Consider the following 56,017-nt stretch of genomic DNA (forward strand, 5'->3'; position numbering starts at 1 on the left):
TCAGGGCGGGCACGGACACGTGCAGGTAGTCGAGGATCTGGTGCCCGAGCAGACCGAACACCGTGATCACACCACCGGCGACGCAGACGGCCTGGAGGGCCATCCGCTTCTGCACCTTGCCGGGGCGGCCGGAGGTGAGTGCGAGGAAGATCGGGGTGATCCCGGGGGGATCCATGATGACAAAAAGGGTCAGGAAGAGGGAGCCGAAGACGGCGACGTCGAACATGGGTGAGCTACTGGCCTTGCGGAGGAGGGGGAAGAGTGGAAGGAGGTCGCGCGGAGGGTGCGGTTCAGGCCCCGCCGGCCCCGGGCACGGGGAACGCCCCGAACGCCCGTCGCGTGATCTCCCCGTACACCTCGGGGTCGGTCGTGTACTCGCCGAGCACACAGGTCTTCCGGCTGCCGTGGTAGTCGCTCGAGCCGGTCACCAGGAGCCCCAGCTCCTTCGCCGCCCCGCGCAGCCTGGTCCGCGTGTCCGCGTCGTGGTCCATGTGGTCGACCTCGATGCCGTCGAGCCCGGCGGCCGCCAGGTCGGCGATCGCGGCCTCGGACACCGTCCGGCCCCGCTTGACGGCGGCCGGGTGCGCGAAGACGGCGACCCCGCCCGCGCCCTTGATCAGCCGAATCGCCTCGAAGGGGTCGGTCTCGTGCTTCTCCACGTGGGCCCGGCCGCCGTCGGCCAGCCAGTCCTGGGTGAAGGCGTCGTTCACGGTCGGGACGACGCCCAGTTCCACCAGGGCGGAGGCCACGTGCGGCCGGCCGACCGAGCCGCCACCGGCGATTCTGGCGACCTGCTCCCAGGTGACGGGCACGCCCAGCTCGTTGAGCCTGGCGACCATGGCCCGGGCCCGCGGCACCCGGTCGTCCCGGACCAGCTCGCGCTCGGCGAGCAGGGCGGGCTCCTCGGGGTCGAAGAGGTAGGCCAGCATGTGCATGCTGACGCCGTCGAGGCGGCAGGAGAGCTCGGCGCCGGTGACGAGGGTGAGCCCCTCGGGCAGGGCGGCGACGGCCTCGGCGTGGCCGCGGGTGGTGTCGTGGTCGGTCAGCGCGACGACGTCGAGCCCGGCCGCGGCGGCCTTGCGCACCAGCTGGGCCGGTGAGTCCGTGCCGTCGGACGCGGTGGAGTGGGTGTGCAGATCGATGCGCACGACGCTGACTCCAAGCGGTGACGGGACGGACGGGGACGCTCAAGGATAACCGGAACTCGACCCCCCGCCGTCACACCCGCAGCACCCCTGCGCCCCCTACGCACCCACCGCCCCCGGCGTCGCTACGGCGCCGTCGGCTCGATCAGCCGCGGCGACAGCGCCCCGCACGGCACCAGGTCCACCTCGGCACCGGCGTCCCGCAGGTCGGTCAGTACCAGCTCCTCGTACATCAGCAGCCCGGACCGCTCGGGCCACACCACGGCCCACAGCCACATGCCGAGGGCCTCCCCGGCGAAGACGGCACGGTCGACCGGACCGCCGGAGACGTGCCAGAGGGGGGTGGGGCGGCCCGCGGCCAGCACCTTGACCTGGGGCGGCTTCTCGACGTCCAGATACGGTCCGGGGTCCGGGCCGTCGAGGCCCGCGTAGCGCGCGCCGAGGCCGACGCCGAGTTCCTCGGCGACCAGGATCAGCTCACCGACGCCGCCGAGCGGACCGGGTCCGGAACAGGCGACGGCGGTGGCCCGGCCGCCGCTGCGGTCGTCGCCCGCACAGGCCACGCCGGTGAACAGCCAGCCGACCGGCAGCGGCCAGGGCATCCACAACGGCACCTGTGTGCGGTGCACCACGACGCCGAGCGCCTCGACGCTGGGCGGAAGTACGGGCTGGACCGGGTGCACGGTGCCGTGCAGGTCGCACTGCCAGGAATCGGCGAAGAGGCCGGGAGCCCTGACCCGGCCACCACACTTCGGGCAACTGGGTTCGCCCCTCATAGAGCCCCACGGTCCTACCCTCACTCCCCCACGTCAAGGACGATCACCCATCCGGAGGGAAGGGCACTGGCCGGGCCGGCTCCCGAGTGACTAGATGTACGTTGCATTAATTAGCAGAGCTAACTTACTATGTGTATACGCCAACCATTTGGCGTGCATCTCGTCCCCCTCGTCCCCATTGGAGAGCAAGCATGGATCCCTTCGACGCGGGTGCGGGCGGCATCCTGCGGCAGCCCAAGGCCGTGTGGGCGACCGCGGGCGCGTCCGTCGTGGCGTTCATGGGCATCGGGCTGGTCGACCCGATCCTCCCGTCCATCGCCAAGGGCCTGGACGCGAGCGCCGGGCAGGTCTCGCTCCTGTTCACCTCGTACTTCCTCATCACCGCCCTGGCCATGCTGGTCACCGGCTTCGTCTCCAGCCGTATCGGCGGCCGCAAGACCCTGCTGCTCGGCCTGGCCTTCGTCGTGGTCTTCGCGGGCCTCGCCGGCACCTCCGACACCGTCGGCCAGCTCGTCGGCTACCGGGCGGGCTGGGGCCTGGGCAACGCGCTGTTCGTCTCGACGGCCCTCGCGGTGATCGTCGGCGCGGCGGCCGGCGGCAGCGCCGCCGCGATCCTGCTCTACGAGTCCGCCCTCGGCCTCGGCATGGCCTGCGGCCCGCTGCTGGGCGCACTGCTCGGCGACGCCAGCTGGCGCTACCCGTTCTTCGGCACGGCCTTCCTGATGGCGATCGGCTTCCTGTGCATCACGGTGTTCCTCAAGGAGCAGCCGAGGCCGGCCCGGAAGACCTCGCTGCTCGACCCGATCAGGGCGCTGGGCCACGGCGGCCTCGCCTCCGCCGCGGTCTCGGCGTTCTTCTACAACTACACGTTCTTCACCGTGCTGGCCTTCACGCCCTTCGTGCTGAACATGACGCCGTACAAGTCCGGCGCCGTGTTCTTCGCCTGGGGCGTGCTGCTCGCCGTCTTCTCCGTGCTGGTGGCACCGCGCATGCAGCGGCGCTTCGGCTCGCTCAAGGTGCTCGGCGGTTCACTCGTCCTGCTCGCGGCCGACGTCCTGGTCCTCGGGTACGGGAACCACACCGCGGCGATCGTCTGCACCATCCTGTCCGGCGCGTTCATCGGGGTGAACAACACCGTCTACACCGAGCTGGCTCTCGGGGTCTCGGACGCGCCGCGTCCGGTGGCGAGCGCGGGCTACAACTTCGTGCGCTGGTTCGCCGCGGCGGCCGCCCCCTACTTCGCGCCGAAGATCGAGGAGTGGACCGACGTCCACATCCCGTTCGTGGTGGCCGCGGTGACCGCCCTGCTCGGCGCGGTCGTGGTCGTCGTACGACGCCGGGCGCTGACCCACGACGCCGAGGAGCTGGAGCCGAAGCACGCGAGCGAGGACTCGGTCACGGTCTTCGCCAACTGACGAGACGGAACCGGTGAGTTGCGTCACTCCGGTGCGTCGGCCGACCGTGTCAGTCCAGCGGGACGGACCTGCGCGAGGGATCGCGCAGGTCCGTCCCGTGGTTCAGCCAGCGCTCCTGGAGGGCGGGCGCGCCGTGCACGCGCTTCCAGGCGGCCTCGTTCGGCGTCATCGGCAGCAGCGGCAGGAACCGCACCGGGTCCAGCGGGGCGTCCAGCTCCAGGTCCTCGACCAGGCCCCCCGGCTCGGCGACCAGCACCGAGGTGAACGGGGCCCCGGGCCACAGCGGCTCACCGACGTCCAGCGAGGCGCCGGGCGCCACGATCACGCCCTCGACCTGCGGGGACGCGGCCAGTACGGCGAGTGGGCGCAGCACCTTGTCGGTGTCGGCCGCCCCGGAGCGCACGGAGAGCACCAGCTCGGCGCGGGGGCCCTTGACCGGGTCGGCGAGCGCGGCCGTGGGGTCCGCCATGGGCTGGGCCGACATGCCGAGGGTGGCGTAGCGGACGACGTCGCCCTCCTGGCCGGCGGCGGGGAAACGCAGCACCTCGATGCGGTCGGTGCCGAGGAAGGTGACCGCCGCGCGCGCGTCCGGCTCGCCCAGCGCGCTGTGCAACCGGGCCTCGACCAGAGGAAGAACATCAGCCATGCGGCGAGCATAGAACTCGTCGGGAAGAGGCAAAGCGGCGCCTTGACACGTCGGGTGACTGGTACTCTGGCCCAGCGGTTCGGGGCAGCACGCAGAGCGTCGCGATCAAGTCCCCGACACTGTGAACACTCCCCTACGGGGAACCCCTCCAAACAAGGGGAATGGATCGTCCCTCACGAGGGACCGGCCGGAGGAGGTGGGGCTGGCATGGACCGAAGTCGACCGTGCAGTACCACCCGCTCTTCCGGCCGCTGACGCAGCCGCACCGGCTTTCTTCCCGTCGCCGCTGTCCGTACGCGCGCCCTCGCAAGGAAGAGCACTTCGTCTCGTTTCGTCTGACCCTGCCGTCGGTCCGGGTCAGCAGCTGAATCAGCAGCGAAGTCGGCCACCGCGACGGTGCGGTGCCCCCCGCTTTGTGGACGCGCCGAGCACGCGTGGTCTGGACGTCCTCATTCCGGGTGGTTCCACCCGTCTCCGGCCTCGTTCGCCGCCCGCCGCGAAGGAGCCTGCCATGTCGATGATCCGTGACCTGCGCGCCGCGGTCCGCCCGTCCCGCGTCTCACTGCGCAAGGACGGCGGTGCCTACGACACCACCCGTGACCCGGCGACGGCCTCCGCCGTCGTCGACTGCGCCGTCTACCGCGACGGCACCCGCGTCGAGACGGACGTGCCGCTGACCCCGCACACGGCGATGCGCCAGGTGCGTCGCGACGGCGGGTTCGTGTGGATCGGCCTGCACGAGCCCACCGAGGACGAGTTCGCCGGTATCGCCCGCGAGTTCGGGCTGCACCCGCTGGCCGTGGAGGACGCGGTCCAGGCCCACCAGCGGCCCAAGCTGGAGCGCTACGACGACTCCCTGTTCACGGTCTTCAAGACCGTCCACTACGTCGACCACGACCAGCTCACCGCCAACAGCGAGGTCGTCGAGACCGGCGAGGTCATGTGCTTCACCGGCCGGGACTTCTTCATCACCGTCCGGCACGGCGGGCAGGGCTCGCTGCGCGCGCTGCGCCGCCGCCTCCAGGAGGACCCGGAGCTGCTGCTCAAGGGCCCCTCCGCGGTGCTGCACGCCATCGCCGACCACGTCGTCGACGGCTACATCGCGGTCGCCGACGCGGTGCAGGACGACATCGACGAGGTCGAGACGGAGGTGTTCTCGCCGGGGCGCAAGGGCTCCCCGCGCGGCACGGACGCCGGGCGGATCTACCAGCTCAAGCGCGAGGTGCTGGAGTTCAAGCGGGCGGTGGCGCCGCTGCTGCGTCCCATGCAGCTGCTCAGCGAGCGGCCGATGCGGCTGGTCGACCCGGAGATCCAGAAGTACTTCCGGGACGTGGCCGACCACGTGGCCCGGGTGCAGGAGCAGGTCATCGGGTTCGACGAGTTGCTCAACTCCATTCTCCAGGCCAACCTCGCCCAGGCGTCCGTGGCGCAGAACGAGGACATGCGCAAGATCACCTCGTGGGCCGCGATCATCGCCGTACCGACGATGGTGTGCGGGGTCTACGGCATGAACTTCGACTACATGCCGGAGACGCACTGGAAGTTCGGCTACCCGCTGGTCCTGTCGATCACGGTCGGCATCTGTCTGGGCATCCACCGCACCCTCAAGCGCAACGGCTGGCTCTGAACCCGCCGCCGGGCCCCTGGATAGGCTGACCGCATGACAAGCGAGCTGCTCGACCAGGCCCTCGTCGAGGAGGCCACCAAGAAGTCCGGCCTCGTCTGGGTCAAGGGCCCCGGGGTGCCCGCCCGGGCGCTGTGGCACGTCTGGCACGACGGCGCGGCCTGCGTCGTCGGCGACGGGCCGGGCGAGCAGCCGCTGCCGGGTCTTGCCGACGGGGCCGCGGCCGAGGTGACGGTGCGCAGCAAGGACAAGGGCGGCCGGCTGGTCTCCTGGGCCGCCCGGGTGGTGGAGCTGCCGTCCGGTTCCGAGGCGTGGCAGGCGGCGGTGGGCGACCTGAAGGGCAAGCGGCTGAACGCTCCGGACGGCGAGGCCATGACGGGCCGCTGGGCCCGCGAGTGCCGGGTGCTGCGCCTGGAGCCGACGGGGGCCACGGCGCCGCTGCCCGACGCCTCGCTGGCCGAACCACCGCTGCCGAGCCCGGCGACGACCCGGCAGCCGGTGCCGGCGGGACTGCCGCGCCTGCTGCTGAAGCGCCGCAAACGGCGCTGACGGCCCGGGACGCCTCAGGAGGACGGCAGCTGCTTGCCGTAGTCCAGGGTGTCGTCCTTCGCCGGCTGCTCCAGCGCGAAGTCCTTGTTCCAGTCCGAGAAGCCGATCGTGCCCGCCCTGCCCGCCCGCACCAGGCGCAGCGGGTACGGGGTGCCCTCCAGGGAGACGTCCAGCGAACCGCCCGCGCCGTCGTCGCCGGTGATCCGGATGGTGCGCACCCCGGCCTGCTCGTGCCGGCCGTCCGTCTTCACCGTGCCGTGCAGGGTCAGCAGACCGCCGAGGAGGACGTCCTTGTCCGTGAAGCCGCTGAACTTCTTGTACACGGGGTCGCTCTGCGGCACCTTCACGTACTTGCCGGCGAGCTTGTCGGCCGCCTTGGCGTCACCGCCGTCGTGGCTCCAGAACCCGGCGTCGGCCTTGAGGAAGAGCTGCTCGCCGACGCGCAGCAGCCCGAAGGTGGCCCCCTCGGCCGCGACCGAGCCGGTCCCTCCGTCGGCCTTCAGCCGCATGTCGAGGGTGTACGTGCTGCCACCGGCCTCCACGGAGCCGTGCAGGCGCACCGTCCGGGCGGCCTCGGCGGCCGTCCCGGCCTTCGCCTGGATCTTGTCGGCCGACAGCTTCCCGAGGCCGTTGGTGCCCGCGTCGGGGTCCTCGCTGCTGCATCCCGTCAGCCCGGCTCCCGTCACGGCCAGGGCGCACACCGCACCCAGCCAGGCGGCCCTGCGGATTCGGCGCCGGGGAGTCACAGACACAGGTGAAACTGCCTTTCTGACAGGGCTGACACGGGGCCGACGGGCATCGGCATCGCGCCGACCGGGCCAGGCCGCAGCGTACCGGGGCGGTGCGGGGCCGACGGAGCCAGTCCGTCCGGACCGGCCACCAGGGCGAGGGCGATCGGGACGGGCTAGCCTGAAGCGCGTCCGAGCGGGCAATTCGGAAAAGGGACACCGTACGAATCAGCTTTCACGCACTCCCACTCGACTCACTCGACTCTCTCGTACTTCCGCGTCCTCGCGCTCGGCTCCGTGCAGCGCGAGGACGTGAGGAAAGGAGCCGCGGCCATGGCAGCGGGCGCCCCCCGGATCTTCGTCTCCCACCTCTCCGGCATCGCCGTCTTCGACCCGGCCGGCGACCAGGTGGGGCGCGTCCGCGATCTGGTCGTCATGCTCCGCGTCGGCCGCAAACCCCCGCGCGTGCTCGGGCTGGTCGTCGAACTCACCACCCGCCGCCGGATCTTCCTGCCCATGACCCGGGTCACCGGCATCGAGTCCGGCCAGGTGATCACCACCGGCGTCCTCAACGTCCGGCGTTTCGAGCAGCGGCCCACCGAGCGCCTGGTCTTCGGCGAGCTGCTCGACCGGCGGGTCACGCTCACCGAGACGGGCGAGGAGGTCACGGTGCTCGACCTGTCGGTGCAGCAGTTGCCCGCCCGACGGGACTGGGAGATCGACAAGGTCTTCGTCCGCAAGGGCAGGAAGGGCGGCGCCTTCCGCCGCAACAAGGGCGAGACGCTCACCGTCGAGTGGTCCGGCGTCTCCGGCTTCTCCGTCGAGGAACAGGGGCAGGGCGCCGAGAACCTGCTGGCCACCTTCGAGCAGCTGCGCCCCGCCGACCTCGCCAACGTCCTGCACCACCTGTCCGCCAAGCGCCGCGCCGAGGTCGCCGCCGCCCTCGACGACGACCGGCTGGCCGACGTGCTGGAGGAGCTGCCGGAGGACGACCAGATCGAGATCCTCGGCAAGCTGAAGGAGGAGCGCGCCGCAGACGTCCTGGAGGCGATGGACCCCGACGACGCCGCCGACCTGCTCGGCGAGCTGCCCGAGGCGGACAAGGAGCGGCTGCTGAGCCTGATGCAGCCCGACGACGCGGCCGACATGCGGCGCCTGATGGCGTACGAGGAGCACACGGCCGGCGGTCTGATGACGACCGAGCCGATCGTGCTGCGCCCCGACGCGACCGTCGCCGACGCCCTGGCCCGCATCCGCAACCCCGACCTGTCCCCGGCGCACGCCGCCCAGGTCTACGTCTGCCGTCCGCCCGAGGAGACGCCGACCGGCAAGTACCTGGGCACCGTCCACTTCCAGCGCCTGCTGCGCGACCCCCCGTACACGCTGGTCGGCTCGATCCTCGACGACGACCTCCAGCCGCTGGAGCCGGACGCCGCGCTGCCCGTGGTCGCCGGGTTCTTCGCCGCGTACGACATGGTAGCGGCGCCCGTCGTGGACGACTCGGGGTCGCTGCTCGGCGCGGTCACCGTGGACGACGTACTGGACCACATGCTGCCCGACGACTGGCGGGAGACCGAGTACCACCTGGACGGGACGACGGGGACGACGACGGGGGAGGTGGGCGCCGATGGTGCCTGAGCGCGAGACGACGACACGGGAGCGGGCCACGTCGGGGGCGACCGCGTCCTCCCGGGCCCGGGCCCGCCTCGACCAGCCGCGCCCGCCGCGCCGCAGGCTGCTGCCCGAGTGGGACCCGGAGTCCTTCGGCCGGCTGTCGGAGCGCGTCGCGCGCTTCCTGGGCACCGGGCGGTTCATCGTCTGGATGACGGTCGTCATCATCCTGTGGGTGGTGTGGAACGTGTCCGCGCCGAGCGGCCTGCGCTTCGACGAGTACCCCTTCATCTTCCTGACGCTGATGCTGTCGCTCCAGGCCTCCTACGCGGCCCCGCTGATCCTGCTCGCGCAGAACCGGCAGGACGACCGGGACCGGGTCAACCTGGAGCAGGACCGCAAGCAGAACGAGCGGTCGATCGCCGACACCGAGTACCTGACCCGGGAGATCGCCGCCCTGCGCATCGGGCTCGGCGAGGTCGCGACCCGGGACTGGATCCGCTCCGAGCTCCAGGACCTCGTCAAGGACCTGGAGGAGCGGCAGAACGGCCATCACCCCGACCGCGGGGTATTCCCGGCGGATCGGTCCGCGGGGCGTGACGTACACGACCGCTGACGGGGCTTTCCGTGCCCCGTGGGCGGCGCCGTACCATCGACCCTATGGCTACGGAAGACGCGGTGCGCGAAGCACTGGCGACGGTGAACGACCCCGAGATCAACCGGCCCATCACCGAGCTGGGGATGGTCAAGTCGGTGGAGATCGGCGCGGACGGAGCGGTCGCGGTCGCGGTGTACCTGACGGTCTCCGGCTGTCCCATGCGCGACACCATCACGCAGCGAGTGAACGACGCGGTGTCGCGGGTCGAGGGCGTCACGCGCGTCGACGTCGAGCTGGACGTGATGAGCGACGAGCAGCGCAAGGAGCTGGCCACCGCCCTGCGCGGCGGGCAGACCGAGCGCGAGGTGCCCTTCGCCAAGCCCGGCAGCCTGACCCGGGTGTACGCGGTGGCGTCCGGCAAGGGCGGCGTCGGCAAGTCCTCGGTGACGGTGAACCTGGCGGCCTCGATGGCGGCCGACGGTCTGAAGGTCGGTGTCGTCGACGCCGACATCTACGGCCACTCGGTGCCGCGCATGCTGGGCGCCGACGGGCGTCCCACCCAGGTCGAGAACATGATCATGCCGCCTTCGGCCCACGGGGTGAAGGTCATCTCGATCGGCATGTTCACCCCGGGCAACGCGCCGGTGGTCTGGCGCGGCCCGATGCTGCACCGCGCGCTCCAGCAGTTCCTGGCGGACGTGTACTGGGGCGACCTGGACGTCCTGCTGCTCGACCTGCCGCCCGGCACCGGCGACATCGCGATCTCGGTGGCGCAGCTGGTGCCGAACGCCGAGATCCTGGTCGTGACGACCCCTCAGCAGGCCGCCGCCGAGGTGGCGGAGCGGGCCGGCGCCATCGCCGTGCAGACCCACCAGAAGATCGTCGGCGTCGTCGAGAACATGTCGGGGCTGCCCTGCCCGCACTGCGGCGAGATGGTCGACGTCTTCGGCACCGGCGGCGGGCAGATGGTCGCCGACGGCCTGACCCGCACGACCGGTGCGTCGGTGCCGGTGCTCGGCGCCATCCCGATCGACGTCCGGCTGCGCGAGGGCGGCGACGAGGGCAAGCCCGTCGTCCTGTCCGACCCGGACTCCCCGGCGGGCGCGGCCCTGCGCTCGATCGCGGGCAAGCTCGGCGGCCGTCAGCGGGGCCTCTCCGGGCTGTCCCTGGGGATCACGCCGAAGAACAAGTTCTGACGTTCCGTTTCCGTACGGGAGTGGGGGCGCTGTCCACGGGGACGGCGCCCCTCCTCGTACCCGCGACCGCCTGCTAGGCGTACGCGGCGATGTCCTTGACGACGGCGAAGGCCAGCCCGTACGCGCTCATGCCCCGTCCGTACGCGCCGAGGTGGACGCCCTGCTCGGTCGAACCGGCCAGCACCCAGCCGAACTCGGACTCCCGGTAGTGGAAGGGCGTCGGCACGCCGTCCACCGGCAGGGACAGCGTCGTCCAGTCCTCGCCGTCGAGGTCGTCCGCGAGGACCCACGCGGTCTCCGTCTGCTGCTCCAGCCAGTCGTCGCGCAGCGAGTGGTCCATCTGGCCGGGCCAGGTGAAGGACAGCAGCCCCACGCCGGCCAGCCAGGCCGCCGAGGACACCGAGGTGGCCTCCAGCAGGCCGGTGCCGTCGGCGCTGCGCCGGTCGGGGTTGGCCGCGACGGTCACGACGACCGCGAACTTCTCCTTGGCGTCCTGCTCGTCGCCCGCCACGTGCTCGTTGCGCACCGACGGTTCGTCGCCGTGCCCGATCGAACCGTGCTCCACGGCCCCGTCGGCCGCCGTACCGATCTGCATCAGCCAGCGCCGCCCCGTGAAGGCCTCGTCGAGGCCGTACCACGGGAAGGGCGCACGCAGGTAGCCGTCGACCGTACGCCGGCCGGAGGGGGACTGTGGTCCGCCCTCCGCGGCCGGCGCCTGCGCGACTGCCCGACTCGTCGTCTCCATGTGCCCGGACGCCTCCTCGCTCTCGTCGGACCGGAACGGCCCGCCCCCCTTCGGGCGCACTCGTCCGGTCCGCACAACAACTCGGGCAGCATAGCCACCCCGCTGGCGGCAGCCGGGAAATCGCCCGGCGCGTGAGCCGCGCGGGCGTCGCCTTCAGGGCCTGTGCGCCCCGTCCGGAGTATGAGACACGTCACGTTCCCGGCTCGCGGGCCGGGCGTGGGCCGGGCGTGGGAGCAGGGTCAGGTGGCGTCCATGTCGAAGGGCGGGCGGTCGTCGGCGGCGGGCTTGTCGGTCTTCCCGGGCTTCTCGGGCTTCTTCGACATGTCGACGCGGCCGTTGCCGGACGCGGCGGACGACGATCCGGAGGACGACCCCGAGGACGAGGGCTCCGCGTCGCGGCCGTGCACGGCGTCGGTGACCTCGGCCATCTCCTTCTTCAGGTCGAAGCCGTTGCGGATCTCCTTGAGCCCCAGCTCGTCGTTGTCCAGCTGCTTGCGGAGAAACGTCTTGGGGTTGAGGTCCTCGAACTCGAAGTCCTTGAACTCGGGGCCCAGCTCCTGGCGGATGTCCTGCTTGGCGCTGTCCGAGAACTCCCGGATCTTCCGGATCGTGCGGGTCACGTCCTGGATGACCTTGGGGAGCTTGTCCGGACCGAAGACGAGCACGGCGAGGACGACGAGCGTCACCAGCTCTAGTGCGCCTATGTCATTGAACACCTGAAGCTCCTTGGGATGTCCGGGCCGCCACCACGGTACCCGCCGATCCCGTCCGACCGGTACCGTCCCGTGAGCCCCGAGTGGGTGTACGTGAGCGCTTTCCGAATTGTTTGCCTTCCTGGCGCCTTGTCGGGACCTTCCGGCGGTCAGTCGTCGCCGGAGGAGCCGAGCACCAGTGAGACCTTCGTCTCCTTGCCGTCGCGTTCCAGGGTCAGTTCCAGGCGGTCGCCGGGGCGGTGGGCGCGGGTCTTGACGATGAGTTCCTCGCCGGAGTGCACGCGCTGTCCGTCGACCGCGGTGATCACGTCCCCGGGCTTGATGCCGGCCTTCGCGCCGGGGCCGCCGGTGGTGACCGCGGGTCCGCCGTCGCCGCCCTTGGCACTCACGCGGGCGCCGTCACCCGTGTAGTTCATGTCGAGGGTGATGCCGATGACGGGGTGGGCGGCCCTGCCGGTGTTGATCAGTTCCTCGGCGACGCGCTTGCCCTGGTTGATGGGGATGGCGAAGCCGAGGCCTATGGAACCGGCCTGCCCGTCGTCCGACTCGGCGCTGCCGCTGTCGGCGGAGCGGATGGCGGAGTTGATGCCGATGGCCCGGCCCCGCGCGTCCAGGAGGGGGCCGCCGGAGTTGCCGGGGTTGATGGGCGCGTCGGTCTGCAGGGCGTCGACGTACGAGATGTCGCTGCCGTCGCCCTCCTCGCCGCCCGCGGTGATGGGCCGTTCCTTGGCGCTGATGATGCCGGAGGTGACGGTGCCGGCCAGGTCGAAGGGGGCGCCGATGGCGACGACGGGGTCGCCGACGCGCACGTTCTCGGAGTTGCCGAGGGGCATGGGGGTGAGGCCGGTGACGCCCTTGACCTTCACCACGGCGAGGTCGTATCCGCTGTCCCGGCCGACGACCTCGGCCTCGGCGGTGTCGCCGCTGTTGAAGGTCACGGTGATCTCGCCGCCGGAGCCGGCGGGCTCCACGACGTGGTTGTTGGTCAGGATGTGGCCGCGGCCGTCGAGTACGAACCCGGTGCCGGTGCCGGCCGCCTCGCCGCCGCTCACGTGCAGGGTCACCACGCTGGGCAGGGCACGCGCGGCGATGCCCGCGACGCTGTCCGGGTCCCGCTCGGCCGCCTCGGGTCCGGCCTGGGGCAGCTCGACGGTGCCCACGCCGCCGTTCCGTTCCAGGTACGCGCCCACGCCGCCGCCGATGCCGCCGGAGACCAGGGCGATGAGCAGCGCCCCGCCGACGAGCGCCTTCGCACGCGGCCCGCGTCGCCGCTTAGGCGCGCGCCCGGCCGCGTCGTGGTGCTGCGCGGAGGCGGCCCAGGGGTCGTAACGCCCCCACGGATCGGCGGGCGCGCCCGCGTCGTGGGGCACCGGGGCGGCCGGCGCCGGATGCCGCTCCTGCGCCGTCGGCGGCACCGGGGGCGGGGCGTCCGCGAAGGCCGGGTCGGGCACCGCACCCGCGGGCGAAGACACCGACGACCCGCTCGGGCGCGGCACGTGCGCGTGCGGGCCCTCCGCCGCGGGCGTGACCGGGGCCGCCTGCGGCACCCCTCCCACGGCCGTCACCGTGCCGTGTGCCGGGGTGGCCGCCGGGTGCTGGACGGGCGGTGCGGGAGCCCAGGGGCCGGGCTCACCGTACGGCGGGGTGCTGTACGGGTCGGGTTCGTGCAGCGGCTTGGGCCGCCCGGTGTCGGACGTGCCGTCGGCGGCCGGAACGGAGCCGGTCCCCGCGTGGGACCGCGACCCCGCGTCCACCGCCGGGGCGGCTTGCCGGTCCCAGTCGTCCTGACGGGGCAGACCGGCATCCGGAAGTTCGGCGGCGCCGACACCTCCCGGCCTCGGCGAACCGGCGGCCACCGCTGGGCCGGCCGCCGGGTCGGCGCCGGCTTCGTCGGCCGTGCGTGGATGCGGGGGCGCGTCCGTCGGTTCGTTTCTCTCGGGCAGAGGCAGGTCCAGCTCGTAGTCGCCCGCTTCGGGGGAGCGGGGGGTCGCCGCCGCCGGGCGGGCCAGTTCGAAGTCGCCCCCGTCGGTCGCCGGATCGTCGGTGCCCGGGGTGGGGGCCGGGCGAGGGCGTTCCAGTTCGAAGTCGCCGTCGGGTGCGTCCTCGGACGTGCGGGGACGACTCCACCACTTCGCCTTCGTGGGCTTCCCCTCGTTCATGCTCTCCCCCGCAGCCGGCCGCAGATCGTCGGCTCCGAGAACTCCGGCGCCACCCCGGATTCAATCAGGTTCACGGACCGGCGCGCAGATCCCGTCAGCGAAGCGGAGGGGAGGAGGCGGCCGGCGAAGCCGCCGGGTAGGGGGACGGAGCGGGGTCGGGGGCGGCGAGCAGGCCGGGCGGCCTGACCTCGGGGGCCGCCGACCATGAGCTCAGGGAGAGCGGCGGAACGGCTTCCAGCGGACGTATCAGCGGGGACATGGCGGCGGCACCGGCCGTCACCGGAGTGGTCAGCGCTCGGACGGCCTGCTGTCGTGCGTCACCCCCGGCGGGGGCCGGCATCCCGGGCAGCAGTGGCGCCGAGGCCGTGGTGGAGGCGACGGGGAGGTCACCGAGCGCGCGCTGCCCCTGCCCGAGCAGCGGCCCGGCCGTGCGGCGGCGCTGGCTCTCGGAACCGGTGGCCGCGGCCGAGCCCGGGGTGCGCAGCGGCGTCACATTGCTGCCGCTGCCCGAGCCGCGTGCCTCGGTGGTGGTGTCCGGTGTGCCGAGGGTGACGCCGCCCAGCGCGATCGCGGCCAGCGACACCGCTCCGGCGGCGGCGAAGGCGAACCGCAGGCCGCGCGAGGCCGAACGGTCGGACTCCGGCCTGCTCACCTCGTGGATGCGGAAGCCGCGCCCCGACGTGGCGGACGGCAGCACCGGGGCGTGCGACCCGGCGGGGACGTAGCCGAACTCGAACCGCTCGTCCCGCCGCGGGCCGAAGACACCGGAGGCCGCGGACGCGCCGAAGCCTTGGGGCAGCCCGCTGAACGGCGAGCCGCCACCGTCGGAGTCCCCGCCTCCGGGAAGCCCCTGGAGGCGGGCCAGGAAGCTCTCGGACGGAGCCGGCGGGGCCGCTTCCGCGAAGACGTTCTTCAACCGGCGCTGCGCGTCGACCTCCGCCTTGCACTTCGGGCAGGTCGCCACGTGCGCCAGCACGCGCTCGCGCGCGTCATGACCGAGCTCTCCGTCCACCAGGGCGGAGAGTCGGTCTCCCAGGTGCTGCTCTGCGAGGTGTCCCTCGGACTCAGGCCGTGACCCACTCACGCGCTCGTGCCCCCTCCTCCCAGTGCGGGCACACCGGCCGCCAGCGAGCGACGGTCGGCCCGCGCCTTCGGGGACCGGTGCGCGAGCGCCTTGCGCAGCTGGGAACGGCCGCGGTGGATGCGGGAGCGCACCGTGCCCAGCTTGACGCCGAGGGTCGCGGCGATCTCCTCGTACGACAGCCCTTCGATGTCGCACAGGACGACGGCGGCGCGGAACTCGGGCGCGAGGGTGTCCAGCGCCTGCTGGACGTCCGCGTCGAAGTGGGCGTCGTGGAAGAGCTGCTGCGGGGTGGGCTCCCTGCTGGGCAGCCGCTCGGCCGCGTCGTCGCCCAGGGCGTCGAACCGGATGCGCTGCTTGCGGCGCACCATGTCCAGGAAGAGATTGGTCGTGATGCGGTGCAGCCAGCCCTCGAAGGTGCCCGGCGTGTAGGTCGACAGGGAGCGGAAGACACGGACGAAGACCTCTTGGGTGAGGTCCTCGGCGTCGTGCTGGTTGCCCGTGAGGCGGTAGGCGAGGCGGTAGACCCGGCCGCTGTGGGTGCTGACGATCTCCTCCCAGGTGGGCGGAGTCCACGCCTGCCCGTCCGCGTCGCCGGAGAAGGTCGCGGTCTGGGCGTGTCCCGTGGTGGGACCGTCGGCGTGGCTGTGGTCAGCAGCGGTGTCGTTCACGGATTTCGGCCTGCCTGCCGATCCGAGGAAGCGCCTCAGCACTCCACCCCGATCCGCGGGTGCGGCCGCACCTCCCCTGTCGGCTCTGGTGGTGTCCAGTGGAGCCCCTACCATAGCCACCTCGCCCGTTAGCTCCGGATAAGCGGTTTTACGAGAATTTGATCTGGGCCGGTACGGCTCGTCCCGGCCCGCTCGACCGCCTCTCGGCGCCGCCTCTTTGCTTCCCCCTTTAAACGACTGGTCCCATCTGCGGGTTCCCGACGCCAACGGATACAGTCACGCCGAGGCAACGACGGGGACAGGAGAGGGTCATTACCGGCAACCGGCAGACGAGCTGGGCGTTCGCCGACGCCTATGTCGCCGAGGACGACGCGCTGCTCTGGGCACGCGACCGGGCCCGCGAGGCCGGCCTGCGCTCGGTGACCCCGGGCACGGGTTCCGCCCTGGGGCTGCTCGCCGCCGCCGTGGACGCCAAGGCCGTCGCGGAGATCGGCACCGGCTGCGGCGTCTCCGGTATCCATCTGCTGCACGGCATGCGGCCGGACGGGGTACTGACCACCGTCGACCCGGAGCCGGAGCACCAGCAGTTCGCCCGCCAGGCCTTCCGGGCCGCGGGCTTCGCGAGCAACCGGGCCCGGTTCATCCCCGGGCGCGCCCTGGACGTGCTGCCCCGGCTCGCGGACGCCGGATACGACCTGGTCTTCTGCGACGGCGACCGGCTGGAGTACCTGGACTATCTCGCTGAATCGTTGCGTCTGCTGCGCCCGGGAGGTCTCGTCGCCTTCGAGGGCGTCTTCGGCGCCGGCCGCACGATCGACTCGGGACCGCAGCCCACCGAGGTGCTCCGGGTGCGGGAACTCCTGCGCGCGGTGCGGGAGAGCCAGGAACTGGTGCCGTCACTGCTGCCGGTGGGCGACGGACTGCTGTGCGCCGTGAAGCGCTGACCCGAAACGCCGGAGAAAAGCCCCGCGCACCGGGAAAGGCAGCGGAAGAACAATCACCCCGGCACCGCGAACGGTACCGGGGCGACTGAACGGGTATGGTCGCTCGCGCGTCAGCCGACGACCTTCTTGAGGGCGTCGCCGAGCGCGTCGGCCTCATCGGGGGTCAGCTCGACGACGAGCCGCCCGCCGCCTTCGAGCGGAACGCGCATGACGATGCCCCGCCCCTCCTTGGTCACCTCGAGCGGGCCATCGCCCGTCCGCGGCTTCATGGCCGCCATGCTCGTTCCCCTTCCTGATACCAGCTCACCGTCACCGCCGACGGCCCGTGAGGGCACGCGCAGTCCGGCTTGGACGCGCGACACCGGCATCGAACACATTGCTTCCCAGCCATTATCCCGCATCCCAGGACCCGATGACCAACATCGGTCGGCATCGCTTGGGCAACGCGCGCGAGCAAAACCACTCAATTCGGCGATGTGACTGCGATACTGCGCGCCCTCACGCACTTCCACCGAATGGATACGGACCGGATTTCTTTGACGCAGGTCACACCTCGTGAGTGATCCGTTCCCGGTGATCTCCGTCATGCTGTCTCCCGGACACATGCCACTGCATGCCACGACGCGGAGGGGATCTCCATGGCCGACACCGTGCTCTACGAAGTGAGCGACGGGCTCGCGACGATCACGCTGAACCGCCCCGAGGCGATGAACGCGCTGAACATCGAGTCCAAGGTCGCGCTCCGGGACGCGGTGCGCTCCGCGGCGGCGGACGACGCCGTACGGGCGGTGCTGCTGACCGCGGCCGGGGACCGGGCGTTCTGCGTCGGCCAGGACCTCAAGGAGCACATCGGGCTGCTGGCCGCCGACCGGGAGACGGGCTCGGGGCAGACGATGAGCACGGTGCGCGAGCACTACAACCCGATCGTCCGGGCGCTGGCCGGCGCCGAGAAGCCGGTGGTCGCCGCCGTGAACGGCGTGGCGGCCGGCGCGGGGCTCGGTTTCGCGCTCGCCGCGGACTACCGGCTCGTCGCGGACACGGCGGCGTTCAACACGTCCTTCGCGGGCGTGGCGCTCACCGCGGACTCCGGCATCTCGTGGACGCTGCCGCGCGTCGTCGGCCCCGGCCGCGCCGCCGACCTGCTGCTCTTCCCACGCAGTATCCGCGCGCAGGAGGCGTACGAGCTGGGCATCGCCACCCGCGTCGTCCCCGCCGCCGACCTGCGCGCCGAGGCCGAGAAGACGGCGCGGGCGCTGGCCGAGGGCCCGACGGTGGCGTACGCGGCGCTGAAGGAGGCGATGGCGTACGGGCTGACGCACTCGCTGTCCGAGACGCTGGACAAGGAGGACGAGCTGCAGTCGCGGGCGGGCGCCTCCGAGGACCACGCGATCGCGGTGCGGGCGTTCGTCGAGAAGGAGAAGCCGAAGTACCTGGGCCGGTAGGCGGGGCGACCATCGGCAGGCACGTCCCGCCGTCAGGCACCCTGCGACGGGCGGCACGCGACCGGTGACAGGCGGCCCGGTGACAGGCGCAGGGCGGCCGGTGACGAGCGGCCCGGCGGCCGGCGCCAGGCCGCGTGCGGCCGGTGACGGCGACAAGCGGCCCGTTGACAGACCGCGGACGTCCGACGGCGGGCGGCAAGGGCCCGGCGGCTGACGGCGGGCCGCCGGGGAGACCGCGGGTGGCCGGTGACTACGACAGGCGGCCCGGTGAATGCGTGCGGCCCGGTGACACGCCGCGGGCGGCCTGCGACCCGGCCGCGGGCGGTCCGGCCGCCGGTGACGGGTGGCCCACCTTCAGGGTCTGCGGGCCGCGCACGCCGCCAGGTGGTCGTCGACCAGTCCGCACGCCTGCATCAGCGCGTACGCCGTCGTCGGGCCGACGAAGCGCAGGCCCCGCTTCTTCAGGGCCTTGGACAGGGCCGTGGACTCCGGGGTCACGGCCGGGACGTCGGTGAGGGTCTTCGGGGCCGGTCGGCCGGCCGGGTCCGGGGCGTGCGACCAGATCAGCTCGTCCAGGTCGCCGGGGGCCCAGTCGGCCAGCACGCGCGCGTTGGCGAGGGTCGCGTCGATCTTGGCGCGGTTGCGGATGATGCCGGTGTCGGCGAGCAGCCGCTCGCGGTCGGTGTCGGTGAAGGCCGCGACCTTGGCGATCTCGAAGCCGGCGAAGGCGCTGCGGAAGCCGGTGCGCCGGCGCAGGATCGTGATCCAGGAGAGACCGGACTGGAAGGCCTCCAGGCTGAGCCGCTCGTACAGCGCGTCGTCCCCGTGGACCGGGCGGCCCCACTCTTCGTCGTGGTACGTGACGTAGTCCGCGGTGGACAGCGCCCAGGGGCAGCGCAGCGCGCCGTCCGGGCCCGCGACGGCCTCCCCGGCGCTCACTGCTGCTCCTCCCGGTCCGGCTTGTCCATGACGACGTGGCGGTGGGCCGCCGCGGCCCGGGCGCCCGCCAGCGCGGACTCCAGGTCGGCGATCCGGGCCTCGCGCTCGGCCAGCTCGGCGCCGAGGCGGCCGAGCGCGTCGTCGACGTCGGCCATCCGGTAGCCGCGGACCACGAGCGGGAAGCGCAGCCGCTCCACGTCCCCGCGGCCCACCGGTCGGTCCGGGGGCAGCGCGTCCCTCACCCGCTCGGGTGCGGCGTCGGGCAGCGGCCCGCTCTCGCCGCCGCCCACCACGGCGAGCGTCACCGCGGCCACCACGACGGCCAGCGCGATGACGAGGAACAGGAACATGACCATCGCTGGGCCCCCATGGTCGGGTCGGCGTCGGTTGTGCCGGAGTCGGTTGTGTCGGGTCCGATCGTGCCATGCGAGTCTGACAGTCGGGGCCGCGGCGGTCGAAGGACCGCCCGCCCGGGGTCGAGAGCGGCACGAGAGAACGGTGTGGACCAGGAGATGTCACAGGGGATGCTCAGGCTGGGCAGGCGCGAATTCGCGGCGCACGAGCCGGTGATCATGGCCATCGTGAACCGTACCCCGGACTCCTTCTACGACCGGGGAGCGACCTTCGGCGACGAGCCCGCCCTCGCGCGCGTGGAGCAGGCCGTGGCCGAGGGCGCCGCGATCATCGACGTCGGCGGGGTGAAGGCCGGTCCCGGGGACGAGGTGTCGGCCGCGGAGGAGGCGCGGCGGACGGTGGGGTTCGTCGCGGAGGTGCGACGTCGGCACCCGGACGTCGTGATCAGCGTGGACACCTGGCGGCACGAGGTCGGCGAGGCGGTGTGCGAGGCCGGGGCGGACCTGCTGAACGACGCGTGGGGCGGCGTCGACCCGAAGCTCGCGGAGGTCGCGGCCCGGTACGGGGTCGGGCTGGTGTGCACGCACGCGGGCGGCGCCGAGCCGCGGACCCGGCCGCACCGGGTGACGTACGACGACGTCGTGGCCGACGTCCTGCGGGTGACGCTGGGGCTGGCCGAGCGGGCGGTGGGGCTGGGGGTGCCGCGGGAGTCGGTGCTGATCGACCCCGGGCACGACTTCGGGAAGAACACCCGGCACAGCCTGGAGGCGACGCGACGGCTCGGGGAGATGGTGGAGACGGGGTGGCCGGTGCTGGTGTCCCTGTCGAACAAGGACTTCGTCGGGGAGACGCTGGACCGGCCGGTGAAGGAACGGCTGATCGGCACGCTGGCGACCACGGCCGTGTCGGCGTGGCTGGGGGCCAGGGTGTACCGGGTGCACGAGGTGGCGGAGACCCGGCAGGTGCTGGACATGGTGGCGACGATCGCCGGGCACCGGGAGCCGGCGGTGGCGCGGCGGGGGCTGGCCTAGGACCTCGTCCTCGTCCGCGCCCGGCCCGGGACCTCGTCCGCGCCCGGCCCGGACCTCACCCCCGCCCGTGACCGGCCGTTACCGGCCCGCCTCCTTGGAGACCAGGGCGACCGCCTCGTCCACGTCGTCGGTGACGTGGAAGAGCATGAGGTCCTTCTCCGCGGCCTTGCCCTGGGCCACCAGGGTGCCGCGGAGCCAGTCCACCAGGCCGCCCCAGTACTCCGAGCCGAACAGGACGATGGGGAAGCGGGTCACCTTCTGGGTCTGCACCAGGGTGAGGGCCTCGAAGAGTTCGTCCAGGGTGCCGAGGCCGCCGGGCAGCACGACGAAGCCCTGCGCGTACTTCACGAACATCATCTTGCGGACGAAGAAGTAGCGGAAGTTCAGGCCGATGTCGACGTAGGGGTTGAGCCCCTGCTCGAAGGGCAGCTCGATGCCGAGGCCGACCGACGTGCCCTTCGCCTCCAGGGCGCCCTTGTTGGCCGCCTCCATGGCGCCGGGCCCGCCGCCGGTGATGACGGCGAAGCCCGCCTCCACCAGGCCGCGGCCCAGCCGCACGCCCGCGTCGTACTCCGGTGAGTCCGTCGGCGTCCGGGCGGAGCCGAAGACGCTGATGGCGGGCGGCAGTTCGGCCAGCGTGCCGAAGCCCTCGATGAACTCCGACTGGATGCGCAGCACCCGCCAGGGGTCGGTGTGGACCCAGTCCGTCGGAGCACGCTCGTCCAGCAGGCGCTGGTCCGTGGTGCTCTCCTGCACCTGGTCCCGCCGCCGGAGGACGGGACCCAGGCGCTGCTCCTCCGGTGGCCGCTTCTTGCCCTCGGGGTTGCCGGTAGCCATGCGCGCTCCCTCCAGTTGCAGGTTCTTCCACCTCAGCGTAGATCTACGCGGGTTACGTACGAGGGACCTCAGCATGTCCGCCACGCTGCGGCATAAACCCGCCGCGGCTGCCGTGGATCATGCCGTCAGCCAGGAGCGCAGGCGCTCCTCCCCCGCGAGGATCTTCGCCACCTCGACCCGCTCGTCGCGCTTGTGCGCCAAGTGCGGGTTGCCGGGGCCGTAGTTGACCGCCGGGACGCCGAGCGCCGAGAAGCGGGACACGTCCGTCCAGCCGTACTTCGGCTGCGGGGTGCCGCCCACCGCCTCGATGAAGGCCGCCGCGGCCGGGTGGGACAGGCCGGGCAGGGCCGCGCCGCTGTGGTCGTCGACCACGAAGTCCGTCACCCCGCAGCCGTCGAAGACCTCGCGCACGTGGGCGAGTGCCTCCTCGGGACTGCGGTCCGGGGCGTAGCGGAAGTTGACGGTGACCACGCACTCGTCGGGGATGACGTTGCCGGCCACGCCGCCCGTGATGCCGACCGCGTTGAGGCCCTCGCGGTACTCCAGGCCGTCGATGACCGGGTAGCGGGGCTCGTACGCCGCCAGGCGCGCGAGGATCGGGGCGGCGGCGTGGATGGCGTTGGAGCCCATCCAGGAGCGCGCCGAGTGCGCCCGCTCCCCCGAGGTCTTCAGCAGCACCCGCAGGGTGCCCTGGCAGCCGCCCTCCACCTGGCCGTCGGACGGTTCGAGGAGCACCGCGAAGTCGCCCTCCAGCCACTCGGGGTGCGCCTCGGCGACGTGCTTCAGGCCGTTCAGCTCGGCGGCGACCTCCTCGTTGTCGTAGAAGACGAAGGTCAGGTCGCGGTTGGGGGCGGGGACGGTGGCCGCGATGCGCAGCTGGACCGCGACGCCCGCCTTCATGTCGCAGGTGCCGCACCCCCACAGGACGCCGTCCTCGTCCAGCCGGGACGGGACGTTGCCGGCGATCGGCACGGTGTCGATGTGGCCCGCCAGGATCACGCGCTCCGCCCGGCCCAGGCCGGTGCGCGCGACGACGTTGTTGCCGTACCGCTCGACCGACAGGTGGGGCAGGGACCGCAGGGCGCTCTCGATCGCGTCCGCCAGGGGCTTCTCGGTGCCGCTCTCGGACGGGAAGTCGACGAGCCGCGCGGTAAGCTCCGCGGCGTCCAGCGTGAGGTCAAGCGGGGTATCGGCCATGGCCCCGACCCTAGCGCCCTGCCCTTTCGGGCAAGGTCCGCACCCGGCGGACACCGGACCCTACCCTCCAGTACCTTGTACGCGTGCTCCAGCCGTCCCCACCTCGCAAACGCCGTGGCCGCCTCGCCCGTTCGGGCGCCGCCTCCATGGTCCTGCTCGCGGTCGCCGGGTATCTGGCCGTGCAGTACGTCACCGGGGGCGCGGGCGCTCCGGGGTGCAAGGTGGCCGGCGGCGAGGGCGACCGGACGACCTACGAGTTCACGCCGGAGCAGGCGGTGAACGCGGCCACGATCACCGCCGTGGGCACCGCCCGCAAGCTCCCCGACCGGGCCGTGACGATCGCGCTGGCGACCGCGCTGCAGGAGTCGTCGCTGCGCAACCTGGACCACGGCGACAAGGACTCGCTCGGCCTGTTCCAGCAGCGGCCCTCGCAGGGCTGGGGCAAGCCCGAGGAGATCATGGACCCGGCGTACTCGGCGGGCCTGTTCTACGACCACCTGGTCGAGGTGCCCGGCTACCTGGACCTGCCGCTGACCGACGCCGCCCAGCGGGTGCAGCGCAGCGCCTTCCCGTACGCCTACGCCAAGCACGAACCGGACGCCGAGTTGCTCGCCGCCGCGCTCACCGGACGGTCGGCGGCCACGCTGACCTGTGACGGGCGCCCCGGCGCGACCCCGGAGAAGGGGCCGGACGGGGTCCGCGCGGCGCTGGTGCGGGACTTCGGGCACGACGTGCTGCGACCGGCCGGCGCGGAGGTGGGCGGCGACGCCGCGTCCCGGCGGCCCGCGACCGGCTCCGACGAGCGGACCGTGACACTGCCGGTGACCGGCGGCACCGGTTCCGGCTCGGCCCGGGAGCATGTGCGGCGCGGCTGGCAGTTGGCGCACTGGGCGGTGGCCAACGCCTCCTCGCTGCACATCCAGCGGGTCACCTACGCGGGCCGGGAGTGGACCGCGGGCAACACCGACAGCAAGTGGTATTCGACGGGCGCCGCGGACGCCAAGGGTGCGGAGCGGGCTGCGGAAGCGGTGCGGATCACCTCCGCCCGGTAGCGCGCCCGTACGAAGCGTCATCTGCGCGAGTGACCCGCGTCGGCGCGAAGTCGACGCGGAGCACGGGTTTTCGCACCCTCACCCCCGAACGCGTCACGACCCGGGAAAATCAAGGGCCGTAAGGATTCAGCAGACTTTCCGACCGGCGCCCTTTTGCCCGTTTTTCTGTGCACCTGATAATGCGACGCATTACCAACTCTTTACGTTGGGTCGCCGCAACCTTCGTGGCTCTCGAGCGGTAGTCACTGCGTCCGAGCCCGGTCGGCCACTCTCCGGTAGCCCTCCGGGCCCGGTCGGATTTCCCATCGTTGCTGTCGACTTACGCCCAAGGAGCATCATGTCCCTCCCCCTGACCCGCCGGATCGCCCGTGCCGCGCTGCTCGTCGCTGCGGGAGCGGCTGCCGGGGTCGGTGCGGCCGGCTCCGCCAGCGCGGCTCCCGAACTGCCGGCCACCCCGAACCTCGGGGGACTGACCGCCCTGGACGGGGCGAACGTCGGCAGCACCGCCGCCTCCGCGGCCGAGAGCGTCACCGACACGGCGGGCGACACCGGCGGCAAGGCCGTCAAGAAGGCCGTGCCGACGGCCGGCAAGACCGGTGGCTCGGTCGTCAAGAAGGCCACGCCGGCGGCGCAGAACGCGGCCGGGGACGCGGCGGGCTCCGCCGGGGACATCGTGGGTGACACCGCGGCGACCGCCACGAAGGGTGGGCTGCCGACGGACGCGCTGGGCAAGGGTGGGCTGCCGGTGCAGGGGCTGCCGATCGGCTAGCGCCGGGCTGTACGGCGCCGGGCCCTGGGGTTCCCAGGGCCCGGCGTTTTGCTTGCCTGCGCCGGGTCAGTGGGCGTGTCTTGAGCCGTGGCCCGGCGTTGGGGGCGGTCAGGCTCTCAGGCGCTCTGCTGCCGTCTGGACGCGTTCGTCCGTGGCTGTCAGGGCTACGCGGACGAAGTTCCCGCCCGCCGGGCCGTAGAAGTCGCCCGGGGCCACCAGGATGCCGCGGTCGGCCAGGTGGGCGACCGTGGTCCAGCAGGACTCGTCGCGGGTGGCCCAGAGGTAGAGGCTGGCCTCGCTGTGCTCGATGCGGAAGCCGGCGCCCAGCAGGGCCTCGCGCAGGACCGAGCGGCGGGCGGCGTAGCGCTCGCGCTGGACGCGGACGTGCTCGTCGTCGCCGAGGGCCGCCACCACGGCCGCCTGGGTCGGCGCCGGGGTCATCATGCCGCCGTGCTTGCGGATCACCAGGAGCGGGCCCAGGACCGCCGGGTCACCGGCCAGGAAGGCCGCGCGGTAGCCCGCGAGGTTGGAGCGCTTGGAGAGGGAGTGGACGGCGACCAGGCCGTCGTACGAGCCGCCGTTGACGTCCGGGTGCAGGACCGAGACCGGATCGGCCTCCCAGCCCAGCTCCAGGTAGCACTCGTCGGAGACGACGAGGACCCCGTGCTCGCGGGCCCAGGCGACGATCCGGGTCAGGTCGGCCTTGGACAGGACCTTCCCCGTCGGGTTCGACGGGGAGTTGAGCCACAGGAGCTTCAGACCCGCCGGGTCCAGCTCGGTCGGGTCCTCGTACGCCTCGTACTCCGCGCGGGCCAGGCGGGCGCCGACCTCGTACGTCGGGTAGGCCAGGCGCGGGAAGGCCACCCGGTCACCGGGGCCGAGGCCCAGCTGGGTCGGGAGCCAGGCGACCAGTTCCTTGGAGCCGACGACGGGCAGCACGTGGCGGTGGGTGACGTCGCGGGCGCCCAGGCGGCGCTCCACCCAGCCGGTGATGGCGTCCCGCAGCGCCGGGGTGCCCCAGACGGTCGGGTAGCCCGGGGAGTCCGCCGCGTCCACCAGAGCCTTCTGGATCAGCTCGGGGACCGGGTCGACCGGGGTGCCGACGGAGAGGTCGACGATGCCGCCGGGGTGCGCTGCGGCCGTCTTCTTGTACGGCTCCAGCTTGTCCCAGGGGAAGTCGGGAAGGCGGTCGCGAAGCGACTCGTTGGAAGGGCGGTGGTGGGCGACGGGTGGGCGGTCGGAGACTGCGGACACGGTGGGTGGCTCCCTTTCCTCGTCGGCGCCGGTACGGCAAACGCCTCGGTCCCGTGCGGCACCGATCGGGGTGATCAGGCCGTACGGGACCGAGGCGGCGCGTGTGCGGGCCGCTCTTACTGGTTCTGCGGCGGCAGCGCGGCGACGAAGGGGTGGTCGCGCTCGATCAGCCCCAGCTTGCTGGCGCCGCCGGGCGAGCCGAGCTCGTCGAAGAACTCGACGTTCGCCTTGTAGTAGTCCTTCCACTCCTCGGGAGTGTCGTCCTCGTAGAAGATCGCCTCGACCGGGCAGACCGGCTCACAGGCACCACAGTCGACGCATTCGTCCGGGTGGATGTACAAGGACCGCTGGCCCTCGTAGATGCAGTCGACCGGGCACTCCTCGATGCACGCCTTGTCCTTCACGTCGACACAAGGCTGCGCGATGACGTAGGTCACGCTGTCGTTCCTCCTCGATAGGGCGCTGGCGGGCCTCCGTAGGCTCCGCCGCCTGGCGCGCGGGAGCGCGGCGTCGTCGATGCCCGCCCCTAGTATCTCCGTTCTTGGGCATGATCCGAACAGGAGGGGTGGACAGACCCGTGGAATTCTCTGCCGCCGGGCGTCTTGAGGTCCGTATCACCACTGCTGACGTGGGCAAACGAGTCTCCGTACGGCGCTTGAGCGAAGCTGGTGTCGCAGGTGAGAAGTTCACCGACACGGTCGGCGTTCTCACATCATGGACCGACGGTGTGCTGCTGATCACACGAAAGAGTGGCGAGTCCGTCCGTGTCGCGGAGTCCGCCCTGGTCGCCGGGAAGGTCGTGCCGGCCGCCCCCGCCCGCCGCCGGGGTCCCGCCGCGTCCTACGAGGAGCTGGCGCGGGTCGCCGCGCGGTCCTGGCGCCCGGTGGAGAGCGAGCGGCTCGGCGAATGGGAGCTGCGGGCGGCCGGGGGCTTCACCCGGCGGGCCAACTCCGTGCTGCCGCTCGGCGATCCGGGGCTGCCCCTCGACGAGGCGCTGACGGCCGTACGCCGCTGGTACGGCGAACGCGGACTGCCCGCGTACGTCCAGACCGCCACCGGCGCCGCCGGTACGCAGGAGCTGCTGTGCGCGGAGCTGGAGCGGCGGGGCTGGGTCCGGGAGGTGACGGCCGAGGTGTGGACCGGGCCACTGGCGCCGGTCGCCGACCTGGCCGAGGGCACCGGTGTGGTCCTGTCCCGGGAGGCGGACGAAACCTGGCTGGCCCGGTACCAGCGCAAGGGGGTGAGCGAAGTGGCGCTGCGGGTCCTGGAGTCCGGGCCGTCGGTGTGGTTCGCCACGGTGCCCGGCGCGCAGGGCTCGGACGGCGCGGGCGACGTGGCGGCCATCGGACGGTGTGTCGTGGACGGGCGCTGGGCCTCCTTCGCCGCCGTCGAGGTCGATCCCGCGCAGCGGCGCCGGGGGCTCGCGACCGCCGTGATGGCCGCGCTGGCCCGGCGGGCACTGGACGAGGGGGCGTCGGCGGCATGGCTCCAGGTGGAGACCGACAACGCCGGGGCCCGGGCGCTGTACGCCGGGATGGGCTTCACGGCGCACCACGCCTACCACCACTACCGGGAGCCCGCGGCCGCCGGGGCCGACCGGTAGATCGCCGCCGACACATCACTCCGAAAGGGCACGGGCCTGCCATGCGTCCTCCTCGTCCTCCCCACCCCCCGTCGCCGGAGCGGTCGGCCGAACTGCGGCGGCGGTTCGCCCAAGAGGCGCGGTCCGAGCGCCCCGACCTGGCCACGCTCTGCCTGCTGGTGGGCGCGGAGGCGGACGGGGCACTGGACGAGGCGGGGCTGGACGCCGCGCAGGTGGAACTGGACCGGCTGGCCGGAGAGCTGCCGTTCCGGCCGGGTACGCCCCGGGCCTGGGCGGTGGCGCTGCGGGACCTGCTCGGCGAGCGGTACGGGTTCCACGGGGCCGCCGCGGACTACCAGCGGCTGGAGTCGTCGTTGCTGCACGAGGTGGTGCGGCGGCGGCGCGGGCTGCCGATCCTGCTGTCGGTGGTGTGGCTGGAGGTCGCCCGGCGGGCGGGGGCGCCGGTGTACGGGGTCGCGTTGCCGGGGCACTTCGTGGTCGGGTTCGGGGAAGAGTCGGGTGCGGCGTCCGGCCCCGGGTCCGCGCCGTTGGGGGAGCGGGTGCTCGTCGATCCGTACGACGGGGGGCGGCTGCTGAGCGGTACGGACGCGGAGGCGCTGGTCGCCGGGGCGACGGGGGCGGAGCTGCGGGCGTCGATGCTGGAGCCGGCGGCGCCGTTGGACGTGGTGGCGCGGGTGCTGAACAACATCCGGGCGTGGGCGGCGGCGCGGCCGGAGCAGTCGGCGGTGGGGCTGTGGGCGGTCGAGCTGGCGCTGCTGCTGCCGGCGCATGCGGCGCGGTTGCGGTACGAGCGGGCGGTGTTGTTGGTGCAGCGGGGGGAGTTCGCTGCGGGGGCCGGGGAGTTGGAGGCCTACGCGGAGGTGGTGGGGGCGGTGGACGAGGCGGTCGCCGAGGAGGTGCGGGGGGAGGCGCGGACGGCTCGGGCGATGTTGAACTGACCGTCGGTGGGCGCAGGCCGGGGGGTGCGCGACCCGGCGCCAACGGGGTGCCCCTGCGCCCACCCGTGCCGCCTGGGGGCACCTCCCAGGCTGTTCAGGCACCGGGGAAGGCACGACTGCCCGCAGCTTCGGGGCGGTCGGTCGCTACAGCCAGCCCTTGTTTCTGGCCACCTGGACCGCTTCCGCGCGGTTTCTCACGGCCAGTTTCTGGATGGCCGTGGACAGGTAGTTGCGGACCGTGCCCTGGGAGAGGTGGAGGGCGGTGGCGAGTTCGGCGTTGGTGGAACCGTCGGCGGCGGCGCGGAGGATCTCGCGTTCGCGGTCGGTGAGGGGGTTGGCGCCCTCGGCGAGGGCCGCTGCCGCCAGGGTCGGGTCGATGACCCGCTCCCCCGCCAGCACCTTGCGGACCGCTTCGGCGAGCTGGGCGGCCGGGGCGTCCTTGACCAGGAAGGCGTCGGCGCCGGACTCCATCGCGCTGCGCAGGTAGCCGGGGCGGCCGAAGGTGGTGAGGACGACCAGCTTCACGGCCGGCAGTTCCCGGTGGACCAGGGCCGCCGCCTCGATGCCGGTCGCGCCGGGCATCTCGATGTCCAGCAGGGCCACGTCCACGCCGTGGGCGCGGGCGGCGTCCAGCACCTCGTCGCCGCGCGCCACCTGGGCGACGACCTCGATGTCCTCCTCCAGGCCGAGCAGGGCGGCCAGTGCCTCGCGGACCATCGCCTGGTCCTCGGCCAGCAGGACCTTGATCGTGCGGCTCATGCCCCGGATCCTACGTCGGTGGCCGCGCCCGCCGGGACGCGGGCGACCAGCCGGAATCCCCGGCGCGACCCGCTCGCCTCCAGTGTGCCGCCCGCCTTCTCCAGCCGTTCGGCGAGGCCGGTGAGGCCGTTGCCCGGGGCGTTCGCGGAGGCGGGGCCGCCGGAGCCGTCGTCCTCCACCGACAGTTCCAGCACCGCTCCGTCCAGCGTCTGGCGCTCCAGCAGCTCCACCACGCAGCGCCGGGCGCCGCTGTGCCGTACGACGTTGGTGACCGCCTCGCGCAGCGCCCAGGCGAGGGCCGCCTCGGAGTCCTCGGGCAGGCCGGCCGGGTCCGGTTCGCCGGGGAGTTCGGCGTCCACGCCGGCCGCCGTCAACGCGACCTTCGCGCCGGCGAGTTCGGGGGCCAGGCGGGCCCGGCGGTAGCCGGTGACGGCCTCGCGCACGTCGACGAGGGCCTGGCGGCTGACCTGTTCGATGTCGGCGACCTGCTGGGCGGCCTTGTCGGGGTGGGCGGGGAGCATGCGGCCGGCCAGCTCGCTCTTCAGGGTGATCAGGGAGAGCGAGTGGCCGAGCAGGTCGTGCAGGTCGCGGGCGAGGCGCAGGCGTTCCTCGTTGGCGGCGAGCTGGGCGACGGTGGCGCGGGCCTCGCGCAGCGCGATGGTGGTCCGGATCAGCTCGCGCACGCCGGTCATGGCGAAGCCGCCCAGCAGCGCCGGGAGCAGCAGCCCGGCGATGAAGGAGGTCCCGCCGGGCACCGCGAGGGCGATCGCCGTCAGCAGCGCCGAGGCGCCCGGGATGGTCCAGCGGGCCAGGCGCAGCGGCAGGGCGGCACCGGAGGCGATCGCCACGTAGACGAAGAGGACCAGCCACTCGCGGCCCAGGGTGAGGGCGAGGAGCGTGGACTGGGCCGCGAGGACGGCGAGGGAGCCGAGGACCAGCCGGGTCCGCTCGCCGCGGCCGGTGCGGAAGAGCAGCAGCATGTACCAGACCACGAAGGCGACGAGGCCGATCCAGCCGAGGACCTGGACGCCGACGGCGTGACCGCCGTGCAGCAGGTCGCTGACGGGGGCGCCCAGGTAGGCCAGCCAGATGGCGGTCCACATGACCTTGACGGTCTTCTGCCTGCGGTTCTCCGGGCGTTGCCCGATTCCGACGCCGCTCACGCCTTCAGCGTGTCCTTCCGGTACAGCCAGGCCGCGCCGCCCGCGAAGAGCACGAAGTAGACGGCGAGGACGGCGAGGTCCTGTGCGTGCGGGGCGTGACTCTGTTCGATCGACTGCCCGACGGCAGCGTACGCGTGTGTGGGCAGCCACTCGGCGACGTCCCGCAGCCACTGCGGGAAGGTGGTGGTGGGCATCCACAGGCCGCCGAGCATGGAGAGCCCGAAGTACACGATCATCGTGATCGGGCGGACCGCGTCCCCGGTGGCCAGGTACCCGATGGCGACGCCGAGCGCGGCGAAGACCAGGCTGCCGGCCCAGATCACGCCGGTGAGGGCGAGCCACTGCCAGGCGTGCAGGCGTACGTCCTTCACGGCCGCGGCGACGACGAAGACGACGACGACCGAAGGCAGGCTGACGACGGCGGCGCTCGCGGTCTTGGCGAGGACGTAGCCGCGGCCGGGCAGGGTGGTGAGCCGCAGCTGCCGGACCCAGCCGCTCTCGCGCTCTTTGGCGATGCGTTCGCTGTTGCCCATGAGTACCGCGGTCAGGGCACCGAAGGAGGCCATGGAGACCATGAAGAAGGTGGGCAGGGTCAGTCCGGTGCCGTCGACCTCGCTGGTGGCGTCGGCACTGCCCGCGATCAGCAGGAACAGGGCCGAGGGGTAGATCACCGAGAAGAACAGGAATTTGCGGTTGCGCAGTGCCCGGGTCAGTTCGAGCTTGATCAGGCCGTTCACGGCTGCTTGGCCTCCTCGGCGGCGGTGAGGGCGACGAAGGCCTGCTCGAGTCCGAGGCCGGCGACTTCGAGGTTGCGGGGGTACAGGCCGAGGCCGTACAGGGCGTGCACGGTGGCATCGGCGTCGGCGGACTGGATGCGCACGGTCCGGCCGGACACGTCGAGGGCGGTCAGGTGCGGCAGCGCGCGCAGCGTCGCCTCGTCGACGGTGCCGTTCCGGCTGCCGGCCGGGCTTCCGTCGGGGCCGCCGTCCGGGCCGCCGTCCGGGCCGCCGTCCAGGTCGAAGGAGATCCGGCGGGTCCCGGCCCTGGCCTTGATCTCGGCGGCCGTGCCGTCGGCCAGCAGCCGGCCCCGGTGCAGGACGAGCACCCGGTCGGCGATGGCGTCGGCCTCCTCCAGGTAGTGCGTGGCGAACAGCACGGTGCGGCCCTGGTCGGCCTGTTCGCGCATGGTGGCCCAGAAGGCCTGGCGGGCGGTGACGTCCATGCCGGTGGTGGGCTCGTCCAGGACGATCAGGTCACTGTCGCCGGCGGTCGCGAGTGCGAAGCGAACCCTCTGGGCCTGGCCGCCGGAGAGCTTGTCGACCCGGCGGCCGGCGATCTTCGTAAGTCCGGCCCGGGCCAGCACGTCGGCGGCCGGGTAGGCCCTGGGGTGCAGCGCGCAGGCCAGCCGGACGAGTTCGGCGACCGTGACCTCGTCCATCAGGCCGCCGCTCTGGAGCATGGCGCCCACCCGTCCGGCGACGACGGCCTCGCGCGGTTCGCCGCCGAAGACGTGAACGGTGCCGGCGTCGGGGCGCCTCAGGCCGAGCAGCAGGTCGAGCGTGGTCGACTTGCCCGCTCCGTTCGGGCCCAGCAGGGCCACGGTCTCGCCGGGGTGCAGGGCGAGCGTCAGGCCGTCGACGGCCCGGACGTCGCCGTACCCCTTGGTCACCCGGTCGAAGCCGACCGCCGTTGTCCTCGTCATGCCCCCATCGTGGCCGCGGGGGGAGGGTGCCCGGCAGTGTCGGCCGTCCCGGGTGCCGGATGACAGATGTCATGCGGTGCGCGGCGCCCGGTGCGACGCGAGGGGCGCCCGGCCGCTGCCGGGCGCCCCTCGCTCCTGGTCCTGCGTCAGCTGGGGTTGGTGTCGATGACGGCCACCCGGTCGGTCTTGCTCTTCAGGGCCTGGCGCATGGCGCCGTAGACGTCCTGGGGGGTGACGGCCGTCTTCTCGCCGTTGGCGCGGGTGATGAGCACACCGTCGAACGTCTGGCCGTACAGCTCCTTGAGGGCGTTCAGGTCGGGCTTGTCGACGAGCTTGCCGTCGACGGCCGTGACCCTGAGGAACTTCCACAGCGACTTCTCGGGGCTCAGCGGAATGGAGTGCGCGGCATCGGTCTGCACGGTCACCCTGGCCGACATCGCCGGCTCCGCGAACTCCTTCAGCATCCGGTCGACCTCGGCCTTGGCGACCGTGGGCTCCTTGGCGGTCGTCGGCACGTTCACCGCGGTGGCGGCGCCGGTCTCCACCTGGGCGCGGTACGCGGCCTGCACCGCCTCGGTCGACTTGGCGACGTCTATGCCCTGGCCGGCCTTGCCGTACACGGGGACGGCCTTGCCGGACTCGAACTTGATCGTGCCCTCGGTCGCCGACCCGGCTCCGCCCGCGGCGTCCTCCAGGGCGGCGTGCAGCTTCTCCTCGTCGACGGGCATGACCGGTTCGACGACCCGCTTCTGGCCGAAGAGCGAGCCGATCACGGACATCGGGTTGTAGTCGCTGGTCGCCGCGGAGCTGGCGGTGGCCTGGGTGTCGAGCTGGAGGCCCGCCTGGTCCGGCTTCAGGGAGACGGTCTCGCCGCCCACGGTGAGCTTGAGCGGTTTGGCCGCGCGGGCGCCGAGCGCCTTGTCCAGCTTCTCGACGGCGTCGTCGCGGGTGCCGCCGCCGATGTCGACGCCGAGCACGGTGGTGCCCTTGGGCACGTCGGAGCGGTTCATGAGCAGGCCGGCGCCGTAGGTGACACCGGCGACCACGACCAGGCCGCCGACGAGCAGCGGGAGCTTCTTGCGCCCCTTCTTCTTGGCGGGCTTGGCGGGCTTGGCGGAGCCGGCCGGCGGGGCGGAGACCGGCTCGGGCAGCTTGGGCGGCGTGTGCGGCAGCGGTCCGTCGCCGGACCCGGCCGGGAACGGCGCGGTGCGCTCGCCGGGTACGACGGGGATGCCGCTGGTGACGGTGTTGCCGGAGATGTTGTCCGGGTTGCCCGCGCCGGGCGGGACCGGCCGCTGCGGGGTGAGGATCGCGGTGTCGTCGCTGAGCCCGCCGCCGGGGCCGAGGCGGGCGGCGTCCGCACCGGAGCCCGCCGGCCTGCCGGGGCCACCGGGGCCAGCAAGGCTCCCCGGGCCGCGCAGGCCGTTCGGTGCGGGCTCGCGCTGCGTGCCGGGCGCCGCAGGGCCACCGGCCATGCCGGGGCCGCCGAGGTCGGCCGGCCGGGGGCGGCGTCAGCCGGCTGTCGCCGGTGGCCGGGCCACTCGTCGGTCCCGCGGGGCCCTGGGGCCCGGTGCCGTACGGGGACTGCCCGTTCAGGCCGTTCTGCTGCCCGGGGGCCTGGTCGGTCCGGCCCTCCCCCGCGAAGTACGGCAGGTCGTCACGGCGCGGCTCGCCACCGGCGTCGGTGCCGGGCCGGGGGCCGTTGCCGTTGCCGTTGCCGCCCAGCGGACCGGCCGCCAGCGCCTCGGTCACGTCGAAGGAGCCGGTGCCGCCACCGTGGCCGGGCGCCACGGGACCGCCGGTCGCACCGGAGCGGGCGGCGCCGCCCGCGGATCCGGACCGGGCGCCGCCGGGTGCGTTCATGGAACCGACGACGCCACCGGGACGGCCACTCCCGCCGCCCGGCCGCGCACCGGCACCCGGAGCGCCCGCGGGACCCGCGCCACGCGGCGCCGCCGCACCCGGGGTTCCGGCGGTGGGCGCCGAACCCGCGGGCAGACCGGCTCCGTTGGTGGAACCGCCGCCCTGAGTGCCTTTGCCCGAACCCGACTTGCGTGGCGCGAACCAGTCGCTCGTCGGCTTCTCCTCAGCGGACTGGGCGGACTGGGCGGGCTCGGCGGGAGCCTCGGGAGCGGCGGCCCCGGGCGCGGCGGCGCTCGGCGCCGGCGCGGGCCGCTCGCCCGTCGTCTCCGTGCTGTCGGCGGCGTCCTCGCCGTCCGCGACGGGCTTGCGCACGACGACCGGCGGGATGGGCCGCGACCCAGGGATGTTGATCCGGATCCGGGTCGTCAGCGTCGTCTCGGTCTTGCGCTCCTCCGGTCGGGTGGCCGAACGGCCCGCGTCCGCACCGGCGTCGGAAGCCGTGGGTGTCCCGTAGGGCGGGGTGCCCGACGGGTATGCGGCTCCGCCGCGCCCGTGGGGCCCGGAGGACGAACTGTCAGTTTCACGACTCAAGGCAGGTTCTCCCGGTTGGCTCCGCCGCCCGTCACGCCTTCAGCGGGCGGCTCGGCGGCGCGCACCACCATACTGGCCACTTCTGGCGCGTATCCCGTGACCGCCGTGGAAACCCACACGGGACTCGCACGCCCACGGCACGGCGAAGCGGTACGTCACTTGCGAAGTCGGGCGGGGCCGCCGTCCGGTTGCCGCACCGGCGCGAGGGTGGCACAGATCACAGCGACGGCGATCCCACCGAGCAGGAAGAGATAGGAGCCGGCACCGGCGGCGAAGAGGAAGTCGCCCTCCGGACGGCTGGTGGTGAGCAGCACCACGGCGAGCGCCCAGCCGAGGGCGGGCGCGACGGCCCCTCCCCGGCGTCCGACGGCACGGCCCGCCCCGACACACAGCCCCGCCTCGGCGGCCAGCGCGAGCAGCAGCCCGCCCGGGAACCAGGCCGGCTGGAGCAGCGCGCCCGCCACTCCGAGGACGGCGCCGAGCACGAAGAGTCCGGCGTACAGGGCGGCCCGTCCGAGCGAGGGCGGGCGCAGCGGCTGGGCCAGTGCGGAGCTGGGCGGTTCGTTGCGGCTGTTCACGAGGTCGCCTCCCCGGTGCCGGAGGTTCCGGCGATGCCCGCGAACAGGTCGTTCTCGCGTCCGTCGCCGCCCCGCTCGCCGCGCACCAGTTCGTAGTACTCGGTGGTGAGGATCGGCTGGGCCAGGTCGTTGGAGAGGACGAAATACGGTTCGGCGACCGTGATCTGGGTGGCGTGCGCGCGCATCGCGGCGGCCTTGGCGGCGGCGTACGCGGTGCCCTCGCCGCGGATCTCGGTGGTGATCCGCTCGTCGTCGACGACACCCGGCACGTCCTCGACGCGGGCCGCCTTCTCGAACGGCAGACCGGGCAGGTCGTCCCGGAGCCGGGCGAACGCGTCCTCCACCCGGGAGCGCGGCACGCGGTTCCAGTAGACCTTCGCGACCGGACACCCGGCCTCGGCCGCCAGCTCCGCCGCCCGCATGGCGATGCGGTGGGCCTGGATGTGGTCGGGGTGGCCGTAGCCGCCGTTCGGGTCGTAGGTGACGAGCACCTGGGGGCGCACCTCGCGGATCACGTCGACGAGCAGGGCCGCGGCCGCGTCGACGTCCGCCTGCCACAGGCAGCCGGGGTCGTCGTTGTCGGACAGCCCCAGCATCCCGGAGTCGGCGTACCGTCCCGGCCCGCCGAGCAGCCGGAAGTCGTCGACGCCGAGTGCGCGCATCGCGTCCGCCAGCTCGCCCCTGCGGTGCCCGCCCAGAGCGGCACCGGACAGGTGGGCGAGACCGGGCGGGATGACCTCGCCGCGCTCGCCGAGGGTGCAGGTCACCAGCGTCACGTGGGCGCCCTCGGCCGCGTAGCGGGCCATGGTCACGCCGTTGTTGATCGACTCGTCGTCCGGGTGCGCGTGCACCAGCAGCAGACGCCGGCCGGGGAGTTCCGTCATGGGGTCCACCCTATGAGGCCCTGCCTCCGTCCTCACGCCCGCACGGGCCGTAAGGAACTGTCCAGGGCCTGTCCAGTGCCGTCGGCACCGTCGTCGGCGTTGTTCCGGGTAGGGCACGGCCGTGCGACGCGGGAGCGAGGAGGGGTGCGACATGTCGGTGGACGCCGGGACGGACCAGGTCGACGAGCCGGGGTGGGAGGTGGACCCGGACGACGACTGGGCCCTGGCCGTGATCGCCACGGTGGGGCGGCAGCTCCGGCTGCGCCGGGAGGCGGCGGGGATGCGGGCTCCCGACTTCGCGGTGGCGATCGGGTACGGGGAGGACCTCGTGTACAAGGTCGAGGGCGGCAGGCGGATCCCGCGCCCCGAGTACCTGGACAGGGCCGACGAGGTGCTGGCCGCCGGCGGGATCGTCGCGGCCATGAAGGAGGACGTGAAGAAGGTCCGGTACCCGAAGAAGGTGCGGGATCTCGCGCAGCTGGAGGCGCGGGCGGTGGCGATGCAGTTGTACGACCCGCTGAACGTCCACGGGCTGCTGCAGACCCCGGAGTACTCGCGCGGGCTGCTCCTGATGCGGCGCCCTTCCTACTCGGCGGACGAGGTGGAGCGGTTCATCGCCGCACGGGTGGCTCGCAAGGCCGTCTTCGAACGGGACCCGGCACCCGAGTTGAGCTTCGTCCTGGAGGAGTGGTCGCTCAGGCGTCCACTGGGCGGGAGGGCGCACCTGCGCCGCCAGCTCGAACACCTGCTGGAGGTCGCGCGGTCGAGGAACGTCGAGTTGCAGGTGATGCCGATGGACCGCGAGGAGCACGCCGGAGTGGACGGCGGTATCGAGGTGCTGACCTTCGAGGACGGCTCCAGGGTGGGGCGTTCACCGGTGGTGGCCCACGGCCGGCCGGTGTCCGAGGCCAGGCAGCTACGTATCCTGGAGTTGCGGTATGGCATCATCCGGGCGCAGGCCCTGACTCCGCGTGAGTCCACCGGGTTCATCGAGCGACTGCTGGGGGAGACATGATCCGCAACACCGACCTGGCGTGGTTCAAGAGCAGCTACAGCAGCGGTAGCGAGGGCGACTCCTGCGTCGAGGTCGCCCTCGCTCCCGGCACCGTCCACGTCCGCGACTCGAAGAACCGGCCGGACACCGGCCCCCGGCTCGCGCTGGCGCCGGAGGCCTGGGTCTGCTTCGTGGCGGGCACGGTCAGAAGTTGATGTCTCCGATCATCCCCGCGATGTTGGTCGTCAGCTCGCTGATCGTGGGGGCGATCGTCGACGAGGCCAGGTAGAAGCCGAGGAGCATGCAGACCACCGCATGCCCCGCCTTCAAGCCTGACTTCTTGACCAGCAGGAAGACGATGATCGCCAGCAGCACAACCGCCGAAATCGAGAGTGCCACGGCGGCTCACCTCCAATGGGCCCAGGGACATGGGGGGTCGGTCGCAGTCGGAGCTCGGAGCAGATAAATCCACGCAGCGGGCACCTGGTTGATACCCACTATGCGCTAGTGATCATAACTATCCGTGCGCGCGCATCTCTCGGCGCACGGCCGCACAAGGGGGCGCATGGCCAATATGGTCAAGGCATGACGACCGAGTCCGACTCCTTCCCCAAACGGCACGCCCGCACCCAGCGGTTCACGCTCGGCGCGCCGCGTTCGTTCACCGTGGCACCCGATGGTTCACGGGTCGCCTTCCTGCGCTCCGGTACCGGTACGGACCGGGCCAATTCGCTGTGGGTGCTCGACGCCGAGAAGGGCGGGGAGCGCATGGCCGCCGACCCCCGCGCCCTTCTGGGCGGCGCCCGGGAACAGCTGTCCCCCGAGGAACGGGCCCGGCGCGAGCGCAGCCGCGAGGGCGGCGCCGGGATCGTCGGCTACGCCACCGACTCGTCGGTCGAGCTGGCCTCTTTCGCCTTGTCAGGGCGGCTCTTCGTGGCCGAGCTGCGGGTCGGCACCGCGCGCGAACTGCCCACCCCCGGGCCGGTGATCGACCCGCGCCCCTCCCCCGACGGCCGGCACGTCGCCTACGTCGCCCGGGGCGCCCTGCGCGTGGTGGGCGCCGAAGGGGACGGGGACAGGGCCCTGGCCGAGGCGGACGGCGAGGGCGTCACGTACGGGCTCGCCGAGTTCGTGGCGGCCGAGGAGATGTCGCGCAACCGGGGCTTCTGGTGGAGCCCGGAGTCGGACCGGCTGCTGGTGGCCCGCGTGGACGACACGCCGGTCCAGCGCTGGTGGATCTCCGACCCGGCCCACCCCGGGCGTGATCCACAACACGTGCCGTACCCGGCGGCGGGCACCCCCAACGCGGACGTACGGCTGTTCGTGGTCGGTCTCGACGGGGGGCGCACGGAGGTCCTCTGGGACCGGGCGCGGTATCCGTATCTGGCGCGAGTGCACTGGTCAGCCGCGGGTGCGCCGCTGCTTCTCGTACAGGCGCGCGACCAGCGCAGCCAGCTGTTCCTGGCGGTGGACACCGAGTCGGGGACGACCCGGATGGTGCACGCCGACGAAGATCCAATTTGGCTGGAACTCTTCCCCGGGGTGCCCTGCTGGAGCCCCTCGGGCCAGCTCGTGCGGATCGCCGACGAGGGCGGTGCGCGGGTGCTCGCGGTGGGTGAACGACTGCTCACCGGGGCCCAGTTGCATCTGCGGGCGGTGCTGGACGTCGGTGCCGACGACGTGCTGGTCTCCGCCTCGGCGGGCGAGGACGCGGCCGAGGCGGAGATCGGCGAGGTGCACGTCTACCGGGTGAACGAACTGGGCGCCGAACGCCTGTCGCAGGAGCCCGGCGTGCACTCGGCGGTACGCGCGGGAGGCGTGACGGTGCTCGTCTCCGCCACCCTCGACCGGCCGGGAGCCCGGGTACGGGTACTGCGGGACGGGAAGGCCGCGGCGACCATCGCCTCGTATGCGGAAGACCCCGGTTTGTCCCCGCGCGTGACCCTCACCCAAGGGGGCGCACGACGTGTCCCGTGCGCCGTGCTTATGCCAACGGACTACCACGGTGACACCCCCCTCCCGGTCCTCCTGGACCCCTACGGTGGTCCGCACGGTCAGCGCGTCGTGGCCGCGCACAACGCCCACCTCACCTCGCAGTGGTTCGCGGACCAGGGGTTCGCGGTGGTCGTCGCCGACGGACGGGGCACTCCGGGGCGCTCCCCCGCCTGGGAGAAGGCCGTCAAGGACGACCTGGCCGCCGTGGTGCTCCAGGACCAGGTGGACGCGCTGCACGCCCTCGCCGCCGACTTCCCGCTGGACCTGGACCGCGTCGCCGTCCGGGGGTGGTCCTTCGGCGGCTACCTCGCCGCCCTCGCGGCGCTGCGCCGGCCGGACGTCTTCCACGCCGCCGTCGTGGGCGCCCCGGTCACCGACCTCAGGCTCTACGACACCCACTACCAGGAGCGGTACCTCGGCGACCCCGGTGAACAGCCGGACGTCTACCGCCGCAACTCGGTGATCGACGACGCCGGACTGGTCGACGCCGCCGAGCCGCACCGGCCCATGATGGTCATCCACGGCCTGGCGGACGACAACGTGGTGGTCGCCCACTCGCTGCGCCTGTCCTCGGCCCTGCTGGCGGCCGGCCGCCCGCACGAGGTGCTGCCCCTGTCCGGCGTCACCCACATGACCCCGCAGGAGTCGGTCGCCGAGAACCTGCTGCTGCTCCAGGTCGACTTCCTCAAGCGGTCGCTGCCCGCCCCGGCGTGACGCCGGCCGCGTCACCCGTACGCCCACGCCTTTGACACGCGGGTAACTTCGGCGAAGCGGTCCCGACACACGGGCCCGCGACGCTGATCGGCGTACGGCCGTGCGGGTGCCGTAAGCGGGCCGGGGACCATGTCACCCCGGCCCGCTGCCCCCGCCCCCGCCCTCACCCTCGCCCTCGGGTGGCACCACCTGCTTCTCCTCCGCGAAGTGGCAGGCGGAGTCGTGCGCGGCGGGCCCGGAGACCGAGCGGAACTCGGCGGGAACGGCCAGGGCCGGTACCTCCAGCGCGCACCGCTCCCGCGCCTTCCAGCAGCGGGTGCGGAAGCGGCACCCCGAGGGGATGTTGGTCGGGGACGGGACGTCGCCGGACAGGATGATCCGCTCGCGGTGTTCCCGGGCCTCCGGGTCCGGCACCGGTACGGCGGACAGCAGCGCCTGGGTGTAGGGGTGCGTGGGGTGGTCGTAGATCTCCTCGTCCCGGCCGGTCTCCACGATGCGGCCCAGGTACATCACGCCGACCCGGTCCGAGATGTGCCGGACGATCGACAGGTCGTGGGCGATGAAGATGTACGAGAGGTCGAACTCGTCCTGGAGCCGGGCCATCAGGTTGATCACCTGGGCCTGGACCGACACGTCGAGGGCCGAGACCGGTTCGTCGGCGACGATGATCTCCGGGCGCAGCGCCAGGCCGCGCGCGATGCCGATGCGCTGGCGCTGGCCGCCGGAGAACTGGTGGGGGTAGCGGTTGATGTACTCCGGGTTCAGGCCGACCACGTCCAGCAGCTCCTGGACCCGTCGCCGCCGGTCGCCCTTCGGGGCCACCTCGGGGTGGATGTCGTAGGCCTCGCCGATGATGTCGCCGACGGTCATGCGGGGGTTGAGGGAGGTGTAGGGGTCCTGGAAGACCATCTGGATGTTCCGGCGTACGGACTTCAGGGCCCTGCCCGACAGGCGGGTGATGTCCTCGCCCTTGTAGCGGATCTCCCCCGCCGTCGGCCGTTCCAGGTTGACCAGCATCTTGGCGACCGTGGACTTGCCGCAGCCGGACTCGCCGACGATGCCGAGGGTCTCGCCGCGGGCCAGCTCGAAGTCCACGCCGTCGACGGCCTTGACCGCGCCGACCTGCTTCTTGAAGAGGATGCCGGAGGTCAGCGGGTAGTGCTTGACCAGGCCGCGGACTTCGAGGATCGGCTCCGTGGTCTCAGCCATGCAGGCACTCCCTCCAGAAGTGGCAGGCGCTGCCCCGCTCGGCGTCGGACTCGGTGACGTCGTAGAGGGGCGGTACGTCGGTGCGGCAGACGTCCTGGGCCATCGGGCAGCGGGGGTGGAAGGCGCAGCCGGGCGGGATCCGGGTGAGGTTGGGCGGCAGGCCCTTGATGGCGTAGAGCTCCTGGCCCTTCTGGTCCAGGCGCGGGATCGACTCCAGCAGGCCGCGGGTGTACGGGTGGGCCGGGGCCTTGTAGATGTCGTGGACCGGGGCCGTCTCCACGATCCGGCCCGCGTACATGACGGCGATCTTGTCGGCGACGTCGGCGACCACGCCGAGGTCGTGGGTGATGAGGATCAGGCCCATGTGCAGTTCGCGCTGGAGTTCCGCGAGCAGGTCCATGACCTGGGCCTGGACGGTGACGTCGAGGGCGGTGGTCGGCTCGTCGGCGATGATCAGCTTGGGCTCCAGGGCCATCGCCATCGCGATCATGATGCGCTGGCGCATGCCGCCGGAGAACTGGTGCGGGTACTGCTTCACCCGCTCCCTGGCGGCCGGGATGCGGACCCGGTCCATCAGCTCGATCGCCTTGGCGCGGGCGTCCTTGCGGGACATGCCGCGGTGCACGGTGAACATCTCGCCGAGCTGGTCGCCCACGGTCAGGACCGGGTTCAGCGAGGACAGCGCGTCCTGGAAGATCATCGCCATCTCGGCGCCGCGGACCTTCCGGCGTTCGTCCTCCTTGAGCTTCAGCAGGTCCCGGCCCTCGAAGAGGATCTCCCCCGCGGTGACCCGGCCCGGCGGGATGTCGAGGATGCCCATGACCGTCTGGGCGGTGACGGACTTGCCGGAGCCGGACTCGCCGAGCACCGCGAGGGTCTCGCCCGCGTCCACGCCGTAGCTGACGCCGTTGACGGCCTTGGCGACACCGTCCCGGGTGTGGAACTCCACGTGCAGGTCGCGCACTTCGAGCAGCATGCGGTCGCTCACCTCAGCTTCGGGTCGAGGGCGTCGCGCACCGCGTCGCCGAGCATGATGAACGCGAGGACGGTGATGGCGAGCGCCCCGGACGGCCACAGCAGCGCGTGCGGGGCGTTGCGCACGTAGGGGGCGGCGGAGGAGATGTCGATGCCCCAGGAGACGCTGGGCGGCTTCAGGCCGACGCCGAGGAAGGACAGGGTCGCCTCCAGGGAGATGTAGGTGCCGAGCGCGATGGTCGCCACGACGATGACCGGGGCGACGGCGTTGGGCGCGATGTGCCGCAGCAGGAGCCGGGAGTTGGAGGCGCCCAGTGCCCGCGCCGCCTGGACGTAGTCGTTCTGCTTGGCGGTGATGACGGAGCCGCGGGCGATGCGGGAGATCTGCGGCCAGCCGAGCAGCACGATGAAGCCGATGACCGGCCAGATGGTGTTGCTGGTGATGACGGAGAGCAGGACGAGGCCGCCCAGGACGACCGGGATGGCGAAGAAGATGTCGGTGATCCGGGACAGGACCGCGTCCCCGCCGCCGCCGAAGAACCCGGCGAGACCGCCGAGGACGCTGCCGAGCAGCGCGACGCCGAGGGTGGCGAGGATGCCGACCGCGACCGAGGTGCGGGCGCCGTAGACGGTGCGGGTGTAGACGTCGCAGCCCTGGCCGTTGAAGCCGAACGGGTGGCCGGGCTGGGAGCCTTCCTGGGCCTTGGCCAGATCGCACTTGAGGGGGCTGCCGGAGGCGATCAGCGACGGCCAGATGGAGATGACGATCAGGAAGAGGATCACCAGCGCCGAGATGATGAAGACGGGGTTGCGGCGCAGGTCGTGCCAGGCGTCGGTCCACAGGCTGCGGGGCTTGTCCCGCGGGTCGGCCCCGTCCGGGCCCGGCGGCTGCTCCAGCGTGACCGCCTCGCTGGCGCCGAGGTCCATCGTGCCGCCCATGCCGGTGCCGGCGATGGCGCGTTCGGGCTCGTAGGGCTCCTGTTCAGGCATAGCGGATCCTCGGGTCGAGTACGGCGTACAGGAGGTCGACGACGAGGTTGGCGACGAGGAAGACGAGGACCAGGACGGTGACGAAGCCGACGACGGTCTGGGTGTTCTGGCGCAGGATGCCCTGGTAGAGCTGGTAGCCGACGCCGTGGATGTTGAAGATCCGCTCGGTGACGATGGCGCCGCCCATCAGCGCCCCGATGTCGGTGCCGATGAAGGTGACGACGGGGATGAGGGAGTTGCGCAGCAGGTGCCGGGTGATGACCCGGTGGCGGGGCAGGCCCTTGGCGATGGCGGTGCGGACGTAGTCGGAGCGCCGGTTCTCGGCGATCGAGGTGCGGGTCAGCCGGGTGACGTAGGCCAGCGAGACCGAGGCGAGGACCAGGCCGGGGACGATCAGCTCGCCGAAGGCCGCCTCGGAGGAGACGGCCGGGTCGATCCAGCCCCACTTGACGCCGAGCAGCAGCTGGAGCAGCAGGCCGGTGACGAAGGTGGGCACGGAGATGACGACGAGGGTCAGCAGCAGCACCCCGGTGTCGACGGGGCGGCCGCGGCGCAGGCCGGTGACGACGCCCAGGATGATGCCGACGACGATCTCGAAGAGGATCGCGACGACGGTGAGCCGGATGGTGACCGGGAACGCCGTCCCCATCAGCTCGGTGACCGGCTGGCCGTTGAAGGCGGTGCCGAAGTCGCCGGTGAAGACGTTGCCCATGTAGGTGGCGTACTGCTGCCACACGGGCTGGTCGAGGCCGAACTCGTGCCGCAGCTGCGCGGCCGTCGCCGGGTCGCACTCCCGGTCGCCGCACAGGCCCGCGATGGGGTCGCCCATCACGTTGACCATCAGGAAGATCAGCAGCGTGGCCCCGATGAAGACCGGGATCATCTGGAGCAGCCGCCGGACGACATAGCGTCCCATGGCGCCCCCTCAGCCGACCTTGATCTCGTTGTAGACCGGGACGCTGAACGGGTTGAGCTTCACGTTGGAGAGCCGGTCGGAGTAGCCGGCGCTGCCGTTCTGGTACCAGAGCGGGATGGCCCCCATGTCGTCCCTGAGGACCTCCTCGGCCTGCTGGAAGAGGCCGACGGCCTTGGCGGTGTCGGTCTCGGCGTTGGCCTGGTCGACGAGGTCGTCGAACTTCTTGCTGGACCACTTGCCGTCGTTGGAGGAGGCGTTGGTGTAGTACAGCGGCTGGAGGAAGTTCTGGATGAGCGGGTAGTCCATCTGCCAGCCCGCGCGGAAGGGGCCGCTCATCTTCTGGCCGGTGATCTGGTTGCGGAAGTCGGCGAAGGTGCCGACCGGGTTCCCGGCGCAGGCGCGGTCGTTGTCCAGGGCGTTGTTGATGGAGTTGCAGACCGCGTCGACCCACTGCTTGTGGGAGCCGGTGTCGGCGTTGTAGGTGATCTTGACCTGGCCGCCGGGGAGTCCGCCGCCCTCCTTGACCAGCTTCTTGGCCTCCTCGGCGTTGTACTCGCAGGCGTCCCCGCACAGGCCGGGCTTGTAGCCGCCGTCCTTGCCGAGGACCGGTGAGGTCCAGTCGGTGGCCGGGGTGCGGGTGTTCTGGAAGATGGTGTCGGTGATCTGCTTGCGGTCGATCGCCATGGACAGGCCCTTGCGGACCTTCTCCGAGCCGGACTTGTTCCAGTCGTTGTCGTAGAACGGGAAGGCGAGGGTCTGGATGATGCCCGCCGGGGTGTTGATGTAGCGGTCGCCGAGGTCGTTCTTGACGTTCTTGAGCTGGGAGGCCGGCACGTCGTCGACGAGGTCGAGGTTGCCCGCGATCAGGTCGGTGTAGGCGGTGTTGTTGTCGGTGTAGACCTTGAGGTCCACGCCGCCGTTCTGCGCCTTGTCCGAGCCGGGGTAGTCGTCCCACTTGCGCAGGGACATCTGGGAGCCGCGGGTGTAGTTGTCGACCTGGTAGGGGCCGTTGCCGACGGGCTTCTTCAGCCAGGCGTCGTGGTCGTCGAAGAACGACTTGGGCAGCGGCGCGAAGGCCGGGTAGCCGAGGGTGTCGGGGAACGTCGAGAACTTCTGGCTGAGCTTGATCGTGAAGGTGAGGGGGCCGGTCACCTTCAGCCCCGAGAGCGTGTCGGCGCTCTGCGAGCCGCTTTCGGGGTGCACCTTGTCGTAGCCGTCGATGTAGGCGAAGAAGTACGCGTTGCGCTGGTTGTTCTTGAGGCTCGCGCCGTAGTTCCAGGCGTCCACGAAGGACTGGGCGGTGACCTTCTCGCCGTTGCTGAAGGTCCAGCCGTCCTTGACGGTGACGGTGAAGTTCTGCGAGTCGGAGGTGTCGATCTTCTCGGCGAGCATGTTCTGCGCCTCGCCGGTCCCGGGGTCGTACTTCTTCAGCCCCCGGAAGATCATGTCGAGGACCTTGCCGCCCTGCACCTCGTTGGTGTTGGCCGGCTCCAGCGGGTTCTGGGGGTCGCCCCAGGAGGAGCTGAGCACGCCGCCGCTGCCCCCGCCGCTGCCTCCGTCCCCGCCCCCGCCGCCGCAGGCCGTCGCCGCGAGGACTACCGCCGCCGCGCAAGCGGCCCATCTGGCGTGCGTGGCTCCGCGCATGGAGTGCCTCCTCGTGCCCTGACTCGTCCGCTGGTCCGTTCCGGTCCAGCTTCGAAGGGCGTACTCGGGGGCGCACACCCGTCCGGTCCATACGGGTTGCCGGTGTCCTCCGGACGGGTGCGGGAGGTGTGGCGGCACACGGAAGGGCGGCGGCATACGGAAGGGCGGCGGCGGGAGTCCTGCTCCCGCCGCCGCCCTTTACCGGCTGCCTGCTGTGCCGGTCAGCCCTTGGAGAGGGTCGCGCCGCCGTCGGCGCCGTCCTCCATCGCCTTCAGACCCGGGTCCATGACGATGTCCTCGGCCCTGGCCTCCGTCGAGCCCTCCTCGGGGAAGTGGCAGGCCGTCAGGTGGCCCTCCCGGTTCCCGGAGAGCTGCACCAGCGGCGGCTCCTCGGTGGCGCACTTGTCCTGCGCCTTCCAGCACCGGGTGCGGAACCGGCAGCCGGAGGGCGGCGAGATCGGCGAGGGCACGTCGCCCTCGAGCCGGATCCGCTCCCGCTTCTCGGCGTCCAGGTCCGTCTCCGGCACGGCCGACAGCAGGGCGTGCGTGTACGGGTGACGGGGGCGGTTGTAGAGCGAGTCGCGGTCCGCGATCTCCACGATCTTGCCCAGGTACATCACCGCGACGCGCTGCGAGAAGTGCCGCACGATCGCCAGGTCGTGGGCGATGAAGACGAACGCGATGCCCATCTCCCGCTGCACTTCCTGCAGCAGGTTCACCACCTGGGCCTGGATCGACACGTCGAGGGCCGAGACCGGCTCGTCGGCGACGATGAGCTTCGGCTGCAGCGCGACGGCGCGCGCCACCCCGATGCGCTGCCGCTGGCCGCCGGAGAACTCGTGCGGGAAGCGGTTGTAGTGCTCCGGGTTGAGACCGACGATCTCCAGGAGCTCGCGGACGCGCTTCTCCCGGCCGCCGGGCGGGTTGATCCCGTTGATCTCCATCGGGCCCGAGATGATCGTGCCGACGGTCTGCCGCGGGTTCAGGGACGCGTACGGGTCCTGGAAGATCATCTGGATCTCGGACCGGATCGGCGCCAGTTCCCGCCGGTTGGCCCGGGTGATGTCCTTGCCCCGGTACTCGATGCTGCCCCGGGTCGGCTCGTACAGCCGGGTCAGCAGCCGGCCGGTGGTCGACTTGCCGCAGCCGGACTCGCCGACGAGGCCGAGGCTCTCGCCCGGGAAGACCTCGAAGTCCACGCCGTCGACGGCCTTGACGTGGCCGACGGTGCGCTTGATCGGGAAGCCGCCCTTGATCGGGAAGTGCTTCGAGAGGCCGCTGACCTTGAGAAGCGGCGCGGTGTCGCCGTCCCGCTGCTGCGGGAAGTCGTCGGCCACCGCTGTGGTCGTCTTGCTGTTGTCGCTCATGGTGATGCCCCAGTCGCCGGTTTCCGCTCAGCCCAGCCGGGGCTGAATCTTCTCGATGAACACCTGCTGCCGCTGGTCTCCCGTCAGGTGGCAGGCGGCGGCACGGCCGTGGGGGAGCGTCGGACGCTCTCCCGAGCAACGCTCGCCGGAGACCAGGTCGGTGAAGCCGCACCGCGGGTGGAACGCGCACCCGGAGGGCGGGTTCATCAGCGAGGGCGGCGACCCCGGGATCGGCATCAGCGGCTCGTCGACGTCGGAGGTGAGGTTCGGCATCGAGCTCAGCAGACCCCAGGTGTACGGGTGCTGCGGGGACTTGAGCACCTCGCGCACCGTGCCGCGCTCGACGGCCCGGCCCGCGTACATGACCATGATGTCGTCGGCCATGTTGCCGACCACGCCCAGGTCGTGGGTGATCATGATGATCGCGGAGCCGAACTCCTGCTGGAGGTCCTTGAGCAGGTCGAGGATCTGCGCCTGGACGGTCACGTCGAGCGCCGTGGTGGGCTCGTCCGCGATCAGCAGGTCCGGGTTGCAGGACAGCGCCATGGCGATCATGGCGCGCTGGCGCATACCGCCGGAGAACTGGTGCGGGTAGTCGTCGACCCGCTTCTGCGGGTGCGGGATGCCGACCTTCTGCAGCAGGTCGATGGCGCGCACCCGGGCGTCCCTCTTGGACGCGCCGTTGTGCTTCATGAACGGCTCCGCGATCTGCCGGCCGACCGTGTAGTACGGCGACAGCGCGGTCAGCGCGTCCTGGAAGATCATCGCCATCTTCTTGCCGCGCAGCTTCTCCAGCTGCTTCTCGCTGGCGTCGGTCAGCTCCTGGCCGTCCAGCGTGATCGATCCGTCGATGGCGGTCTTGCGGCGGTCGTGCAGGCCGAGGACGGCCAGGTTGGTCACCGACTTGCCGGAGCCGGACTCGCCGACGATGCCGAGGGTCTTGCCCCGCTCCAGGTCGAAGGAGAGACCGTCCACCGCCTTGACGACGCCGCCCTCGGTGGAGAAGTGGACCTTGAGGTCGCGCACCGAGAGAAACGCGTCTCCCGCGGCGGCGGCCGGGGCCTCTTCGGGCTTGGTCTGAGTGGTCACGGTGGTTCTCCTAGGACAGGCGCACGCGCGGGTCGATGACTGCGTACATGGCGTCCACGATCAGGTTGAAGACGATGATGAGCGCGGCGCTGACCAGCATGACGCCCATCAGCATCGGCAGGTCCTTGTTGATGACCGAGTCCAGCGCGAGCCGGCCGATCCCGGCCAGGCCGAAGGTCATCTCGGTCACCATGCCGCCGCCCATCAGCGCGGACAGGTCGATGCCGAGGATGGTGACGATGGGCACGAGCGAGCCGCGCCAGGCGTAGCGGAAGAAGGTGTAGTTGCTCGACATGCCCTTGGCACGGGCCGCCTTCACATGCTCTTCCTGTAGTTGCTCGATCATCGACGACCGGCTCATACGGGTGTAGTTGGCGGTGAAGATGGTCGCCATGACGATCCAGGGGATCAGCAGGCCGGCGAACCAGCCGGCGACGTCCTCGGAGATCGGCACGTACTTGGGCTTCTCCAGCCAGCCGGTGCTGTAGACGAGGGCGAGCAGGACGAGCGGGCCGAGGAAGTAGATCTGCAGGGAGCTGACGACCAGCGAGCCGGAGCTGAACACCTTGTCGATCCAGGTGCCGCGGTTCCTGGCGGCCAGCAGGCCGGCGCCGAGGCCGACGATGAGGAAGACGATCAGGGAACCGACGGTCAGCGAGACGGTCAGCGGGAAGCGGTCGAGGATGGTGTCCCAGACGTTCTGGTTGTTCGCGAAGGAGACGCCGAAGCAGGGGGCGTCGCAGTGACCGACCGCGAAGTCACGCCCGGTGAAGATGCCCGCCAGGAAATGCCAGTACTGGACCGTGACCGGCTGGTCGAGGCCCAGGTTCTTGTGGATGATCTCCAGCGCGTCCGGAGTGCAGTTCTTGCCACAGGCCAGCATGGCCGGGTCCTGCGGGATCGCGAAGAACATGAAGAAGGTGAAGGCACTGATCAACACCAGGATCAGCACCGCGCCGAAGGACCGGCGAATGAGGAATTGAAGCATGGCAGACAGCTGCTCTCAGGACTGCGGCAAGGGGATGGGGAGGGCTGGAGGCGGTCCGGGCCCGGTGGCGGGCGCTCCGCAGCGCGCCCGCCACCGTTTCCCGACCGGACGGGTTACTTCTTGAGGAAGACCCGGGTCACGTCCACGTAGCTCGAGTCCGAGCTGTAGCGGATGCCGCCGACGTTCGAACCGAAGATCTGGAAGACCTTGGTGTAGTAGATCGGGGCGGCCGGGTTGATCTCCTTGGAGATGTACTCGTTCAGCTCGGCCCAGGCCTTGGTGGCCTCCGCCGTGTCCGTGATCTGCTGGATGCGCTGGATCTCGGAGTTGACGTGGTCGTCGTTGATGTGCGAGTAGTTCGACGCACCGTCCTGGATCTGCTTGCCGTCGTAGACCGGCGGGATGACCGTGGAGGCGGACGGCCAGTCCTGGCCCCAGCCGGTCATGTAGAGGTCCAGCCCGTTGTCGACCTTGCCGACCTGCTCGTACCAGGTGGCGGAGTCGATCTCCTTCTTCTGGATGTCCAGACCGATCTTCTCCAGGGCGGTGGAGATCAGGACGGCCTGCTTCTGCCGCTCAGGGGTGTTGGCGTAGGCGTAGACGAGGCTCTTGCCCTCGAAGCCGCCTTCCTTGATCAGCTTCTTGGCGGCCTCGATGTCGCCGTTCGGCTTCTTGGCGCGGCCGAACGGGTCGAACGCCTCGTCGTAGCCCGGGGTGGTGGGCGACATCAGCGAGTTGGCGACCTCACCGCCGTAGGCACCGCCGTCGGCCTTGAAGACCGAGTCGGAGGGCAGGGCCAGGGTGATGGCGTCGCGGAGCTTCTTGTCCTTGACGCGGTCCATGTTGAAGTTGAGCTGCCACACGTAGGGCGCGTAGCCCTGGATCGTGCGGTTCTTCATCGCGTCCTTGTCGCCGACGACCTTCTGGAGCTGCGTCGTGGCGACCTGGCCGGTGAACATCATGGCGTTCTTGGCGCCACCCTGGTCGGCGAGGAGGGTCTTGGTCTGGTCCTCGTCGTCGTGGTTCATCTCGATGTTGAAGCCGTCGACGTACTGGTGGCGCACCGAGTCGGACTTCGGGTCCCACTGGGTGTTCTTGACCAGCTTCATGGACTTGCCGGGCTTGAACTCGGCGATCTTGTACGGACCGACCGCGACGGGCGCGGAGTCGTACTTCTCCTTGGTGTCCGTCTCCTCCGGGACGACGCTGTAACCGGGCATGGTCAGCATCTGCGGGAGGTCGGGGCGGGCGACCTTGAAGTGGAAGACGATCGTCTTGTCGTCCGGCGTCTCCAGGACGTTGTCGGGCAGGTGCTTGCCCTTGTCCGGACCCGCGTAGGCGTCGCGGTAGGTGGTGCCGTCGCCGGACAGCCACTGCTGGAGGTACGTCGGGCCGTCGGTGATGTAGCTGGAGTACATCCGCTCGATCGTGTGGCGGATGTCCGCCGAGTTGATCGGGTTGCCGTTGGCGTCCTTCAAGTTGTCCTTGAGGGTGTACGTCCAGGTCTTGCCGCCGTCGGTCTGCTTGCCCGCGTCGGTGGCGAGGTCGCCCACGACGGTCAGGTTGCCGTTCTCGTCCTCGTCGTACTGGGTCAGACCGCGGAAGATGAGGCGGCCGAGCAGCTTGCCGTCCGAGACGTAGATCTGGCCCGGGTCCAGGTGGGAGAAGTCCGCCGTCTGGTAGACGGTCATGGTGCCGCCCGGCTTGGCGCCCGGGACCTCGGGGGCCGGGCCGGTGGACGCCTGCGCGTCGCCGATCTGGACCGGCTTCGACTGCGACTTGGCGTCCTCCTTCTTCTTGCTGTTGTCCTTGGCGGAGCTGTCGCTGTCGCCACCACCGCAGGCGGTGAGGGTCAGGGCGCCGGCTGCGACCGCGACTATGGCGGCCGTGGCGGTGCGGTTACGGAGAATGCTCATGAGGACGAATCCACCTGCCTGTGAGTAGTGAGCACTGCTGGTACGTGGCCGGAGGCCGGGCTGAGCGGCACCGAACCGGCCGGGCGAGGATGTGGGGGGTTCCCCTTGGCCTCAGCGGTTTCCCTTGGGGTCGAAGGCGTCCCGGACCGAGTCACCGAGGAGGTTGAAGGCCACGATGAAGATCACCATGGCGACTCCGGGGAAGAGCATGTAGTAGGGGTCCTGCTCGACGATGTCCGCGCCGATGGCGAACATCCGTCCCCAGTCCGGCGTGGGCTCGACGTACCCCACGCCCACGAAGGACAGGAACGCGATGCTGAGGATGGTGCTCGGCAGCGTGAGCGTCGCCTGTACCAGCGTCGGAGTGACGATGTTGGGCAGCAGTTCCTTGCGGAGGATGCGCCAGGGCGAGGCCCCGGAGATGCGGGCGGCCTCGATGAACTCCCGATCGCGCAGGGACATCGTGGCACCGCGGACGATGCGGGCCATGCTCATCCAGCCCAGGAAGGACAGCACGATGATGATCGCGGCGGCGCGCACGTAGGTGGGCGTCTCCTTGTCGGGAGCGACGAACACCGTGGTGATGACGGGCATCGCGGCGACGAAGAAGAGCTGGCTGGGCAGGGCCATGAAGAAGTCGGTGATCCGGCCGAGCCAGTAGTCGATCTTCCCGCCGAAGTAGCCGCCGGCCAGGCCGATCAGGACGCCCAGCACCGTCATGATGATGGTCGCCGCCAGCGCGGTGGCCATCGAGTTGCGCATGCCGTACAGCAGCTGGGTGAACACGTCGCGGCCCAGGCCCGGTTCGATGCCGAACCAGAAGTCGCCGTCGATGCCGCCGTACGAGCCGGCGGGCATGGTGAACATGTCCAGGAGGTCGGGGTTGTCCTGCCCGTACAGGGTGTACGGGTCCTTGCCGTAGACCATCGAGATCAGCGGCGCCGCCGCCGCGATCACGAAGAAGAACAGGACGACGAAGGCAGAGATCACACCGGCCCGGTCGCGCTTGAAGCGCGCCCACATCAACTGGCCGGGCTTGCGCCCCTCCGGCTCCTTGGGCTTCGGGGCGTCGCCCTGCGGCGCGCTCTCTTTGTCCAAGACGGAAGAGGCTTCAGCACCCTCAATCTCGATTGGACTCGTCATGATTCGTCCATTTCACAGGTTGGAGGTCGTCGGGAGTGCGGGAGCCGACGGCCTTCGCACGGCGTACGTCTTTCGCAGCGCGCGAGGGGAACAAAGACGGAGGGGCAACACGGCCCCGGGAGAACCCTGGCTCACGGCCGGCGGCTGCCGACCGGCGGCACACGACGTCAAGGAAGTTCGCGACGCCGGGCCGCTGCCGCATCAACCGTGACGGCACTGAACGCACCCGCGGGGCCTACACCTGCCATCGGGGACGACGCGACCCATATGGCGCTTGTGGCACCTCGCATGGGTTCCTCCTCATGAATCCGCTGGTTCACCGCAAAGAGGAGCACGCGTCACGTTCCAGCCATCGGCCGGTGATGAGATCGCTGTGCACCCTCACGCTCGCGAGCCTGCGCCCCGTCAGCGCGTGACCCGTTTATCCGAGCTCTACGCGCCTAACTATCTGCCATCCTCCGGGGAACGAACCACAGGTTCGAGGTCTCGGTTCGATCACAGATAGGGGCCAGATCTTTCAAAATCCGGACAAAGGGTTTGGTACGAGATCGCTGCGAAACGGACTTGTTACACATCTAACGGTGGTGACCGTCCGTATAACGGACGTCCGCGCGACAGAAATTGATTGCGCGTAACGTGCACGGGGTGCAAGCTGACCCGCAGGTATGTCCCGCGCCCGGCACGTCCGTCGGCGCCGGCCGCCCGACCCCCGGCCGGGGCTGCCCGCCGGCGCTCCGGGCGGAGTGCTTCCGCGCAGGTTAGTGCGGCCCTGCCCGCCCTGTGCCGCCCCGCCGGGAAATCGAGGGTTTTCCCTACCTCCGCGTCCCGCCGTCCCGCCCGCGTCGCCAACACGACGGACGGCACCGGACCCCACGTGAGCCGTGGGGTCCGGTGCCGTCCGTCGTGCGGTGGGGTCAGCCGTGCTTGGCCCGGCTGGCGGCCCGGGCACGCTCGCGGGCGTCCAGGTTCACCTTGCGGATCCGGACGGCCTCCGGGGTCACCTCGACGCACTCGTCGTCGCGGCAGAACTCCAGGGACTGCTCCAGGGAGAGCTTGCGCGGCGGGACGATCGCCTCGAAGGAGTCGGCCGAGGACGACCGCATGTTGGTGAGCTTCTTCTCCTTGGTGATGTTCACGTCCATGTCGTCGGCGCGGGAGTTCTCGCCGACGATCATGCCCTCGTACACCTCGGTGCCGGGGTCCGTGAAGAGCACACCGCGCTCCTGGAGGTTGGTCATCGCGAACGCGGTGACGGCACCCGAGCGGTCGGCGACCAGCGAGCCGTTGTTACGGGTCGTGAGGGTGCCGAACCAGGGCTCGTGGCCCTCGTGGATGGAGTGCGCGATGCCGGTGCCCCGGGTCTGGGTGAGGAACTCCGTCCGGAATCCGATCAGGCCGCGGGAGGGGACCACGAACTCCATGCGGACCCAGCCCGAGCCGTGGTTGGACATGTTGTCCATCCGGCCCTTGCGCACGCCCATCAGCTGCGTGACCGCGCCCATGTGCTCCTCGGGCACGTCGATCGTCATCCGCTCGACGGGCTCGTACGTCTTCCCCTCGACCTCCTTGGTGACGACCTGCGGCTTGCCGATGGTCAGCTCGAAGCCCTCGCGGCGCATCTGCTCGACCAGGATGGCCAGCGCCAGCTCGCCGCGGCCCTGCACCTCCCAGGCGTCCGGGCGCTCGGTGTCCAGGACGCGGAGCGAGACGTTGCCGATCAGCTCGCGGTCCAGGCGGTCCTTGACCTGGCGGGCGGTGACCTTGCGGTCCTTGACGACCGCCTTGTTGTCGGCGCCCTTGCCGGTGGCGCCGCGGCCGACCAGCGGGGAGGTGTTGGTGCCGATGGTCATGGAGATCGCGGGCTCGTCCACCGTGATCAGCGGCAGCGGGACCGGGTTCTCCACGTCGGCCAGGGTCTCGCCGATCATGATGTCCGGGATGCCGGCGACCGCGCAGATGTCACCGGGGCCTGCCTTCTCGGCGGGCTTGCGGGTGAGCGCCTCGGTCATCATCAGCTCGGAGATCCGCACGTTCTGCACGGAGCCGTCGCGCTTCATCCAGGCGACGGTCTGGCCCTTCTTCAGCTCGCCCTGGTGGACGCGCAGCAGCGCGATGCGGCCGAGGAAGTTGTCGGCGTCCAGGTTGGTGACGTGGGCCTGGAGCGGGGCGTCCTCGTCGTAGGTCGGCGCCGGGATGTGGTCCAGGATCGTCGAGAAGAACGGCTCCAGGCTGGTGGAGTCGGCGGGGACCGTGCCGTCCTCGGGCTTGGTGAGGGAGGCGACGCCGTCCCGGCCGCAGGCGTAGACGATCGGGAACTCGATCTGCTCCTCGTCGGCGTCCAGGTCGAGGAAGAGGTCGTAGGTCTCGTTGACGACCTCGTCGATGCGGGCGTCCGGCCGGTCCGTCTTGTTGATGCACAGGATGATCGGCAGCCGCTGGCTGAGGGCCTTGCGCAGCACGAACCGGGTCTGCGGCAGCGGGCCCTCGGAGGCGTCCACGAGCAGCACGACACCGTCGACCATCGACAGACCGCGCTCGACCTCGCCGCCGAAGTCGGCGTGGCCGGGGGTGTCGATGATGTTGATGGTGATGACGTCGCCGCCAGCCTTCGGGTGGTACTTCACCGCCGTGTTCTTGGCGAGGATCGTGATGCCCTTCTCACGCTCCAGGTCGTTCGAGTCCATCATGCGGTCGTCGACGCCTTCGAGCTGGTGCGCGGCGAAGGCGCCGGCCTGCTTCAGCATTCCGTCGACGATGGTGGTCTTGCCGTGGTCGACGTGGGCGACGATGGCGACGTTGCGGATGTCGTGACGCGTTGTAGACGCGGCCATAAGTGGCTTACTCCCGGAGGGTGTGAGGACGGCCGTCGCGGACGTCCGTGTCACGCGGGCCTGCCGGGCGGTACATGCCACGGCCTCACCCAATGGTACGGGGCCCCGGGGGCTGCGGCTTGCCGGGAGGGTTCAGGACGAGGGGGAGGGCGAGGAGGAGGCCGAGGACGGGGCGGTGGGCCGGGAGCCCTGGGCGCCCTTCTTGAGGAAGCCCATGTCCTCGTAGACCGGTGTCCCGAAACCGAAGGCACCGGCGTTGGCGAGGTTCTTGCGGGCCGCCGTCAGCTGGGGGCGCTGGTAGAGGGGGACGGAGCCGGCCGCCGCCCAGATCCGCGAGTCGGCCTTGCGCAGCAGGTCCCGGGCCTCCTTCTGGTCCAGGGTGGCCAGGGCCCGGTCGAAGAGCTGGTCGACCTGGTCGGTGCCGACCCGGGTGTAGTTCTGGGCGACGTTCAGGGAACCGTCGGCGGCCGGGACGGGCTTGGCGTAGATGGGGCGGGCGTCGGTGGCGGGGAACGCGGAGGCGGGCCAGGAGTAGAGCGCCAGGTCGTACTCGCCGGCCGCGATGTGGTCCTTGAAGTAGCTCTCGTCCGGCACCTTGGTGATCCTGGTGCCGATACCGATCTCCTTCAGCATGTCCGTGATGCGGTCGGCCACGGTGCGCAGGGTCTCGGAGCCGGGACCGGAGGGGAGCACGAAGCGGAGGGTGAGCGCCTTGCCGTCCTTGGCGAGCGGGGCCGCCGCCGCGCCGGCCGGGGCCGCGGTTCCCTTGGGGGCGTAGGCGCCGGGTGCGCCGCCCTGCGCGGTGTTCTTGCCGCTGCTGTGCTTCTCGCCGCTCTCCCGGTCGGCGCCGTCGTCGTTCTTGCCGTCCTTGTTCTTGTCGTCCTTGTTCTTGTCGTCCTTGTTCTTGTCGTCCTCGCCGACGATGTACGTGCCGTCGTCGCCGCCCTCGGACTTCTCCTCGTCCTTCTTGTCCTCGTCCTTGTTCTCGTCCTTCTTGTCCTCGTCCTTGTTCTCGTCCTTCTCGGCGCCGGCCGCCTCCTCGCCGTCCTTCTTCTTCACCGGGCCGCCGGGGACCCATCCGGCGTCCGCGAGCAGGGCCCGGGCCTCCTTGGCGTTCTGCTCGCCGAGGGCGCCGCTGCCGTCCGCGTAGGCGGGCTGACCGGAGAGCGCGAGGTGGCTGCCCACGGGCTCGGCGGGCAGGCCGAGCGGCTTGAGCACCGCCTCGGCCAGCTTCTCGCGGTCCAGGGCGCGGGCCACGGCCCTGCGGACGCGTTCGTCGGCGAGGGGGCCTTCGGCGCCGTTGAGGGCGAGCTGGGTGTAGGCGGGTTCCAGGGACTTGCGGAGCTCGAAGCCGCTCAGGGCCTGCTGCCTGCGCCGGGCCTTCGCCTCGGCCTCGCGGCGCTCCTCGCGGGCGAGGACCTCCTCCTCGGCGGCCTCCTCGTCGGAGCCGTTGGCGATGGCCCAGGAGCGCAGCGCCTGTGCGGCGGACCTGCCCTGCGGGCCCGCGGCCGGGGTGCCCCCCGGTCCCATGAGCGGGGTGCCGGTGGCGGGGTTCCGGGGGCCGGCGGCCAGGGTGATCTCGTCGGCGGTCTCCGGGTCGATCTCGGCGAGGTCGAGCTTGCCGGCGACCAGTTCGGAGACCCGCTCGTCGCGGGGGACGGCGCGCAGCACGATCTCGTCCAGCTTCGC

Annotated in this window: 52 protein-coding genes and 1 pseudogene (2 of these 53 only partly in view); 16 read left to right on the top strand and 37 right to left on the bottom strand. The window is 71.6% G+C overall.

Going from position 1 to position 56,017, the window contains the following annotated elements; translation table 11 throughout:
• The 3 genes from Sru02f_RS32110 to Sru02f_RS32120 form a co-directional block, all read right to left on the bottom strand.
• On the bottom strand, nt 1–226 hold the 5' portion of the coding sequence (locus tag Sru02f_RS32110) for a MarC family protein (RefSeq protein ID WP_003973815.1). The gene continues 380 nt to the left of window position 1, outside the view; the window shows 226 of its 606 coding nt (coding positions 1–226); its start codon is at nt 224–226; its stop codon lies off the left edge, out of view.
• A 64-nt stretch (nt 227–290) separates the two neighbouring features.
• Entirely contained in the window at nt 291–1,148 is an 858-nt protein-coding gene (locus Sru02f_RS32115; protein WP_109033298.1) for a PHP domain-containing protein, read from the bottom strand.
• A gap of 122 nt (nt 1,149–1,270) precedes the next feature.
• Nucleotides 1,271–1,921, bottom strand: coding sequence for a DUF6758 family protein (locus tag Sru02f_RS32120; protein WP_109033297.1), 651 nt, complete (start codon nt 1,919–1,921; stop codon nt 1,271–1,273).
• 191 nt (nt 1,922–2,112) lie between these two features.
• Here Sru02f_RS32120 and Sru02f_RS32125 point away from each other — a divergent pair, with 191 nt between their 5' ends.
• Nucleotides 2,113–3,336: an MFS transporter gene (locus tag Sru02f_RS32125; RefSeq protein WP_109033296.1), complete on the top strand. Its 1,224-nt coding sequence runs from the start codon at nt 2,113–2,115 to the stop codon at nt 3,334–3,336.
• Nucleotides 3,337–3,385: 49 nt separating this feature from the next.
• Here the strand turns inward: Sru02f_RS32125 and Sru02f_RS32130 are convergent, their stop codons facing one another.
• On the bottom strand, nt 3,386–3,982 hold the full coding sequence (locus tag Sru02f_RS32130; protein ID WP_007444419.1) for a suppressor of fused domain protein: 597 nt from the start codon (nt 3,980–3,982) through the stop codon (nt 3,386–3,388).
• Nucleotides 3,983–4,493: 511 nt separating this feature from the next.
• Between Sru02f_RS32130 and Sru02f_RS32135 the strand changes: the two genes are divergently transcribed.
• The gene (locus tag Sru02f_RS32135) at nt 4,494–5,609 is read left to right on the top strand and encodes a magnesium and cobalt transport protein CorA (protein ID WP_109033295.1); all 1,116 of its coding nucleotides are present in this window, start codon (nt 4,494–4,496) and stop codon (nt 5,607–5,609) included.
• Between the two features lie 33 nt (nt 5,610–5,642).
• The gene (locus Sru02f_RS32140) at nt 5,643–6,155 is read left to right on the top strand and encodes a hypothetical protein (protein WP_109033294.1); all 513 of its coding nucleotides are present in this window, start codon (nt 5,643–5,645) and stop codon (nt 6,153–6,155) included.
• 14 nt (nt 6,156–6,169) lie between these two features.
• On the opposite strand, the gene Sru02f_RS32145 is transcribed toward Sru02f_RS32140, so the two are convergent.
• Nucleotides 6,170–6,907, bottom strand: coding sequence for a hypothetical protein (locus Sru02f_RS32145; RefSeq protein ID WP_167469673.1), 738 nt, complete (start codon nt 6,905–6,907; stop codon nt 6,170–6,172).
• A gap of 309 nt (nt 6,908–7,216) precedes the next feature.
• Between Sru02f_RS32145 and Sru02f_RS32150 the strand changes: the two genes are divergently transcribed.
• Genes Sru02f_RS32150 through Sru02f_RS32160 form a run of 3 tightly spaced genes read left to right on the top strand, consistent with a single transcriptional unit; the run spans nt 7,217 to nt 10,288 of the window.
• A complete protein-coding gene (locus tag Sru02f_RS32150; protein ID WP_109033292.1) occupies nt 7,217–8,521 on the top strand; it encodes a magnesium transporter MgtE N-terminal domain-containing protein in 1,305 nt (434 codons plus the stop codon).
• The gene (locus Sru02f_RS32155) at nt 8,511–9,110 is read left to right on the top strand and encodes a DUF1003 domain-containing protein (RefSeq protein WP_167469672.1); all 600 of its coding nucleotides are present in this window, start codon (nt 8,511–8,513) and stop codon (nt 9,108–9,110) included. The genes Sru02f_RS32150 and Sru02f_RS32155 overlap by 11 nt, the downstream gene beginning before the upstream one ends.
• 44 nt (nt 9,111–9,154) lie before the next feature.
• Complete coding sequence (locus tag Sru02f_RS32160) at nt 9,155–10,288, top strand: Mrp/NBP35 family ATP-binding protein (protein WP_109033291.1); 1,134 nt, start codon at nt 9,155–9,157, stop codon at nt 10,286–10,288.
• Nucleotides 10,289–10,361: 73 nt separating this feature from the next.
• Here Sru02f_RS32160 and Sru02f_RS32165 read toward each other — a convergent pair whose 3' ends face one another.
• The 5 genes from Sru02f_RS32165 to sigE all read right to left on the bottom strand — a co-directional run bounded on the left by Sru02f_RS32165 (nt 10,362) and on the right by sigE (nt 15,657).
• Complete coding sequence (locus tag Sru02f_RS32165) at nt 10,362–11,033, bottom strand: hypothetical protein (protein WP_164273098.1); 672 nt, start codon at nt 11,031–11,033, stop codon at nt 10,362–10,364.
• A gap of 239 nt (nt 11,034–11,272) precedes the next feature.
• On the bottom strand, nt 11,273–11,749 hold the full coding sequence (locus Sru02f_RS32170) for a sec-independent translocase (protein WP_109033289.1): 477 nt from the start codon (nt 11,747–11,749) through the stop codon (nt 11,273–11,275).
• A 146-nt stretch (nt 11,750–11,895) separates the two neighbouring features.
• On the bottom strand, nt 11,896–13,905 hold the full coding sequence (locus tag Sru02f_RS32175) for a S1C family serine protease (protein ID WP_109033288.1): 2,010 nt from the start codon (nt 13,903–13,905) through the stop codon (nt 11,896–11,898).
• Between the two features lie 94 nt (nt 13,906–13,999).
• On the bottom strand, nt 14,000–14,989 hold the full coding sequence (locus Sru02f_RS32180; protein ID WP_109033287.1) for an anti-sigma factor family protein: 990 nt from the start codon (nt 14,987–14,989) through the stop codon (nt 14,000–14,002).
• A complete protein-coding gene (sigE, locus tag Sru02f_RS32185) occupies nt 14,986–15,657 on the bottom strand; it encodes an RNA polymerase sigma factor SigE (RefSeq protein WP_109033286.1) in 672 nt (223 codons plus the stop codon). Before sigE ends, Sru02f_RS32180 begins: the two co-directional genes overlap by 4 nt.
• Before the next feature lie 245 nt (nt 15,658–15,902).
• On the opposite strand from sigE, the gene Sru02f_RS32190 reads away from it, so the two are divergent.
• Complete coding sequence (locus Sru02f_RS32190; protein WP_078884611.1) at nt 15,903–16,601, top strand: O-methyltransferase; 699 nt, start codon at nt 15,903–15,905, stop codon at nt 16,599–16,601.
• A 110-nt stretch (nt 16,602–16,711) separates the two neighbouring features.
• Here the strand turns inward: Sru02f_RS32190 and Sru02f_RS32195 are convergent, their stop codons facing one another.
• Nucleotides 16,712–16,879 carry a DUF3117 domain-containing protein gene (locus Sru02f_RS32195; protein ID WP_003966491.1) on the bottom strand — a complete coding sequence of 56 codons (168 nt, stop codon included), beginning with the start codon at nt 16,877–16,879 and terminating at the stop codon, nt 16,712–16,714.
• Between the two features lie 354 nt (nt 16,880–17,233).
• Between Sru02f_RS32195 and chcB the strand changes: the two genes are divergently transcribed.
• Complete coding sequence (gene chcB / locus Sru02f_RS32200; RefSeq protein ID WP_455431900.1) at nt 17,234–18,043, top strand: 2-cyclohexenylcarbonyl CoA isomerase; 810 nt, start codon at nt 17,234–17,236, stop codon at nt 18,041–18,043.
• A 354-nt stretch (nt 18,044–18,397) separates the two neighbouring features.
• On the opposite strand, the gene Sru02f_RS32205 is transcribed toward chcB, so the two are convergent.
• Both Sru02f_RS32205 and Sru02f_RS32210 read right to left on the bottom strand, forming a co-directional pair.
• The gene (locus tag Sru02f_RS32205) at nt 18,398–18,982 is read right to left on the bottom strand and encodes a DNA-3-methyladenine glycosylase I (protein WP_109033284.1); all 585 of its coding nucleotides are present in this window, start codon (nt 18,980–18,982) and stop codon (nt 18,398–18,400) included.
• The gene (locus Sru02f_RS32210; RefSeq protein ID WP_003973835.1) at nt 18,979–19,338 is read right to left on the bottom strand and encodes a DivIVA domain-containing protein; all 360 of its coding nucleotides are present in this window, start codon (nt 19,336–19,338) and stop codon (nt 18,979–18,981) included. Before Sru02f_RS32210 ends, Sru02f_RS32205 begins: the two co-directional genes overlap by 4 nt.
• Before the next feature lie 168 nt (nt 19,339–19,506).
• Between Sru02f_RS32210 and folP the strand changes: the two genes are divergently transcribed.
• Nucleotides 19,507–20,367 (top strand): dihydropteroate synthase, encoded by an 861-nt coding sequence (folP, locus tag Sru02f_RS32215; protein WP_016327205.1) that lies wholly within the window; start codon nt 19,507–19,509, stop codon nt 20,365–20,367.
• Between the two features lie 78 nt (nt 20,368–20,445).
• Here folP and Sru02f_RS32220 read toward each other — a convergent pair whose 3' ends face one another.
• Both Sru02f_RS32220 and dapE read right to left on the bottom strand, forming a co-directional pair.
• A complete protein-coding gene (locus tag Sru02f_RS32220; RefSeq protein WP_109033283.1) occupies nt 20,446–21,204 on the bottom strand; it encodes an LOG family protein in 759 nt (252 codons plus the stop codon).
• A gap of 117 nt (nt 21,205–21,321) precedes the next feature.
• Nucleotides 21,322–22,401 (bottom strand): succinyl-diaminopimelate desuccinylase, encoded by a 1,080-nt coding sequence (dapE, locus tag Sru02f_RS32225; protein WP_109033282.1) that lies wholly within the window; start codon nt 22,399–22,401, stop codon nt 21,322–21,324.
• Between the two features lie 83 nt (nt 22,402–22,484).
• On the opposite strand from dapE, the gene Sru02f_RS32230 reads away from it, so the two are divergent.
• Together Sru02f_RS32230 and Sru02f_RS32235 are read left to right on the top strand one after the other, a co-directional pair.
• On the top strand, nt 22,485–23,453 hold the full coding sequence (locus Sru02f_RS32230; protein ID WP_109033281.1) for a heavy metal transporter: 969 nt from the start codon (nt 22,485–22,487) through the stop codon (nt 23,451–23,453).
• Nucleotides 23,454–23,790: 337 nt separating this feature from the next.
• Nucleotides 23,791–24,222: an ATP-binding protein gene (locus tag Sru02f_RS32235; RefSeq protein ID WP_109033280.1), complete on the top strand. Its 432-nt coding sequence runs from the start codon at nt 23,791–23,793 to the stop codon at nt 24,220–24,222.
• Between the two features lie 108 nt (nt 24,223–24,330).
• Here the strand turns inward: Sru02f_RS32235 and Sru02f_RS32240 are convergent, their stop codons facing one another.
• Entirely contained in the window at nt 24,331–25,476 is a 1,146-nt protein-coding gene (locus Sru02f_RS32240) for a bifunctional succinyldiaminopimelate transaminase/glutamate-prephenate aminotransferase (RefSeq protein ID WP_109033279.1), read from the bottom strand.
• A 116-nt stretch (nt 25,477–25,592) separates the two neighbouring features.
• The gene (gene fdxA / locus Sru02f_RS32245; protein ID WP_003973842.1) at nt 25,593–25,913 is read right to left on the bottom strand and encodes a ferredoxin; all 321 of its coding nucleotides are present in this window, start codon (nt 25,911–25,913) and stop codon (nt 25,593–25,595) included.
• Between the two features lie 140 nt (nt 25,914–26,053).
• Here fdxA and Sru02f_RS32250 point away from each other — a divergent pair, with 140 nt between their 5' ends.
• A complete protein-coding gene (locus Sru02f_RS32250) occupies nt 26,054–27,079 on the top strand; it encodes a GNAT family N-acetyltransferase (RefSeq protein WP_109033278.1) in 1,026 nt (341 codons plus the stop codon).
• A gap of 41 nt (nt 27,080–27,120) precedes the next feature.
• On the top strand, nt 27,121–28,017 hold the full coding sequence (locus tag Sru02f_RS32255) for a transglutaminase-like domain-containing protein (protein WP_109033277.1): 897 nt from the start codon (nt 27,121–27,123) through the stop codon (nt 28,015–28,017).
• A 144-nt stretch (nt 28,018–28,161) separates the two neighbouring features.
• Here the strand turns inward: Sru02f_RS32255 and Sru02f_RS32260 are convergent, their stop codons facing one another.
• From Sru02f_RS32260 to mshB, 7 genes and pseudogenes are all read right to left on the bottom strand, one after another.
• Nucleotides 28,162–28,776, bottom strand: coding sequence for a response regulator transcription factor (locus Sru02f_RS32260; protein WP_109033276.1), 615 nt, complete (start codon nt 28,774–28,776; stop codon nt 28,162–28,164).
• Complete coding sequence (locus Sru02f_RS32265) at nt 28,773–29,939, bottom strand: sensor histidine kinase (protein WP_109033275.1); 1,167 nt, start codon at nt 29,937–29,939, stop codon at nt 28,773–28,775. The genes Sru02f_RS32260 and Sru02f_RS32265 overlap by 4 nt, the downstream gene beginning before the upstream one ends.
• Entirely contained in the window at nt 29,936–30,676 is a 741-nt protein-coding gene (locus tag Sru02f_RS32270) for an ABC transporter permease (protein ID WP_109033274.1), read from the bottom strand. Before Sru02f_RS32270 ends, Sru02f_RS32265 begins: the two co-directional genes overlap by 4 nt.
• Entirely contained in the window at nt 30,673–31,641 is a 969-nt protein-coding gene (locus Sru02f_RS32275) for an ABC transporter ATP-binding protein (RefSeq protein ID WP_109033273.1), read from the bottom strand. Before Sru02f_RS32275 ends, Sru02f_RS32270 begins: the two co-directional genes overlap by 4 nt.
• 146 nt (nt 31,642–31,787) lie before the next feature.
• Nucleotides 31,788–34,095, bottom strand: a pseudogene (locus Sru02f_RS32280) (hypothetical protein).
• A 155-nt stretch (nt 34,096–34,250) separates the two neighbouring features.
• Nucleotides 34,251–34,673: a DUF6113 family protein gene (locus Sru02f_RS32285; protein WP_109033271.1), complete on the bottom strand. Its 423-nt coding sequence runs from the start codon at nt 34,671–34,673 to the stop codon at nt 34,251–34,253.
• Nucleotides 34,670–35,557 carry an N-acetyl-1-D-myo-inositol-2-amino-2-deoxy-alpha-D-glucopyranoside deacetylase gene (gene mshB / locus Sru02f_RS32290; RefSeq protein WP_109033270.1) on the bottom strand — a complete coding sequence of 296 codons (888 nt, stop codon included), beginning with the start codon at nt 35,555–35,557 and terminating at the stop codon, nt 34,670–34,672. The genes Sru02f_RS32285 and mshB overlap by 4 nt, the downstream gene beginning before the upstream one ends.
• A 151-nt stretch (nt 35,558–35,708) precedes the next feature.
• On the opposite strand from mshB, the gene Sru02f_RS32295 reads away from it, so the two are divergent.
• Nucleotides 35,709–36,572 carry a helix-turn-helix domain-containing protein gene (locus tag Sru02f_RS32295; RefSeq protein ID WP_109033269.1) on the top strand — a complete coding sequence of 288 codons (864 nt, stop codon included), beginning with the start codon at nt 35,709–35,711 and terminating at the stop codon, nt 36,570–36,572.
• Nucleotides 36,569–36,766 carry a DUF397 domain-containing protein gene (locus Sru02f_RS32300; protein ID WP_109033268.1) on the top strand — a complete coding sequence of 66 codons (198 nt, stop codon included), beginning with the start codon at nt 36,569–36,571 and terminating at the stop codon, nt 36,764–36,766. Before Sru02f_RS32295 ends, Sru02f_RS32300 begins: the two co-directional genes overlap by 4 nt.
• Here the strand turns inward: Sru02f_RS32300 and Sru02f_RS32305 are convergent.
• On the bottom strand, nt 36,756–36,950 hold the full coding sequence (locus Sru02f_RS32305) for a membrane protein (protein WP_003973854.1): 195 nt from the start codon (nt 36,948–36,950) through the stop codon (nt 36,756–36,758). The genes Sru02f_RS32300 and Sru02f_RS32305 overlap by 11 nt on opposite strands.
• A 186-nt stretch (nt 36,951–37,136) precedes the next feature.
• Between Sru02f_RS32305 and Sru02f_RS32310 the strand changes: the two genes are divergently transcribed.
• Nucleotides 37,137–39,260, top strand: coding sequence for a S9 family peptidase (locus tag Sru02f_RS32310; protein ID WP_109033267.1), 2,124 nt, complete (start codon nt 37,137–37,139; stop codon nt 39,258–39,260).
• A gap of 132 nt (nt 39,261–39,392) precedes the next feature.
• Here Sru02f_RS32310 and Sru02f_RS32315 read toward each other — a convergent pair whose 3' ends face one another.
• The 12 genes from Sru02f_RS32315 to Sru02f_RS32370 form a co-directional block, all read right to left on the bottom strand.
• The gene (locus Sru02f_RS32315; protein ID WP_109033266.1) at nt 39,393–40,469 is read right to left on the bottom strand and encodes an ABC transporter ATP-binding protein; all 1,077 of its coding nucleotides are present in this window, start codon (nt 40,467–40,469) and stop codon (nt 39,393–39,395) included.
• A complete protein-coding gene (locus Sru02f_RS32320; RefSeq protein ID WP_109033503.1) occupies nt 40,462–41,445 on the bottom strand; it encodes an ABC transporter ATP-binding protein in 984 nt (327 codons plus the stop codon). The genes Sru02f_RS32315 and Sru02f_RS32320 overlap by 8 nt, the downstream gene beginning before the upstream one ends.
• 8 nt (nt 41,446–41,453) lie before the next feature.
• Entirely contained in the window at nt 41,454–42,434 is a 981-nt protein-coding gene (locus Sru02f_RS32325) for an ABC transporter permease (protein WP_003973858.1), read from the bottom strand.
• Complete coding sequence (locus Sru02f_RS32330; protein ID WP_109033265.1) at nt 42,427–43,350, bottom strand: ABC transporter permease; 924 nt, start codon at nt 43,348–43,350, stop codon at nt 42,427–42,429. Before Sru02f_RS32330 ends, Sru02f_RS32325 begins: the two co-directional genes overlap by 8 nt.
• A 9-nt stretch (nt 43,351–43,359) precedes the next feature.
• Nucleotides 43,360–44,994: a peptide ABC transporter substrate-binding protein gene (locus tag Sru02f_RS32335; RefSeq protein WP_109033264.1), complete on the bottom strand. Its 1,635-nt coding sequence runs from the start codon at nt 44,992–44,994 to the stop codon at nt 43,360–43,362.
• 221 nt (nt 44,995–45,215) lie between these two features.
• On the bottom strand, nt 45,216–46,361 hold the full coding sequence (locus tag Sru02f_RS32340) for an ABC transporter ATP-binding protein (RefSeq protein WP_109033263.1): 1,146 nt from the start codon (nt 46,359–46,361) through the stop codon (nt 45,216–45,218).
• A 27-nt stretch (nt 46,362–46,388) separates the two neighbouring features.
• Nucleotides 46,389–47,450: an ABC transporter ATP-binding protein gene (locus Sru02f_RS32345; RefSeq protein ID WP_109033262.1), complete on the bottom strand. Its 1,062-nt coding sequence runs from the start codon at nt 47,448–47,450 to the stop codon at nt 46,389–46,391.
• A 10-nt stretch (nt 47,451–47,460) separates the two neighbouring features.
• On the bottom strand, nt 47,461–48,438 hold the full coding sequence (locus Sru02f_RS32350; RefSeq protein ID WP_109033261.1) for an ABC transporter permease: 978 nt from the start codon (nt 48,436–48,438) through the stop codon (nt 47,461–47,463).
• A gap of 113 nt (nt 48,439–48,551) precedes the next feature.
• Entirely contained in the window at nt 48,552–50,354 is a 1,803-nt protein-coding gene (locus Sru02f_RS32355; protein ID WP_109033260.1) for an ABC transporter substrate-binding protein, read from the bottom strand.
• Between the two features lie 111 nt (nt 50,355–50,465).
• A complete protein-coding gene (locus Sru02f_RS32360) occupies nt 50,466–51,497 on the bottom strand; it encodes an ABC transporter permease (RefSeq protein WP_109033259.1) in 1,032 nt (343 codons plus the stop codon).
• A gap of 914 nt (nt 51,498–52,411) precedes the next feature.
• Nucleotides 52,412–54,328, bottom strand: a complete 1,917-nt coding sequence (gene typA / locus Sru02f_RS32365; protein ID WP_109033258.1) for a translational GTPase TypA — start codon at nt 54,326–54,328, stop codon at nt 52,412–52,414.
• Nucleotides 54,329–54,460: 132 nt separating this feature from the next.
• Nucleotides 54,461–56,017, bottom strand: partial view of an ABC transporter family substrate-binding protein gene (locus tag Sru02f_RS32370; protein WP_109033257.1) — the 3' portion only. The gene runs 750 nt beyond the window's last position; the window shows 1,557 of its 2,307 coding nt (coding positions 751–2,307); its start codon lies off the right edge, out of view; it ends in the stop codon at nt 54,461–54,463.

The sequence above is a fragment of the Streptomyces rubrogriseus genome (assembly GCF_027947575.1).
In the GTDB taxonomy this organism is placed as follows: Bacteria; Actinomycetota; Actinomycetes; order Streptomycetales; family Streptomycetaceae; genus Streptomyces; species Streptomyces rubrogriseus.

Coding starts and splice junctions, on each gene's coding strand:
- Sru02f_RS32120 (WP_109033297.1), bottom strand. CDS start 1,921: ATGAGGGGCGAACCCAGTTGCCCGAAGTGTGGTGGCCGGGTCAGGGCT.
- Sru02f_RS32125 (WP_109033296.1), top strand. CDS start 2,113: ATGGATCCCTTCGACGCGGGTGCGGGCGGCATCCTGCGGCAGCCCAAG.
- Sru02f_RS32130 (WP_007444419.1), bottom strand. CDS start 3,982: ATGGCTGATGTTCTTCCTCTGGTCGAGGCCCGGTTGCACAGCGCGCTG.
- Sru02f_RS32135 (WP_109033295.1), top strand. CDS start 4,494: ATGTCGATGATCCGTGACCTGCGCGCCGCGGTCCGCCCGTCCCGCGTC.
- Sru02f_RS32140 (WP_109033294.1), top strand. CDS start 5,643: ATGACAAGCGAGCTGCTCGACCAGGCCCTCGTCGAGGAGGCCACCAAG.
- Sru02f_RS32150 (WP_109033292.1), top strand. CDS start 7,217: ATGGCAGCGGGCGCCCCCCGGATCTTCGTCTCCCACCTCTCCGGCATC.
- Sru02f_RS32155 (WP_167469672.1), top strand. CDS start 8,511: ATGGTGCCTGAGCGCGAGACGACGACACGGGAGCGGGCCACGTCGGGG.
- Sru02f_RS32160 (WP_109033291.1), top strand. CDS start 9,155: ATGGCTACGGAAGACGCGGTGCGCGAAGCACTGGCGACGGTGAACGAC.
- Sru02f_RS32165 (WP_164273098.1), bottom strand. CDS start 11,033: ATGGAGACGACGAGTCGGGCAGTCGCGCAGGCGCCGGCCGCGGAGGGC.
- Sru02f_RS32175 (WP_109033288.1), bottom strand. CDS start 13,905: ATGAACGAGGGGAAGCCCACGAAGGCGAAGTGGTGGAGTCGTCCCCGC.
- Sru02f_RS32195 (WP_003966491.1), bottom strand. CDS start 16,879: ATGGCGGCCATGAAGCCGCGGACGGGCGATGGCCCGCTCGAGGTGACC.
- Sru02f_RS32210 (WP_003973835.1), bottom strand. CDS start 19,338: ATGGTCATGTTCCTGTTCCTCGTCATCGCGCTGGCCGTCGTGGTGGCC.
- folP (WP_016327205.1), top strand. CDS start 19,507: ATGCTCAGGCTGGGCAGGCGCGAATTCGCGGCGCACGAGCCGGTGATC.
- Sru02f_RS32220 (WP_109033283.1), bottom strand. CDS start 21,204: ATGGCTACCGGCAACCCCGAGGGCAAGAAGCGGCCACCGGAGGAGCAG.
- dapE (WP_109033282.1), bottom strand. CDS start 22,401: ATGGCCGATACCCCGCTTGACCTCACGCTGGACGCCGCGGAGCTTACC.
- Sru02f_RS32235 (WP_109033280.1), top strand. CDS start 23,791: ATGTCCCTCCCCCTGACCCGCCGGATCGCCCGTGCCGCGCTGCTCGTC.
- Sru02f_RS32255 (WP_109033277.1), top strand. CDS start 27,121: ATGCGTCCTCCTCGTCCTCCCCACCCCCCGTCGCCGGAGCGGTCGGCC.
- Sru02f_RS32260 (WP_109033276.1), bottom strand. CDS start 28,776: ATGAGCCGCACGATCAAGGTCCTGCTGGCCGAGGACCAGGCGATGGTC.
- Sru02f_RS32275 (WP_109033273.1), bottom strand. CDS start 31,641: ATGACGAGGACAACGGCGGTCGGCTTCGACCGGGTGACCAAGGGGTAC.
- mshB (WP_109033270.1), bottom strand. CDS start 35,557: ATGACGGAACTCCCCGGCCGGCGTCTGCTGCTGGTGCACGCGCACCCG.
- Sru02f_RS32295 (WP_109033269.1), top strand. CDS start 35,709: ATGTCGGTGGACGCCGGGACGGACCAGGTCGACGAGCCGGGGTGGGAG.
- Sru02f_RS32300 (WP_109033268.1), top strand. CDS start 36,569: ATGATCCGCAACACCGACCTGGCGTGGTTCAAGAGCAGCTACAGCAGC.
- Sru02f_RS32310 (WP_109033267.1), top strand. CDS start 37,137: ATGACGACCGAGTCCGACTCCTTCCCCAAACGGCACGCCCGCACCCAG.
- Sru02f_RS32315 (WP_109033266.1), bottom strand. CDS start 40,469: ATGGCTGAGACCACGGAGCCGATCCTCGAAGTCCGCGGCCTGGTCAAG.
- Sru02f_RS32320 (WP_109033503.1), bottom strand. CDS start 41,445: ATGCTGCTCGAAGTGCGCGACCTGCACGTGGAGTTCCACACCCGGGAC.
- Sru02f_RS32325 (WP_003973858.1), bottom strand. CDS start 42,434: ATGCCTGAACAGGAGCCCTACGAGCCCGAACGCGCCATCGCCGGCACC.
- Sru02f_RS32330 (WP_109033265.1), bottom strand. CDS start 43,350: ATGGGACGCTATGTCGTCCGGCGGCTGCTCCAGATGATCCCGGTCTTC.
- Sru02f_RS32335 (WP_109033264.1), bottom strand. CDS start 44,994: ATGCGCGGAGCCACGCACGCCAGATGGGCCGCTTGCGCGGCGGCGGTA.
- Sru02f_RS32340 (WP_109033263.1), bottom strand. CDS start 46,361: ATGAGCGACAACAGCAAGACGACCACAGCGGTGGCCGACGACTTCCCG.
- Sru02f_RS32350 (WP_109033261.1), bottom strand. CDS start 48,438: ATGCTTCAATTCCTCATTCGCCGGTCCTTCGGCGCGGTGCTGATCCTG.
- Sru02f_RS32355 (WP_109033260.1), bottom strand. CDS start 50,354: ATGAGCATTCTCCGTAACCGCACCGCCACGGCCGCCATAGTCGCGGTC.
- Sru02f_RS32360 (WP_109033259.1), bottom strand. CDS start 51,497: ATGACGAGTCCAATCGAGATTGAGGGTGCTGAAGCCTCTTCCGTCTTG.
- typA (WP_109033258.1), bottom strand. CDS start 54,328: ATGGCCGCGTCTACAACGCGTCACGACATCCGCAACGTCGCCATCGTC.